The organism is Streptomyces sp. NPDC101393, from assembly GCF_044767385.1.
Lineage (GTDB): Bacteria > Actinomycetota > Actinomycetes > Streptomycetales > Streptomycetaceae > Streptomyces.
The window spans coordinates 225867-281577 of record NZ_JBIWNU010000009.1; the positions used below are offsets into that span (position 1 = coordinate 225867).

Genomic DNA, 55711 nt, shown 5'->3' on the forward strand with positions numbered 1-55711 from the left:
GATACTCACCGCCGACCTTGATGGTGCCCTCGTCGGGCTTGAGCAGCGTCATCAGCAGCCGCAGGATCGTGGTCTTGCCGGATCCGGACGGGCCGATGAGCGTGACGTGCTTGCCGGACGAGACGGTGAAGTCCAGGGAGTCCAGGACCGTGTTGGACCCGAACCGCTTGGTGACGTGGTCGAAGCGGATCAGCTCGCTGCCGTCCACCGTGGGGTTGGCCGATTCTTTCGCGGGGCTGCTGTCAGCGGACAAGGCGACGCTCCAGGACTCGCAGGAGAAGAGAGGTGGGGTAGGAGATGACCACGAAGAGGACACCGACGACGGTGATCGGCTCCAGGTAGTCGAAGGTGGCGGCGCTGATGCTGTTCGCCTGGAAGAGCATGTCGGCGACGGTGATACCGGCCAGCATCGGCGTGTCCTTGAACATCGCGATCACGTAGTTGCCGAGCGCGGGCACCACGCGGCGGAAGGCCTGCGGAAGGATCACCGCGGTCCAGGTGCGCCGGCGCGGCAGGCTCAGCGCCGTCGCGGCCTCCCACTGGCCGGGCGGGACGCCGTCGATGCCGGCGCGGTAGACCTCGGCGGTGTAGGTCGAGTAGTGCAGGCCCAGCCCGATGACGCCCGTGGTCAGCGGCGCGAAGGTCAGGCCCCAGCTCGGCAGCACGAAGAACAGGAAGAACAGCTGCACCAGCAGCGGGGTGTTGCGGACGAATTCGACGACGATGCTGACCGGCCAGGTCACCCAGCGGGTCGGCGAGCGCAGGGCCAGCGCCCACACCAGTCCGAGCGCGAAGGCGACCAGCGAGCCGTAGATCGTCGCCTGGACGGTGATCCACAGCCCTTTGAGCAGGTCCGGCATGATCTCGCCGATGTAATCCCACGACCAGTTGTTCACAACTTTCCTCCGGTGTCGGCCAGAGCGTCGGGGCCCTGCTTCTCGACGGGCAGCTTGCGGGTGAACCAGCCGTCACCCGTGGGCGCGGCCCGGCCGATGGAGGCCTTGGCGCGGCGCTCCAGCACCCGCATGATCCGGGTCACGACGAACGCGACGACGAAGTACAGGACCAGGATGATGCCGTAGACCTGGGCGCTCTCGCCGGTCGACAGCCGGGCCAGCTTGGCCTGGAAGGTGAGCTCGCCGATGGACAGCAGGGAAGCCAGCGCGGTGCCCTTGAGGAGCTCGATCAGCAGGTTGTTGAAGGGCGGCATCATCTCGGGCACCGCCTGCGGAAGGATCACCTTCCGCATCCGCTGCCAGGGCGTGAAGCTCAGCGCGATGGCCGCCTCACGCTGCGCGGGCGCCACCGCCTGGATACCGCCGCGGACGACCTCCGAGCCGTACGCGCCGTAGGACAGGCCCAGGGCCAGGGTGCCCGCCCATATGCCGGCCAGCTGCCAGCCCAGCAGCGGCAGCGCGAAGAAGAGCCAGAACATCAGCACCAGCGCCGAGGTGCCGCGGAAGAACTCCACGTACGCGCCGGACAGGAAGCGGATGATCCAGAAACGTGAGGTGCGGGCCATGCCGATGCCGAAGGCGACAGCGGCGGCCAGGGCGGCGCTGTAGACCATCAGCTGGACGGTGATCCACAGCCCCTTGAAGAAGAGTTCCCACAGTGCTCCGGTCACTTCTTGCAGAGCTCCTTCGCCGTGAGGTCGGTCATGAACTCCTCGGTGAAGCCGAAAGGCTTGGCGATCCGCAGGAGTTCGCCGCTCTTCTTCATCTTGTGCAGCTCGCGGTTGAAGGCGTCGCGGAGCGCGGTCTCACCGATCCGGAAGCCGTAGCCGCCGCCGTCCCGCTGGGGCTTCCCGTCGACCTTCGGCGTGAAGGGCTCGGTCATGTCCACCTTCGGGTGCTGGCCGGCCTTCAGCGCCTCGATCATCGTCAGAGCCGTACCGGCGAAGCAGTCGATGCGGCCGGCCTCCAGGGCCTCCATTCCGGCGATCTGGTCGCCGTAGGTCTGGATGGAGCCCTTCGGCACGCCGTTGCCGGTCGCGTACTCGATCTCGGCGTAGCCGATGCCGGTGCCCATGCGGAACTTGCCCTTGGCGATGTCCGCATAGGAGTTGATCTTCTTCGGGTTGCCCTTGGGCACCAGGAAGCCGTCCTTCGACTCGTAATCCGGGTCGGAGAAGAGCACGGCCTGGCAGCGTGCCTTGTTGATGAACATGCCCGCGACGATCACGTCGTACTGGAAGGAGTGCAGGCCCGGTACGAGCGCGCCGAACTCGACCGGCACTGGCTCGAAGTCCTTGACGCCCAGCCGCTGGAAGATCGTCTTGGCCACGGCGGGCGCCTCGCCGGTCAGTTCGCCCTGGTCGTTGATGGAGGCGTACGGCGGCTCACTGGCGATGCCCATCCGGACGGTGCCCTTGCTGCGCAGGTCGTCGAGGAGGTGCCCGCCGTCCGTCGCTCCGCTGATGTCGACCTGGGAGCAGCCCGAGGTCGCTCCCAGGGCACCCGCCGCGCCGAGCGCCGCTACCCCCGCGAGCAGCGATCGACGGCGGATGCCATGGACCAATGGTTCTGTGAAATTTGAGGTATTCCCCTGTGGTGGAGGCATGGGCGCGCGACTACCCGGCCGGGCCGAACATATGCCAATCGTTTCCAGCCCTTGATGCAAGTGACTTCCGGGCCTTGACAACGGCGCCATGAACATATGTCGTAAGTCGGGAATAGCGCTGTATCGTTCCCGTGCGCAACGCCGTAAACAGGCGTGGTCGGCGGCAAGTTGGGCACGATCCGGCGCAGTGCAATTCCGTCTCATCGGGCCACTGAGGAACGGTAGGAGGCCACATGGCTGACCGCTTCATCGAAGTCTCCCTGGACAAGCGCGGCGTGCGCTGCACGGCCAAGCTGCTCGACGACCGCGCGCCGATCACCTGCAATGCGGTATGGGACGCGCTCCCGCTCGGCGGCGACGTCTACCACGCCAAATACGCCCGCAACGAGATCTACGCCCTCATCCCGCCGTTCGCCCCGGAAGAGCCCCCGCTGGAGAACCCGACGATCACCCCGATCCCGGGCGACCTGTGTTATTTCACCTTCACCGACACCCAGCTGGGCACCGCGTCCTACGGCTACGAGAGCAAGGCCGACCACCAGGGCCGCGCCACCGTCGTCGACCTCGCGCTCTTCTACGAGCGCAACAACCTGCTGATCAACGGTGACGCGGGCTGGGTCCCCGGCATCGTGTGGGGCTCCGTCGTCGACGGCCTGGACCGCATGGCCGACGCCTGCCAGGACCTCTGGCGGGCCGGAGCGCTGGGCGAATCGCTCAACTTCAGGCGGGTGTAGCCGCCTCACCGGGCGCGGGGATCGCCGCGGCCCCCGCTGTGTAGAGGGCGTGCGCGGCGCGCAGCACCAGCGCGTCCGCATGCCGCGCCCCCACCAGCTGCACCCCGATCGGGAGCCCGTCGCCGTCCACCCCGCAGGGCACGGTCGCGGCGGGCTGCTGGGTGAGGTTGAAGGGATAGCTGAAGGGTGTCCAGCCCGTCCAGCGGGTGTGGCCCGATCCGGCCGGCACCTCGGCGCCCGCCTCGAACGCGGTGATCGGCTCGGTCGGCGTCACCAGCAGGTCGTACGCGCTGTGGAAGCGGCCCATCGCCCGGCCCAGCGCCATCCTGGTGTCCACCGCCGTCAGATAGTCCAGCGCGCTGTAGCGGGCGCCCTGCTCGCAGACCTCCCGCAGCCCCGGGTCCAGCAGCGCCCGCTGTGCCTCGCCCAGTGGCTGCACCACACGTGCCGCGCCGCTGAACCACAGGGTGTGGAACGCCTCCACCGGGTCCTCGATCCCCGGGTCGATCTCCTCGACGTACGCGCCCAGTCCGGCCAGTCGCTCGACGGCCCGGCGTACCGCCGCGGCGACGTCCGGGGCCACCGGCACGTCCCAGCCGAGGGACGGGCTGTATGCCACGCGGAGTCCGGCGACCGGTCCGGCCAGCTCCGCCCGGAAGGAACCGCGGGGCGGCGCCAGCTGCGACCAGTCCCGCCAGTCCGCGCCGGTGATCACGTCCATCATCAGTGCGGCGTCCGCCGCGTCCCGCGTCATCGGCCCGACGTGCGCCAGCGTCCCGAACGGGCTCGCCGGATAGTGCGGCACCTGCCCGTACGTCGCCTTGAGGGCGAAGATCCCGCAGAACGACGCGGGGATACGGACCGACCCGCCGCCGTCCGTCCCCAGACTCAGCGGCCCCGCCCCGAGGGCGACCGCCGCCGCGCTGCCGCCGCTCGATCCGCCGGCGGTGCGGGCCGGGTCGTAGGGGTTGCCCGTCACGCCGTGCCGGGGGCTGTCCGTAACTCCCTTCCAGCCGAACTCCGGCGTGGTCGTCTTGCCCACGAACACCGCGCCGGACTCGCGCAGCCGGGCGACGGACGGTGCGTCCTCCTCCCAGGGGCCCTCGGCCCCCACCGTCCGCGAACCGCGCAGCGTCGGCACGCCGCGGGTGAGGATCAGGTCCTTGACGGTGACCGGCACCCCGTCCACCGGCCCGGCCGGCTCGCCCCGCCGCCAGCGTTCCTCCGACTCCTTGGCCTCGGCCAGGGCCCCGTCCGCATCGATCCGGGTGAACGCGTTCGTCCGGGCCTGGGCCGCCTCGGCCGCCTCCAGGACGGCCCGGGTGGCCTCGACGGGGGAGAACTCGCCGGTGGCGTAACCGGCGGTGAGGCGGGTGGCGGTGAGGTCGGCGAGCCGGGTCGGTTCAGTCGTCATACGTCCTCCGAGCGTGGGCCGCCCCGGTCGGGACGGCGGACGGGATGCCTGCGGGGACTGCGGGGGCTGCTGGGGGAGGGGCGGGGCGGTCACTGCACGGGGACGTAGCCGAGCCGTTTGTCGACGAGGTTGTGCAGCGGCTCGCCCGCCGCCCACTGGTCGAAGTTGTCCAGGAACTGCTCGGCGAGGGCATCGCGCCAGCCCAGCGTGTCCCCGCTCATGTGCGGCGACACGATCAGGTGCGGTACGTCCCACAGGGGGCTGTCCGTGGTCAGCGGCTCCTGCTCGAAGACGTCCAGCGCGGCGGCGGCGATCCGCCACCCGCGCAGCGCGTCGCTCAACTCGTCCTCGACGACGAGCTGGCCGCGGCCGATGTTGATGAAGCGGGCCTGCGACGGCATGCGGGCGAAGGCCTCCCGGCCGAACAGGCCGCGGGTCGCCTCGGTCAGCGGGGCCGCGCAGACGACCCAATCGGCATGCGGCAGCAAGCCGTTCAGCGCGTCACTCGCGTGGACCAGGCCGAACTCCGGATCCGGTGAGCGCTCCCGGCGGCCGACCAGATCGACCTTGACACCCAGTGCCAGCAGGGTGTTGCCGATGGCCCGGCCGATGGGGCCGGAGCCCACCACGACGGCGCGGGTGCCGGCGACCCGCATCGTCTCGCGGTGCTTCCAGCGCCGCTGCCGCTGCAATTCCCAACTTCCGTAAAAATCTTTGGCCATGGCGATCACCAGGCCGGCGACATATTCGGCGATCGGCTGCTCGAAAACGCCCCGCGCGTTGGTCACCAGGGTCTCGTCCGCGATCAGCTCCGGGCACAGCAGCCGGTCGACGCCGGCGCTCGCGGTGTGTACCCAGCGGGGCCGGGGGCCGTCGCCGGGCCATGCTTCCCGGATCGCATCGGAGGTGAAATCCCAGGCCAACAGCACGTCGGCGGTGGGGAGTCGGTCGGCGAGGGTGGTGTCGTCGGCGTAGACCACCTGAGCTCTGCCGGTGAGCCGGTCGAGCTTCGGGGGCGGGTCGGAACCGAGGACAAGGACCGTGCTTTCGGACATAGGCCAGAAACCGTTCTGAAACGTGTGCCCCCTATTACTGAAGGGGGCGCCGACAGATGCCTGAGATGCGAGGATTGACCACGCTAAGAATTCGTATCTACCGTGTCAACAACGGCTCTGTCCCGACGTCCCGGCTTGTACCGGCTGCACCACATCCTCGGCCACTGGCCTGGCCATTCCAGCCCTTCGTTCTTCTAGGGGCAATAAATGGACGTCTCTTTTCTCGGGGGCCCTCAGCCCCAGCTCGGAGTGGGCGTGGTCGCGCCCTTCGACTTCGCACTCGATCGCGAGCTGTGGCGCTGGGTACCCGACGATGTGTCCCTCCACCTCACCCGAACTCCTTTTGTGCCCGTCGAGGTCAGCCTCGACCTGGCCCGTCTGGTCAGTGAGCACGAAACCCTGCACGCCGCCGTCCAGGCTCTATGGGCGGTTTCCCCGCAGGTCATCTCCTACGCCTGCACCTCGGGCAGCTTCGTCGGCGGCGTGGCGGGCGAACGGGCCATGTGCGCCGCCATGGCCCAGGCGGGGGAGGTGCCCTCCCTCACCACCTCGGGAGCCCTCATCGAGGCGCTGCGCGAGATCGGGGCGCGACGCATCGCCGTCGTGACCCCGTACACCAAGTCGGTCACCGACTCACTGGAGGACTATCTCGGCGAGGCGGGCATCACGGTCACCGGCCGCGCCTACCTCGGACTGACCCGGCACATCTGGAAGGTGCCGTACCGGGACGTCGTCGACATGGCTCGTACCGCGGTCGTCGGGTCGGCCGACGCCCTCTTCATCAGCTGTACGAACCTGCCCACGTACGACGTCATCCCGCAGCTGGAGGCCGAGCTGCGGATGCCCGTACTCTCCGCCAACCAGGTCACGATGTGGGCCGCGCTGCGCGCCATCGGCGTGCAGGCGGTGGGCCCGTATCAGGCACTGCTCGACCCGGTGGCGCGGCGCGGCCCCGCCGCGATGTCCGGGTCGGGGACCGGTGAGCCGGAAGCCGGACCGCGGGCGGCACCCGCGGCTCCCGCTGCCGCCTTCGCCGGCAGTCCGGTCGCACCCGACGGCGAGGTGGGCGACGGTGATCCGCCGCCCTATCTGCCCGAGGACGCGGGGCCCCAGCCCCCGGTCTGAGGCCGGTCCGCCCCTGCCCGCCCGCGCTGCCGGCGGCTCCTCGCCGGCAGCGCCCACCCGCACCACCGCACACGCACCACCGCACCTGCACCCGTACGCCCAAGGGAGATCTGCATGGCTTCTGTCGGCTTCCTCTACCCCGGCCACTCCGCCGAGGACGACTACCCCCGGCTCGAAGCGCTGCTCGGCGCCGGTGGGGCCGCCGTCGAGCTTCCGCTCGTGCACACCGACATCGGCGAGGACGCCCACCGGGTGGACGCGCTGCTGGAGATGGGCTCCGCCGCGCGGCTCGCCGCCGGCGTCGCCGAGCTCAAGAGCCGCGGCGCCGAAGCCGTGGTCTGGGCCTGCACCAGCGCCAGCTTCGTGTTCGGCTGGGAAGGCGCCCACGAACAGGTGCGGGAGCTGTCGGCCACCGCCGGCCTGCCCGCCTCCAGTACGTCCTTCGCCTTCGCGCACGCCATCCAGGCGCTCGGCGCAAGCCGGGTGGCGATCGCCGCCACCTACCCCGACGACGTCGCCGAGCGCTTCCACGCGTTCCTCAAGTCCGCCGGTACGGAGGTCGTCTCGACGCGCGGCAGCGGCATCATCACCGCGGCCGAGGTCGGCACCTGGGGGCGCGAGGAGGTACTGGCGATGGCCAGGGCCGGTGATCACCCCGACGCGGAGGCGGTGCTGCTGCCCGATACCGCGCTGCACACCGCCGAGCACCTTCCCGCGCTCGAAGCGGAGCTCGGCAAGCCGGTCCTCACCGCCAATCAGGTCACGGCCTGGGAGGGCCTGCGGCTGATCGACCGGGAGATCGCCTGCCCGGTCCTGGGCACGCTCTTCTCCCGGGCGGGGCGGCGCTGACCGCCTGACGGCCGTCCGGCGGATTCGCGGATTCCCAGCCGGGCCGGGAATAAGCGGAGAAGTGCTCCGGTTGTCCTCCTCGCAGACCAGCGACGCGAGGAGGACCCGCACGTGAGCGGCGAGATGGACGAGAACCGGGGCACCGGCGAGAGGCCCCCGGCCGGGCGGGACGAGATCCGCGGCACCACCAGGGGCACCGCCCCCGTCCCGCTGTCCGTGCTGGACCTCGTGACGGTCGGCGCCGGGAACACCGCGGCCGGCGCGGTGCGGACCGCGGTCGACATCGCCCGCACCGCCGAACGCCGCGGCTTCCACCGTTACTGGGTCGCCGAACACCACTCCATGCCCGGCGTCGCCTCCTCCTCCCCGGCGGTGCTGCTCGCCCACCTCGCCGCGCACACCGACCGCATCCGCCTCGGCTCCGGCGGCGTCATGCTGCCCAACCACGCCCCGCTGGTCATCGCCGAACAGTTCGGGACGCTGGAGGCGATGGCCCCCGGCCGCGTCGACCTGGGCCTGGGCCGCGCGCCCGGCACCGACGGCGCCACCGCGGCCGCGCTGCGCAGGACCGAGCGCCTCCATGAGGGCGCCGACGAATTCCCGCAGCAATTGGCCGAGTTGACCCGCTTCCTCGACGACACCTTCCCCGACGGCCACCCGTACGCCAAGATCCACGCGGTGCCCGGACCGGTCCAGGCCACCTCGCCCGGCGGTGTGCAGTCCGCGCACCGCCCCCCGCTGTGGCTGCTGGGCTCCTCCGGCTTCAGCGCCCAGCTCGCCGGTTCGCTGGGCCTGCCGTTCGCCTTCGCGCACCACTTCTCCGCGGCCAACACCGTCCCCGCCCTCGACCTCTACCGCGCGTCCTTCCGCCCCTCCGAGGTGCTGTCCGAGCCGTACGCCCTGATCGGCGTCGCCGCGCTCGCCACCGAGGACGAGCAGGAGGCCCGCCGCCAGGTCCTCACCGGCGCGCTGTCCATGATCCGGCTGCGCACCGGCCGCCCCGGCCTGGTCCCCAGCCCGGAGGAGGCCGAGGCGTACCGCTTCAGCGAAATGGAGCGCGACTTCGTCGACAGCTGGCTCGGCAACGTCATCCACGGCACCCCGGACACCGTTCGCCAGGGCCTGGACGACCTCGCCAAGCGCACCGGCGCCGACGAACTGATGATCACCGCCAACGCCCACGGCGGCCCGGCCCGGCTGCGCTCGTACGAACTCATCGCCGACGCCTACGGCCTGCCGCAGGCGTGACGGAGACCTGACGGGGGCGGGGGTGGGGCGGCTGTCGCACGGGCCGCGGCCGAGCGCGGGGAGGCGCAGGGTGACGACCTCCGGGTCGTTCCCGGTCGCGGCCCGTACGTCGGCCGCCCCACCCGGGCTTCCGTGCGCGGGCGCGCGGAGGGCGCCGACGGGGCGCGGTCAGCTGCCCGTGCGCCGTCCGGCGTCGAGCAGGGCCTCGACGCGGTCGGGGGCCACCGGCCGGGAGTAGAGCCAGCCCTGGCCGGTGTCACAGCCGATCCGGCGCAGCCGTTCGGCCTGTTCGGCGCTCTCCACGCACTCCGCCGTGACGGTGAGCCCGAGCCGGTGTGCCAGCGCGACCAGCGCCTCCACGATCACCTCGTCCGCGGGGTTGGGATGCTCCTGCGAGCGGAATCCGCGGACGAAGGACCCGTCCAGTTTCAGCACGGACACCGGGAGGCGGCTGAGGTAGGCGAGGTTGGAGTAGCCGGTGCCGAAGTCGTCGATGGCGATCCGTACGCCCATGTCGCTGAGTGCCTGCAGGGCCTGGAGCGGGCGGCCCGCCGAGCCCATCACCGCGGACTCGGTCAGCTCCAGCTGGAGCAGGTGGGGCGGCAGTCCCGTCTCGGCGAGGATCCCGGCGACGTCGGCGACCAGGTCGGAGTCCCACACCTGACGGACGGCCACGTTGACGCTGACGAACAGCGGCCGGCCGGCGGGGTGCGCCAGCTGCCAGGCGCGCGCCTGATGGCAGGCGCGTTCCAGGACCCAGCGGCCCAGTTCGACGATCGCGCCGTTCTCCTCGGCCAGGGCGATGAACCGATTCGGCGACAACGTCCCGAACTGCGGGTGGCGCCAGCGCACCAGCGCCTCCACCCCCTCCGCACGGCCGTCGCCCAAACCGACCAGCGGTTGGTACTCAAGAGTGAATTCGCCGCGGTCCACCGCGGGCCGCAGGGTGCTCGACAGCGCCTGCCGGGTCATCCGGTGCGCGTTGCGCTCCGGGTCGAAGAGCGTCCAGCGGGCCTTGCCGTCCTCCTTGGCCCAGTACAGCGTCGTGTCGGCGGCCTGCATCAGGCCGGTCGCCGTGGTGCCGGTCGCGGCCCGCTCCACGACACCGATGCTCGCCGACACCGACAGCCGCTGCCCGGCCAGGTCGAACGGCCGCTGGAGCGCGTCCAGCACGCTCTGGGCCAGCTCGGACAGCTGGTCGGTGCCGGTGGAGTCCTCCACCAGAAGGGCGAACTCGTCGCCGCCCAGGCGCGCCACCAGATGCCCGGCCCGGCCGGTGCCGCGGTCCGCGGCACCGTCGGCGCAGCGCGTCAGCCGTTGTGCCACCGCGCTCAGCAGCCGGTCGCCGACGCGGTGTCCGAGGGTGTCGTTGACGGCCTTGAAGCCGTCCAGGTCGAGGTAGCACAGACCGATCCGTCCGGTGCCCGCCGGCTCGAAGGCGGCGCTCTCCAGGGCGTGCGCGAGCCGTTCGAAGAACAGGGCGCGGTTCGGCAGCCGGGTCACCGGGTCGTGCATCTGGAGGTGCCGCAGCCGGGCCAGCAGGTCGTGCCGGTCGCTGATGTCGCTGACCGACAGCAGCATCCGCTCCTCGCCCGCCAGCGGCTCGACGGTCACCTCCACCCAGACGGAGTGGCCGTCGGCGTGCTTGAGGCGGCGGGTGCAGCGCAGCCGGTCGCTGCGGCCGCACAGCACCTCGCGGTAGGCGGTCCACACGCGTGGGTCGGCGCCGAGGTCGGTGAGGTCGGCGGCGGTGGCGGCGACCAGCTCGCCGGGGTCGGTGCCGACCAGTTCACCGAAGGCGGGGTTGGCGGCGAGGACGAGTCCGTCGCGGTTGAGCACGGCCATCGGGAGGCGGCCGGCGTGGAATGCGGCGCGGTAGTCGCCGAGCGAGGCGGCGGTGTCGTCGCAGGTCGCGGGCCGCTCTCGGGGCGCTGCGGGGGTGCGGTGGCCGCCGCCGGATCCTTTGGTCGTACCGTCACGCTCCGTTACTGAGGGAAGCGTCGCTCCGGGCGTGCGGCCCGTGCTGTCGGGGTGTCCGCTCACTGCTCGCTCCCGCATGGCGCTTGTCTCGTGATGGAGGGGGATACCGCGCTGGAAAGTGTGGCGATCATAGAGGCTGGCGCGACGGCCGATCCAGCGACGCAGCCGTGATGACCGGCACGTGTGACGGAACTTCAGCCATTTCTGTCCGGCTCTGTTCGCGCAGAATGCCGCTTTGGTCGTTTGTGACGTTCCGTTACGGGTCGAGGGTGGCGCGCCGGTCACTCGTCTGGGCCTCCGGAACAGGACGAACAGCGTTAAATCGCCACAGGGTAGGAGGGGTGTCCCGAATCCGTCCCTGGAGGTCGATGTGCCGCGCGCCCAGCCACCCGACGGGGTGGACCGCCGTCCCATGCGGCGCGTCGCAGCCGTCGCCACCTCCCTGAGCGCACTCATCGCCACGTCCATCGTCGCCGGGCCCGCCACCGCCTCCGAAGCCTCCCTCTCCTGCGCGCTCGGCCGCACCGACGCCCACCACTCCGAAGGCGTCGACACCTGGAACAGCACCTATCCGCGGCCCGACCGCGGCCTCGACGCGGTGATGGTCTTCCTGTCCTTCCCCGACTCCCGGCCGGTCGCCGACCCGGGGGAACTGGCCAAGGACTACTTCCCCGCCACCTCCCGCTTCTTCGACCGCGCCTCCTACGGAAAGTTCCGGCTGCGCCCGCACATCCAGAAGAAGTGGGTGCGGATGCCGCACACCTCCACCTCGTACGGGATACGGCGCGACTGGGACGCCGGTCACCGCTCGGCCTACCTGCACGACGCGGTCGCGGCCGCCGACGACTCGGTCGACTTCAGCCGCTACGACATGGTCTATTTCGTCGCCGACCCGGACGCGCCCGGCGTCGACTCCGACGCCACCAAGGTCGTCAACCTCGACCAGCCGATGCAGGCCGACAACGCCGACCTGCGCCGCTTCGTCACCGTCTTCGAGCAGAGCCCCCCGGACCGCAACGTCCTCGCCCACGAGACGGGCCATGTCTTCGACCTCCCGGACCTCTACCACCGCCCGCAGGACGGCAAGGGCGACTGGGACACCTACGTCGGCGACTGGGACCTCATGGGCAGCCAGTTCGGGCTCGCCCCCGACCCCTTCGCCTGGCACAAGTGGAAGCTCGGCTGGCTGGGCGACAACCAGGTCGACTGCGCCGAGCTGACCGGCTCCACCCTGCACACGCTGCGCACCCTGTCCGCCCCGAAGGAGCCGGGCGACGCGCGCCGGCCGAGGCTGCTGGTGGTGCGCACCGGCAAGGACAGCGCCCTCGCCATCGAGGCACGCGGTGCCATCGGCAACGACCGGTCGGTGTGCAAGGAAGGCGTCCTGGCCTACCGCGTGCACAGCGCGACCGCCTCCGGCTCGGGCCCCGTCCAGGTCCTCGACGGACACCCTGCCGGCGCGGCCTGCTGGGGCACCTCCGTCTACCCGCCGCTCGCGGACGCGCCGCTGGGTGTGGGGGAGAGCCTGGCCGACCCCGAGGACGGCGTACGGATCCAGGTCACCGGGCGGACGGCCGACGGCGACTGGAGCGTCAAGGTGGGGCGCGACTGATCCGGAGGCCCGCCCGGACACCACCCGCCGGACGCCACCGCGCCCGGACAACGACGAAGGCCCTCACCGTGGTGAGGGCCTTCGACTGTCTGTGCGCCGCCAGGGACTCGAACCCCGGACCCGCTGATTAAGAGTCAGCTGCTCTAACCAACTGAGCTAGCGGCGCCTGCTGACGGGGGAAACATTAGCACCCTGACCGAGGAGGGCAAAAATCGATAAGGATCAGCCCGAGGACAGCGCCGCAGCGGGCTGACGTGCGGCGGGACCGGCGTCCGCGGCGTCCACCGTGCGGGCGGCCCGGACGCACGCCCAGAGCAGGACATCGGGTCCGGGCAGCCACGGGCGCCGGACATCCGGGGCGACCAGCCAGCGGGAGGCGGCCGGGGAGCCGTCATCGGCCGCGCCGGGAGCCCCGCCCGCGCGGTCGGGGTACAGCGGCGGGACGGTCACCGCGTCACCGGTTCCGTGGCAGAGCAGCGGCGGGACGGCGGTGACCCACTCCTCCCAGTCCAGCAGCGCGGGCAGCCGCTGAGCGGTACCGGGGGCGGCGAACAGCAGGATCCGCCCGCGGTGCGCCGCCACCGGGCCCGAGCCGGGCCCCGCGGACCAGAGCTGGTCCACCATCCGGCGGCCGAAGAGCGCCGGGGCGTTGATCACGTCGAAGGCCCGGCCGCACGGCAGCACGCTCGGGGCGGTCGGCCGGGACGCCCACAGGGTGTGGACGCTGCGCGGGTGGGGGCTGGCGGAGGCGAGCCAGTCGGCGCCGGCCAGGGTGACGTACGCCGCGGTCGGGAAGGCAAGGGTCCGGGGAGTGTCGGGCAGCCAGTCGCTCATGGGACAGGTCTACCGATTCACGGCGTACGGCTTCCGGGGATTGGGTGAATCCGGGACAGGGCGGACCGGTAAGGGGTATCTTCCGCGGCCCGCATATGCCAACGGCTCATGGTGGTGTCCCATGAGCCGTCCTGAGGCGGGTGGTGCGGATGGTGCGTACGGGAACGGGTGCTCAGTCGCCGTCGCCGAGGTGCGTGCCGCCGTCTCTCATCAGACCGCGACCGAACTCGACCATCTTCTGGGCGTAGTCCTCGGACCAGCCCGCGCGCTCCGCGAGCACCGCCATCGGCAGCCGGTCGAACCGCTTGGGGTCGGCCAGCTGCGCCGCCGCCATCGCCTGGAACTCCGTCGCACGGTCGGCCGCCGCCTGGAAGGCGAGCGCCAGCTCCGTGGCCCGGCCGAGCAGCCGCCGCGGATCGTCGATCGTGTCCAGGTCGAAGAAGTGCTCGGGGTCGGAGACGGCCTCGGGCGGCTCGAAGAGCAGCGGCGCGGGCTTCCTGCGCCGGGGTCCGGGCGCCGTACCGCGGGGGTCAGAAGCCGGTCGCGGCTCGGACATGTACGTACCTCCAGGATCGTGTGCCGCATTCCATTGTCCCGCGCCACGCAAGGGGGCCTGCGGACAGCCGGCCGGGCGGGCTGTGCGGCCCCCTACGGGCGCCAGGCGACGCGATGCTCGTTCAGATGGGCCAGGACCGAGTGGTTGGCCTCCCAGCCGTCCGGGAACTTGACCGTGACACCGAGCCGCACCGGCTCCGTCGAGGGGTGCTCGTCCAGCAGCTCGGCGACCCCCGCCCGGCACACCACGATGCAGGCGTGCCGGTGGCGCGAGGCGAGCACGCACAGCCGGCCGGTCTCCAGGTGGAAGGCGGTCGCGTCGGGGCGGCCGGACAGCGGATGCAGCACGACCGTGACATCGAACTCGCGGCCCTGGAGGCGGTTGGCGGTGTCCACCGCGACGCCCGTCACGCCCAGCTCGCCCAGCGCCGCGCGGACCGCCGCCGCCTGGTCGCGATGGGCCGTGCCGACCGCGATCCTGGCGGCCGTCAGCGGCTCCGGATCCGGAGAGCTCTCGCTGGTGGCGGCACCGCCGCGGTCCAGCAGCCGGCGGACGGTGAGCGCCACCGCGCGCACCGCCTCCGGGTCCGTACGCGGAGTGTGCCGGGCGGGGAGTTCGAGCAGGCCCCAGCCGGACTCGGCGGCCTCGTCCAGGACCCGGTCCACGCCCGACCCGTCCCCCGGCACCCCGAACGCCAGCCGGCGGTCGCCGTGGCCGGTGCCGCTGCGGAACGGGGTGTACGGGTAGAACGCGGCGGACACCAGCGGCGCGGCGGAGGCCGGCAGCCGCCAGGACACCGGCAGGCGGTGCTGCGGGAGATCGGGATTGTGCGCCAGGAGGGTGGACACCGCGCTCGACGACGGGTCGTAGGACAGCCCGGCCCACTGCTCGCCGCCGACCACGCTGAACGGATCCAGCTGGCCCGGGTCGCCGACGAACAGCGCCCGCTCGAAGAGCCCGGCGACACTCAGCAGCGCATCCGAGCGCATTTGGTAGGCCTCGTCCACGATGGCGTGCTGCCACGGCGTATCGACCTTGGTGTAGGCCCACTTCGCGGCCGTCGAGACGACGATGTCCAGGCCCGCCAGATCGGCGGCCTTCGCGGACGTCCGGACCGAGGGCAGCTCGGCCAGCGCCGGATCGAACGCGCCGGGCTCGCTGCTGTGCAGCCGGCCGACGGGCAGCTCGGGGTCTTTCGCCGCGATCCGCAGCACCAGATCGTCGACCTGCGCGTTGGTCTGCGCGACGACCATCAACGGGCGCCCGGCGGCGGCGAGTTCACGCGCCGCGCGGACCACGAGGGTGGACTTGCCGGCGCCGGGCGGCGAGTCCACGACGACGCCGCGCCGGCTGCCGTGCAGGGTGTCGTGCAGGATCGCGTCGGTCGCCGCGCCGGCCGCGGCCCCGGGGTCGAAGGAACGGTCGCGGGGGAGGTGAACCGCCGTCATGCCGCACGGCCCTCCGGCGAGTCGGCAAAGGCGGCGTGGGCGGGGCCGGGTGTGCCCGGGGGCCGGGTGGCGGTCACAGGAAGTCCTCCGCGGTCACGGGGTCGGGGGTGTCTTGGGGCGCGCCCGCACCGGCGTCGGCCGACGGGGGCCCGCCATGCGTCCAGGGCGTGTCCTCGGGGTCCGGCAGCTCCGGGCCGCCGCGCGGCGCGTGCTCGAAGAGCGTCCAGCACACCGCGTCGTCCGGCTCCGGCACCGAACCGGGCTCCGGCTCCTTTCCGCGGCCCATCCCGCCCGTCAGCCGCACCACCAGCGTGCCCGTGTCCTGCGGCGCGTACGCCACGAATTCGGCGGTCTGGGTCCGGCCGTCGGCCAGCGGGCGGTAGAGCTTGGCGCGCTCGGCCAGATGCGGAGTGTCGGGGGTGCGGAGCGTCACCAGCGGGCGCGGCATCGGGCGCCTGCCCTCGGAGAAGGCCATCTCGACCTCCGTGACGACGCCCGTCAGCGCCTCGCCCGCCAACCTGCGCGCCGCCATCACCAGCGGGTCGTCCAGGGCCTCCTGCGCGTCCAGTTGGGCCTGCGCGGCCTCGCGCGAGGACAGTTTCCGGGCGGCGGTGATGGCGTCGTCCCGCTTGGGCTGCGGCGGCTCGCCGGCGCGCAGCCGGTCGCGGTGGGCGGTGTAGGACCAGCGGTCGCGCTTCCAGCGGTCGGTGACCCGGGCGCCCTCGGGGAGCTCGCGCAGCAGGTCGATGCCCTGCCACACCGCGTCCCAGGTGGGCCGCATCAGGCCCTCCACCAGGGCGCGGATCTCGTCCTCGGCGCCGGGCACGCCCGCGTGGTGGCGCGCCATCGCGGGCGCCAGCAGGCGGTTGTCGAACGCCGGGTCGGTGGCGGGACCGGCCGGCGGGCACCTCAGCTGCCCGTCGGCGTCGCGCGCCGATTCGGCGCGCTCGGCCGCCGCCCGGCCCGAGAGGCCCGGCGGCGGGGCGATCCAGCCGAGCAGGGCGCCCAGGTGCTGGTCCTCCAGCGCGCTCTGGCCGGTCGCCCAGTGGCGGGTCAGCAGCCCGGTCATGGACAGCAGCAGACTGGCGCCCGGAACCTGGGCCCGCTCACCGAAGTGGGTGAACCAGCGGCCCAGGAGCGGGACATGCGGCGGCGCGGGATGGGGCGTCTCCGGATCCTGCTCGGCCGTCCGCCGGAACCGCATCGAACGGCCCAGCAGCCGGACGAAGTCGATACCGGCGCCGCTCGGAACGATCAACTGGGGTGCATCCGCGCACAGTTCGACCTGTACCGGGACCTTCTTGCCGGTCTCCGGGTCGGTCTCCTTGCGCTCCTCCCACTCGACGGTGTCGGCGAAGCCGTCGAGATACGGCAGCACCGACTCGGCCAGATCGGCGAGGAACGCGAACCGGAGGGTGCGGTCCCGGGGCTGCGGCACGGCCAGCAGCACCGGCTTCTCGCGGTCCGTGCCGACCATCGCGCCCAGCGGCGCGCCGGCCTCGCCGGCGGTCGTCAACGGGACGAGGACCAGCGGGCGTTCGGACAGATGGCGGTGGCGGACCGTGGACAGCGGGCGGGCGCGGCCGTCCGCCGCCGCCTCCATCCGGGCCAGCGTCTCGATCAGTGACATTCCGGCTCCTTCTGCCCCTGCGTAGCCGGGACGGTGCGGGCCAGTGCCTCGGCGCGCAGCGCGGCCGCCCGCCGCAGCGTGAGAACGGCCGGGTCGTCGGGGTGCGGGCCGTCGTCGGTGCGGGCGGCGCCGCCCGCGTCATCGGGGGCGTCCGGATCCGGTACGCCCCCGGCCGCCGCGAGGACGTCCCCGATGGTGCGCAGGCCGCCCAACTCGCCCCGCACCCCGCGCCCCAGTGCCTCCACCGCACCGTCGTCACGGGAGCGTTTGCGGCAGTGGAAGGCCAGCTCACAGGCGGCCAGGCACTCCGGGGCGTACGCCGCGTCGACCGCCTCCACGGCCTGCGTCAGCTCCTCGGGCGGGCGGGTCGCCGTCCGGCCGTCGTCCGCCAGGCGCAGATCGAAGGTGGTCTCCGGCGGGAGCGCCGCGGCGATCTCCTCGACCCGGGTCAGCCGGGTCAACTGCCGCCGGGTCGTGGCGAGTTGTTTACGGACATCGACGGCCGCGGCGGTGGGGAGGTTGGAGAAGTCCTTCGGGCAGACCAGCAGTACCCGCTCCCGCACCCGGGCCTCGCGCCCGGTCCGGGCGGCCACCTGCCCGGCGACCTTCTCCAGCGCGAGGACGTACACCGCCGCCTGGCGGGCCGCGGCGCCCACCTTGGGGGCGTCGGCCGAGCCGTCGATCATCGGGAAGGACTTGATCTCGACGACCGTCCAGCTGCCGTCCGGCTGCACCACCACCGCGTCCGGCTCCAGATAGGCGGGTGATCCCGCCACTTCGAGCACCAGCATCGGATGGTCCAGGAGCGCCCAGCCCCCGGTCTCGGCGGCCTCGCGCAGCGCCAGCGCCGTGCGGGCCGCGCGACCCTCGGGGCCGGCGGCGGACAGATCGGGCGTCGCGACCTGCTCGCCCTCGGGCGCGGGGGTGCCCGGCTCCAGGCGGTCGTGCAGCAGCCGCAGCAGGTCCGCGCCGCCGTCGGACTTGACCCGGGCCTCGAAGGCGTTGCCCCGCACGAGCGCGAACTGGGACTGGCCGTAGGCCGCCGGCGAGCCGAGCGCCTGGGCCAGTGCCCCCTTGTCGACGCCCGCCCCGTCCAGCAGCGCGCGGCGCCGGCAGCCCGGGTTGGCGGCCAGTGCGGCGAGCGCGCGGGCGTCCAGCGAGCGCGGCCGGACCCCGGCACCACGCAGCTCGGTGAGCCGCTGCCGCAGGCTCGGTGCCGCCGTCGGCCGCCCCTGGGCCGGAGTGTCCGGCACAGCGGCCGACGCGGGTCGACTGTCGCGGGAAACGTTCACCTGGGGAAGTCTCGCATCCGCCACTGACACACGGGGGCGCGCCCGCGGACCGGCGGACGCGTACGCCCGTCCCCCGTCACGGACAAAACGGCCGATGCGCGATGATGGTCGCCCCGCGGTCCGCCGGCCCCCACCCGCGCCGCCGTCCGCACCGAACAACACGCGACGAGCAGCCGAGACATTCGGCGAGAGGTACGACGCATGGCAGCGCGCATTCTCCTGGCCAGGCACGGGCAGACGGAGTGGTCCCTTTCCGGCAGGCACACCGGCCGTACGGACATTCCGCTGCTGGACGAGGGCCGGCGCGGCGCCAAGCTGCTCGGCGAGCGGCTGCACCGCACCCCCTGGAACGGCCTGCCGGACGTCGAGGTCCTCACCAGCCCCCTGGTGCGCGCGAAGGAGACCTGCGAGCTGGCCGGCTTCGGCGACCGGGCGCAGGACTGGGACGCGCTGATGGAGGTCGACTACGGCGCCTACGAGGGCCTGACGCCGGCCGAGATCAAGGCGGGCCGGCCCGACTGGCTGATCTGGCGCGACGGTGTCCCCGAGGGCGAGACGCTCGCGGAGGTCTCGGCGCGCGCCGACGAGGTCGTCGACCGGGCGCGCTCGGCCGACCACGATGTCCTGGTCTTCGCGCACGGCCACATCCTGCGCGCCCTGGGGGCCCGCTGGCTGGGCCTGGACATCTCCTTCGGCGCCCGCATCCGCCTGGAGCCGACGTCCCTGTCGGTGCTGGGCTGGGCGTACGGGGAACCGGCGATCGAGCGCTGGAACGACACCGGCCACCTGGGCTGAGCGGCGGGCGGGCAGGGCCGGGCGGCGGCCCCGCCGTCAGTCCGCGGGGCCCGGCCGCCGGCCCCCGCCGTCGTCGGCCGCCGCCGAGGCCGCGTGCCGGTCCAGGAAGCCGGCGACGGGGGCGGAGGCGCGGTGCGGCGACAGCATGCGTGCCGTGCGGTCGAGCATGGTGCGGATCCGGGCCGAGCGGACCTGCTCCAGCAGCTTCAGCACCCGGTCCCCGGCCGCCGCGGCCTCGTCGGGCGCCCCGCCGGCCGCGAGATCGCCCGCCAACTCCGCGGTGAACAGCGCGATATTGCGGGTGAAGTGCGGATCCTGCAGCGCCACCGCCCGGCGCGCGTGCTCCGCCGCGCGCTGCCCCTCACCCAGGGCCGACCAGCACTGCGCCTCCAGCCCCGCCAGCTCCGCCTCGCCGTAGAAGGTCATCCACTCCGGGTCGTTGTCGCTCGGCCCGCCCGCGAAGAGCCGTTGCGCCCGCAGCAGGGCCCGCTCACAGCCGCTGCGGTCCGCGAGCCCCGCCCAGCCGCCCGCCTCGCGCAGCGACAGCAGCGACAGCAGCCGCGGCGAGGCGAGCTGCCGGGCGGCCTGCTGCGCGGCCTGGGCGGCGCGCACCGCCTCGCGCGGGCGCCCGGCGTCGCGGGCGAGGAAGGAGGTGTTGCAGAAGGCGTGTGCTTCCAGGGCCGGGTCGTCGCTGACCCGGGCGGTGGCAAGCGCTTCGGCGTAGTGCGAGCGGGCGTCGTCGAAGTGACCCGAGTCGTGCGCCAACCAGCCGACGGAGATGGCGAGTTCGCCCGCGCCGGAGTGCAGCCGGTCACAGACGGCGCGGCGCTGGACGCCGGAGTCCAGCAGGTCGTAGGCGGCCCGCAGCGGCTGGGCGGCGCGGCGGTAGATGCCCTCCGCGCCGTGCCGGTCGTCCAGCAGCCGGATCCGGCGCACCGCTTCCTCGAGGGCGCTGGCCTCGGATGCGCCGGCCCGGCCGCCGGCGGGTCTGCGCGGGCCGGGGACGGCGGCGGGGGTGTCGGCGGTATCAAGGGGGTACAGGGCGGCAAGGCCCAGGGCGGCTGCCGGGCCGCCGGTGATGAACGCGCGACGCAGCACGTCGCTCTCCTCGCGGGTCTGGATACGGGTATCGCGGTGGTCGGGGTCGGTTGCCAGGGGCGCGGCGCTGACCGCCGCCGTACGCGCCCCCCGTCCGCGTACCGTTTCGCGCGGCGCGAATCCCATGTCGGGCAGCGTCAGCCCGGGGAACATGTGCCGGAACACCCGTTCGTAGGCGTAGTTCGGGCACCGGATCTCCCCGGACTCGACGCGTCCCACATAGCGGGCGTCGCACGAGACCTGCTCGCCGATCTCACGGGCGGACCGCCGGACCGCCGCCGCGAACTCGCCCGGTGACAGCCGGCCGCGCAGCTGTCGGAAAGCGGTGTTCGGGCGGGCGGGTACGGTGCGGGACGACGCTGATTTCGCTGGTGGCGACGTCATGGCTGCCTTTCTCGGTGCCCTTTCCGTGCCCTCGCCGTGCCATCTTGTGGCGATGCCGCATCCTGGCGGTGCGGCGGGGACGACCGTACCGGCTGTAACGGGACCGGCACACAGAGTTTGGCCACAAAACGGATATCTCAGCCACGATCTGCCATGAACTGCCATCCTTTGCAGCGTTACGCCTCCGTAGCTGTTGACGTCCCGCGCCGTTGAACCCGGTGTAAGGGTGCGGCGCGTGGATGAGGAGGGGTTTCCGTGTGGGAGACCGGCGTGAGCAGGGGCGTCAAGGAGTCCATCGGCCGGGCCGTCGGACGTCCGGCGGCGTCGGGGTATCTGCCCGCCCCCGGCCCGGTCGCGCCGCCGGAGCCCGCGCAGCCCTGTGATCTGGTCACGGTGCCGGCCCGGCAGGGCCTGGAGGCCGTCGACATCCTGCGGCTGCGGGACGGCGTCGGCCCGGTCCTGCACGACGGCGCCTGCCACACCCTCGGTTTCCTGGTGCCCCCGGGCACGGCCGCCGGATGGGATCTGCCCGGCAGCGCGTGTACGCAGACCTACGGGCGGGGCGGCGTGCTCGCCGCGGTGTGCGGGGGCGACGGGGCCGCGATGGAGCCGCCGGTGACGGGCAGCGGCTGGCTGGTGCCGCCGGACGGCGCGTTCGCCGCCGCCACCGACCCGGTGGTGCTGCGCGCGGCGCTCGGCGAGGCGGCCCGCACGATCGAGGCCGTCGACCGCTGCCAGTGAGGCGTTCGCGCACGCACCAGGGCCGCCCGGCCGGATGCCGGGCGGCCCTGGTGCGTGCCGTGAGAGCTGCGGTGCGGGACGGGGTGGGTCAGCGGGGGCCCGCCGCCCCCTGTGCCGCGGCCGGTGCGCTGTCCCCGGCGGGGCGCGGGATGGTGATGCCGCGGCCGCGGTCACCCAGCCTGCGCTGTACGCCGCGCAGCAGCCGGCCCGCGGTGAAGGACGCGCCGTAGACGAAGCGCATCGACGGGCCGAAGGCCGGGGCGGTCAGCAGCCCCGCGAAGAACAGGCCCGGCCAGGACGATTCGAAGCCGGCGCTCAGCTCGGGGGCCCGGCTGCCGCCGACCGTACGCAGCGTGCCGCCCAGCTGGGGGTCGAGCAGCGGAAGCCGGCCCAGGTCGGGTGTGAAGCCGGTGGCGGCCACGACGTGCTCGGTGTCCAGGGTCGCGGTGCCGCCGTCCGTGTCGGCGAGAGTGAGCCGCACCCCGCCGTCGCGGGCGGCCGCGGCCCGGATGTGGTGCCCCAGCTGCACGGGGACGGCGGGCTCGAAACGGTCCCGCAGCCACCAGGCGCCGGCCGGGCCCAGCGCCGTCTGCGCGATGTGCACCCGGGTCGCGCCGGGCAGCCGGCGTACCGCCCAGGGCATCTCCGACCAGACCCAGCTCGGCCAGCCGGTGCCCAGGCCGCAGTGCGGATCGCGCAGTGCCCGCAGACGGCTGCGCTCCAGCCCTTGCGGCGGCGTGTTCCAGTTCAGCCGGCCGGCGCGGGCCACGATGCGGGCGCGGGCGCCCTGTTCGGCGAGCAGTGTCGCGGTTTCCAGGGCGGCCTGTCCGGAGCCGATCACGGTGACGTCCCGGCCCGCGAAGCCGCTCAGGTCGTGGTGATCGCTGCTGTGCGAGGCGAGCTGGGCGGGCAGGCCGCGCAGCGGACCGGGGCGGTGGACGAACGGGAGCACGCCGATGGCGAGCGCCACGGTCCGGGCCGCGATGATCTCGCCGGTGTCCGTCTCGACCCGGAAGGTGCCCGCCTCCGGGCGCACGGCGGTGACCGTGACCTCCTCGACCTGCGGTACGGCCGTCTCCCCGAACCACCGGCCGTACGCGGTGAAGGTGCCGATGGGCAGCGGGACGCCGTGCTGGACGGTCACGCCGCGCGAGGCGCAGTAGTCGGCCAGGGTGTGCGCGCCCGTCGGGGCGGACAGATTGGAGGACCACGGCTCGGACTTGAGGAACATGCCGCCGGGCATGTTGTCGCGCCAGGAGGCCATCGGCCGGCCCAGGACCCGCAGGCTCAGCCCGGCCGCCGCCGCATGCGCGGCGATCGAGAGTCCATACGGGCCGGCGCCCACCACCACGAGGTCGTACATGGAAGTCTCCTGCTCTTTCTCGTCGTTCTCATCGGGCTTGTCGTGTCGTCGTACGGAGCGGTCAGGGCTGTTGGGGTGCGCCGAGGCGGTGCGCGGGCGCCGGGCGGGCAGGCTGCGGGACGGCCGGGGCCGCGCCGCGCATCCGGTGCGCGCCCTTGCGGGCGCCGCTGCGCAACCACGACCCGGTCATCGCGAGGAACGGCAGCGGATCGTCGGCCGCGAACCAGGCCCGCTCCACCCCGGGCCGGCCGGCCCGTACGGTGAGCGGGCCGGCCGGCGGCCATTCGGAGAACGCCGCGGCCACCGCCGACAGCAGCGCGTAGTTCTCGGCGCGGAACAGCCGGCCCGGTGAGCTGCGCGGGCCGGGCACCGTACGGCCGGTCAGGTCCAGGTGCAGGGCGCGGACCACATCGAGCCCCGACGGGTCGGTGAACAGCCGGAACTGCGCGCCGGGGCGCGGGTTGAAATCGAGCAGGTGGTAGCGGCCCTCGGTGTCCCGCCGGAAGTCGAGGTCGAGGATGCCGCGGTAGCCCAGATGCCCGGCCAGCCGCAGCGCGGCCCGCTCCACCTCCGGGTTCGGCAGCCAGCGGCCGACCGCCGTCAGCCCGGTCCGCAGCGGCCAGGCACGCTCCTTGCGGCCCGAGCCGCCGATCAGGCACCGGCCGCCGTGCGTGAAGCAGCCGTGGAAGAACCAGTCGGTGTCCGGTCCGCCCGGGAGCCGGCGCTGCAACAGCAGCGCGCTGCCGGCCCGGTCGGTCAGCTCGTAGAGCCGGCGCGCGTCGTCGGGGGTGCGCACCAGGGTGGTGCTGCGCAGCCCGGCCGACGGCGTCAGCAGCCACGGGCGGCTCCACTTCGCGACGGCCGGCAGACCGAGCTCCACGGCGGCCTCGGCGGCCTGCTCAGCGCTGCCCGGGATGGCGGTCTCCGGGTGCGGCAGATCCAGCTCCCGGCACAGCCGGGCCAGTTCGGCCTTGTCGGCGACCCGTTCCGGCAGACCGGCGGGCTGGGCGGGGAGCAGGAACCGGCCCAGCAGCCGGCCGGCGAGCCGGGCCGCGGCGATCGCGCCACGGTCGTCCATGGGAATCAGCGCGGCCGGTCTGCCGATGCGGTCGGAGATATCCAGCAGCAATTCCAGCAGGGTGTCGTCCGCCACCGGCCCGGCCGGAATGTCGTACGACCGGTGCAGAAATCGCGAACGGCCCACCGGGCCGCGTGCCGACACGACCGCGGCATGCACCTCGATTCCCGCCCGGCCCAGTGATCTCACCGCGCCCAGGGTGCCGTGGTGAAAAGGGTTGGGGTCGAGCCGGAGCAGAAGTACCGGCACATCGGTGTCGAACGATGGCATGAGCGGTGTCCTTCACTTCGATGAGCCGGTACGGGGGCCGATGGACCGTGTGGGGGACGGAATTCGCTAATGGGCTATCAGAAGGCGTCCGGTCGGCCCATGAAGAAGAATTCTTGATTACCGTCATGAGATCAGCGCGCCGAACCGTCCGGAGACGTGGCGCCCTCGAAGGAGTCACCATGTCCCAGCGAAAGCGGAGGGCGAGGGGTGCCTGGGCCGGGGCGGTTGCCGTCTGCCTGCTCGCTGCCGGCGGCCTCGTGTCCCTGCCCGTCCCGGAGTCCGCCGAGCAGCCCGCCGAGGACGGGCGCAACGCCGTCACCGCCACGGCGCCCGACGCGCCGCTGGGAGCCTTCGTCGGATCCGGCGCCGACGGTGTGCGGCGGCTGGCCGCCCTGCAGCGCTGGCTCGGCGGCACCAACGTCCGGGTCGGCCACACCTACCTGCCGGGCGACCACTGGTCCAGGATCGAGGGGGAGCCCGGCTTCCTCCGGCCGTGGGCCCAGTGGCGGCGCGCCGCCACCGACCGCATGTTCGTGCTGAACGTTCCGATGATGGAGCGCAACGAGGAGGGAGTGCCGGACGCCGAGGTGCGCCGGCTGCTCCTGCGGGCCGCGTCCGGCGCCTTCGACGAGCATTTCCGAAGGCTGGCGTGGAACCTCGTCGAGGAGGGCGTGCCGGACACCGTCATCGTCCTCGGCTGGGAGATGAACGGGACCACCTACACCCACCGCTGCGGGCCCGACCCGAAAGCCTGGCAGGCGTACTGGAACCGCATTGTCATCGCCATGCGGTCGGTGCCGGGGCAGAAATTCCGCTTCGATTTCGCGCCGTCCCGCGGGGAGGACGCCGTCGGATGGACCAAGTGCTACCCCGGTGACAGCGCCGTCGACATCATCGGCATGGATTCCTACGACCAGCCGCCCGGTGAGACGTTCGACGAAATGATCCGGCAGCCCTACGGCCTTCAGAAACAGGTCGATTTTGCGGCGCAGCACAAAAAGCGCATCTCGTACCCGGAATGGGGTCTGTTCCGCAACGGCGACAACCCCGAATTCGTGCGGCGCATGCTGAACTGGATGGCCGCCCACAAACCGCTCTACCAGACGATCACCGACTACTGTCCGCACGGCGTCTGGCGGTGCCGGGAGAACCCGCAGGCCTCCCGGGTCTTCCGGCACGCCCTCTACGACCTGCCGGACTCCCCGACGGCCCCGAGCGCCCCCGCGACGCCCACCCCACCCCAGCCCCCGCGGCCGCCCGCGCCGGCCCGGCGGGACAACTGCCTCTACGTCGACCTGGGCCGGTACCTCGAGAACTGGTTCGGCGTGCGGAAGGTGTGTATCCGGCTCGGTCTGCTGCAGCGGCTGCTGGGCCGGGGCGACTAGGGCGGCCCCGTCGGCCGCCGCCCGGCCCGCGCCACCCGGCACCCACCTCGCCTGCCAGGTGTTCAGCCGGGCCCGCACACCCGCCGCCGCCGTCACCCGCTCGCGGAGGACGCGCGCCACCAGCGCCCGCGCGGCCACCTGCGCCGCGTACAGCCGCAGCGCGGGCGCCAGGGCGCGGCGCGCCAGCATCAGCCGCTGGTTGGTCACCGGCACCGGGCGCCAGTGCAGCTTGTACGGTTCCGCGCCGCGCAGCAGGCTGAGCGTGCCGCACCCCGCCGCGGCGGCATGGCGGGTGCCGTGCCGCATCAGCATGGTGGTGATGTCCACCTTCCTGGCGCGCAGTTCGGGATCGGCTCCGTAGAGATAGCCGCCGGCCAGGTCCCCGGACATCAGCATCAGGTCGGTGGCCATCACCCGCCCGGCCAGCAGGTACTCGGTCAGCTTCGCCTCGCCGCCGGCGACCATGGCCTCCGCGGCGCGTGCCAGATGGGCCGCGAAGCGGGGCCGCAGATGCTCCGGCGTCACCCCCCGGCCCTGCCACTGGAGCGCGTGCAGCCGCAGCATGTTCCGTACGGCTTCGGGCACCTCGTGCGGCAGCACCGTGTGTTCCTCGATGCCCAGCGCGTCGAGCCTGCGCAGCTTGGCGCGGGTGCGGCGGGCGCGGGACACGGTCAGCCGGGGCAGCAGCTCGGCCATCGGCACCCCGGGCAGCTCCAGGCAGACCGAGTCGGTGAGCCGGCGGCTCGGGCCGGACCAGGCGGCGAAGAGCCGTTCGGCGGCGGCGCCGGGGCGGACCTCGCGCAGATCCACGAGGGCGCCGCGGGCCGCACGGAGCAGCCCGTCGGCCAGGGCGCGGGCCGCGGGATCGGGGCAGGAGTCGTCGAGCAGCACATCGCAGAAGTCGGAGATGCTGCCGCCGATCGGTACGAGGACCGGCAGCGGGCGGTGCGCCAGCATCAGAGGCGCCGCGCCGACGAGGCGCCCGCCCCGGCGCACCAGGACGATCCGCAGCCGTCCCGGAGTGCCGTACGACAGCCACCACGAGTGCAGCCAGGCGTGGCTCTGGAACGCGGTGGCGGACCGGCAGCGGCCGTGCAGCGCCCGCCACTCGGCGGCGAGCGCGGCGAACTCCCCGGGGTCCTGGCACAGGGTGGCCGAGAAGGGGAGGGACTCGGGGTGGGGCGGTCGCGCGGGGCCGGGGACGGTCGCCCGGGAGGTCTCCGGTGTGGTGTCCGGTGAGGTCTGCCGGATGGTCATCGAGCTGCTTTCTCGGCGGGTGCCGCCGGGACGGTTCTCTCGGTGGCTTTCCTGCCCGGCGGCGGGGTGGCCCCCTGCTCGGGTGCGGGCGCCGGCACCGCTGCCGACGGGCTCCGTGTCCCGCTGCGCTCGCGCGGGCGGACCAGCAGCAGCAGACCGCCCAGCAGACCGCCGGCGCAGGCCCCCACGCCGGTGGCGACGGGCGCGGACGGCGACGCCGGTTCGACGGGGGCCGAGGCGCGGGCGAACTCCATCAGCCGGGCGCCCGTCCGGGACGTCGACTCGTTGCCCGCGCGGGTCAGCGAGCGGGCCACGACGTTGGCGATCTCGGCGGAGGTGTCCGGCACCGGCGCGGTGCCGGTGATCTCGATCATCGGGGCATCCGGCGAGGTCATCGCACGGACCCCGCCGCGCAGATCGGCGAGCGGCACACCGGAGACGTGGTGCGCGTCGGCGAGCACCGCCCCGCCGGTCGCGATCCGGCCGTAGGCCTGCGCGAAGCCCAGGGCGCCCGACGGGTCCGACCCGGCGGCGGGCACCACCATCACATAGCTGGTCGCGGCGTACTCGGGAGGCTGCAGCATCCCGTAGGACGCGCCGCCCAGCGCGCCCAGCACGGCGCACAGCGGCAGCGGCCACCAGCGGGGCAGCCGGGCCCGCAGCCGGCCGCGCGTGCGGCGCGGGCCGGGCTCGTCGGACGCGGCCGGCTCTTCCCTGACGGTCTCGGCCATGGCGGCGCTCACCTCTTCGACAGCGAATGGCTGCTGGGGGACGGGGACGGGGACGGGGTGTGGGAGGGGCTGTCGGACCCGGGCGGGGACGGCAGGTGCACCTGGGGCGGGGGCGCGTCCGGCGCGGGGGCGGCGGCCCGTCTCCCCTCCGGCGCCCGCGCCTGCTCGACGGCCAGTGCGTAGACCCCCATCAAGGCCTCGGCGCTGCGCCCGATGTCGTAGAGCCGTACGACCGGCGGGACGGGCAGCCGGCCGGGCCGCGCCCGCTGTACGTCGCGGATCGCGGTCGCCAGTTCGTGGGCGCCGGGGCCGACGCGGCGGGCGCCGGGGGCCTGGTCGGCGGGGAGTTCGTCGACGGCCGGGCAGCAGCCGTGCAGGACGGGCAGCCCGGCGGCGAGCGCCTCCAGGATGGCCAGGCCGAACGCCTCCTCCGAGGAGGGCGACACGAAGACGTCCATGGCGGCGAGCAGACCGGGAATGTCGGAGCCGTCCGGCGTCCCGCCGGGCCCCGTGCCCGCCGCGGGGCCGACCGCGCCGCCGCGCGCGCCCAGCAGGTGGACGCGGTTGCCGGCCCCGAACTGCTCGGCCGTCTGCCGCAGCGCCTCCCGCTCGGGCCCCTCGCCCGCCAACAGCAGGTGTACGCCCGGGATTTGGGTGACCGCCCGGACCAGGACGTCGAAGCGCTTGCCGGGCACCAGCCGCCCGACGCCGCCCACCACGAAGGCGTCGAAGGGCAGTCCCAGCCGGGCGCGGGCGGCGGCGCGGGCCGCGGGGACGTAGGCGAATCGGTGTGCCTCGATGCCGTTGGGCACCACGTGGATGCGCGGCTCGGGTACGCCCCAGCGCTGCAGGCGGGCGGCGACGGTGTCCGAGACGGCGACCGTGGAGGACCCCAGGCGTTCGGTGGCCCGGTACAGGGAGCGGACGCTCCGGGTCAGCCGCCGGCCCTCGATGACGGCGTCGCCCAGGGAGTGTTCGGTGGCGACGATGGCCCGGACACCGGCGAGCCGGGCGGCGATCCTGCCGTAGACGCAGGCGCGGTAGAGGTGGGTGTGGACCACGTCGTAGCCGCCGTTGCGGATGTGCCGGACGAGGCGCGGGAGCGCGGTCAGGTCCCGGTTGCCGGTCATGCCGAGGTGGGTGACGGGAGTGCCGTCCGCCTCGATGCCGTCGGCGACCTGGCCCGGGTTGGTCAGGGTCAGGACCTCGCAGTGCGCGGGCAGCCGGCGCAGCATCAGCCGCAGCTGCTGCTCGGCGCCGCCCACGTCCAGGCCGGTGATGATGTGCAGAACTTTCACCGGATGCCTCCAGTGGTCGTGGCCGGGGTGGCCTCGGTGCGCTCTCGGGGGAGCGGGCGGCGGCGCAGCGGGTGCAGAGCGCGCTTGAGGTGCAGCCGCCACGCGGTGTCGGCGGCGCCGATGTGCGCCCGCGGCAGGGCGTGCAGGGCGGTGAGGGGGCCGGGGTCGATGGCGCAGGCGTAGCCGTAGCCCGCCGCGCGGACGGCAGCGGCGGACCGCGCGTCGACGGTGCCGTACGGGTAGCAGAAGCCGTCCGGGGCCCGGCCCGTCAGCTCGGCCAGCAGCGCCCGGCTGCCCGCCGTCTCCTGCGCCAGCGTCTCGTCGTCGGCGGTGGTGAGGTCCGTGTGCACCAGGCCGTGCGAGCCGATCTCCATGCCGGCTTCCCCGACGGCGCGGATCCCGCCCTCGGTCAGCAGCGGCTTACGGGGCCCCAGCGGGTCCCAGGCGTTCTCGCCGCCGGGCCTGCCGGGCAGCACGAACACCGTCGCGGTGCACTCATGGCGCAGCAGCAGCGGCAGCGCCTCGGAGCGGAAGTCGGCGTAGCCGTCGTCGAAGGTCAGCCCGACCAGACCCCTGCCCTGCCCGGCGGCGCGGGCGCGCAGCAGCTCGCCGACCGCGACGCCGCGCAGTCCGCGCTTGCGCAGCCAGCGCAGCTGGCGGTCCAGCCGGTCGGGCGAGACGGTGACCTGGTACGGGTCCTCGGAGGCGTCGGCGATCTCGGCGACCGAGTGGTACATCAGGACCCAGGGCGGGGCGCCGAAGACACGGCGGGTGCGGCGGGAGACGGGTACGGGATCGGATGCGGATCCGGGTGCGGGGGTGGGGGCGGTGGTGGTCACCGCGGGAGCCGGTTCATCGGGCATGGGTGAGTTTTCCTTTGACGGCGGCGAGCAACTGCGAGGCCTCGGGGGCCCGGACGGCGAGGGCGGTGACGGCGAAGACGGCGGGGACCAGCAGCGCGCCGACCGCCGCACCGGCCAGCGGCCCGGCGCTCAGCGCCGCGACGGGCGAGACGACGGCGACGGCGACGGCGGCGGCCAGCACCAGCCGGCCGAGCCCGGCGGCGACCCGGCGCACCGCGATGGCGATGACCCGGGTGCCGAGCCCGTGCAGCAGCAGCAGGGCGGTGGCGGTGATGCCGACCGCGTTGGCGGCGGCGATGCCGTGCACCCCCCACCAGCGGACCGCGAACAGCCCGGCCACGATCGTGATCAGCAGTCCGGCCGCCATCGACAGCGCCGGGTACCAGGTCGGCCGGGCGGCGGAGAAGAACGGCCGGATCAGCGCACCGACCAGGCTGTGGCCGAGCAGCCCGAGCGCGTAGACCCGCATCACCGAGGCGGTGGCGGCGGTGTCGGCGGCGCTGAACGCGCCACGCTGGAAGAGGACTTCGACGACCTGCGGCGCGCAGGCGATGACGTACGCGGTGCCCAGCAGCACCACCAGCCCGGCCAGTGTCAGATCGCGCTCCACCCGGCGTCTGGCCAGGGCCGCCTCGCCGTCGGCCAGCGCGCGGGCCACCACCGGGAAGGTGACGGTGCAGATCATCAGCGAGAACACCATCGGCATCTGCGCGATCTTCTGCGCGTAGTTGAGATGCGAGATGGCTCCGGCCGGCAGCGAGGAGGCCAGGAAGCGTTCGACGAGGACCTGCGACTGCCGGCACAGCGCGAAGCAGGCGACGGGGACCAGGAGACGGAGACCGAGGTGCGGCGTGGGGCGGGCGCTGACGCCGGGTGCGGGCGAGCGCCCCACGCTCCGCCCGTCCCCGCGCCGTGCCGGCCCCAACTGCCGCCACACCGACGGCACCTGGACGGCGATCATCAGCAGCCCGCCGAGGGCGACACCGGCGGCGGCGGCGCGTACGCCCCATGCGGCGTGCAGCGCCAGCATCGTGCCGATGATGCAGACGTTGTACGCGACGTAGATCGCGGCCGGCGCGACGAAGCTGCGGTGCGCCCGCAGGGCGGCGCTGAGGTAGCCGGCGATACCGAAGGTGAGGACGGTCAGCGCGGTCAGCCGGGTGCAGTCGATGGCGGGGCCGGGGTCGTCGAGGCCGGGTGCCAGGACGTGGACGAGCAGCGGCGCGCCGAGGGCGAGGAGGACGGAGGCACCGGCGAGGGCGGCGAAGAGCCGCGGGAAGGTGGCGGTCAGCAGGGCCCGTACGGGGTCCGTGCGGCCGGCCAGGTCGGCGCCGGCGGCCCGTGCCGTGCGGGCGGAGAGCGCGAGGCTGAACGCCGGGACCAGCAGCAGCGCCATCGCGTCCTCGATGAGGAGCGTGGCCGCCATTTCGGGCAGCGTCCAGGCGACGAGGAAGGCGTCGGTGTCGCTGCCCGCGCCGAAGAGGTGCGCGATGGTCTGGTCCCGCAGCAGCCCGATCAGCGAGCCGGCCGCGGTGAGGACGGCGGTGACCGCGGCGGCGCGGGCGAGGCGGCGGCCCAGCGGGCTGTGGCCGCCGGGGTCGCCGGAGCCGGTGGTGGCGGGCGCGCCGTCGGGACGTACGGGGGCGGGCGCGGGTGCGGGGACCGGCAGGGTGCCGGCGGGAGTGCGGGAGAGCGGTGTCCGGGCTTCGGGTGTCTCCTGCCCGACCGCCCCCGGGGGGCCCGCCGTCGTGTCCCTCATCGCGGGTCCGCCCCGGCCGCTCTGTCCTCGGTCAGTGCCCAGCGGGCGACCAGCCCGAACAGCACCGCGCACAGGACGGTCGAGGGGCCGCCGATGTCGGCGTAGAGGAAGTCGACGGTCTGCCAGACGAGCAGGCCGGTCGCGAGGAGCCCGCAGTCGGCGGCGCGGCCCCGGCGGCGGGCGGCGGGCAGCCGGCGCAGTGCGCACACCAGCAGCGCGGCCCAGCTGCCCACCAGCGCGGTGATCCCGATGAGGCCCTGTTCGCTGAGGACGAGCAGATACATGTTGTGCGGGGAGAGCAGGGGTTCCCGCTGGAAGGCGAGTCCGGCGCCCGCGGTGTCGCTGCCGGAGGACAGGCCGAGGGAGGCGTGCGAGTCGCGGTGGGCGGGGAAGCCCTTGAGGCCGACGCCGGTCACCGGGTTGTCGCGCCACATGCCGGTGGCCGCCGCCCACAGCGTGTAGCGGTCGGTCACGGACCGGTCGGGCGCGTCGGAGACGGCAGTGATGCTGGCGAACCGTTCGCTCATCATCTGCGACCCGATCCCGGCGCCGCCGATGAGGACCACGGCCACGGCGGCGAGTGCGGCCATGGTCCCGACGGCGAGGCGCAGTCCGGCCAGCAGCAGGACGACGCCGACGGCCACCGCGGTGGCGATCCAGGCACCGCGGCTGAACGACAGGGCCAGCGGCAGCAGCAGCGCGGCGGCGCTGCCCAGGGCGGCGGGCCGCAGCCAGTGCGGGGCGTCCGCGTCGGGGGCGAGTCCCATGGCCAGCGCGGCGATCAGCCCGTAGGCGACGACCGTGGACATCCCCATGACGTCCAGCGGGCCGAAGGTGCCGACCGCCCGGATGTTGTGGCCCATGTATGAGGCGCCGGTGCCGGTCAGGTACTGCTCGACGCCGATGGCGCCCTGCACCAGGGCGAGCACCACCACCGCTCCGGCGAGCACCCGGAAGTCCCGCACGGTGCGCAGCGTCAGCACCAGCGCGGTCGGCACCAGCACGAAGATCTGCAGGTATCGGACGAAGCCGGGCAGGCTCGCGGCCGGGTCGCCGGAGGTGACGGTGGCCACCGCGAACCCGACGGCGGGCGCGCCCAGTACGAGTGCGGCCGTCCCGTTCAGCGGCCGGCCGCGGGCCCGCAGCAGCCGGACGGCGCAGCACACGACGAGGGCGGCGGAGGCCGCGTCGGCCGGGGTGATCCCGCCGGGCGACGAGGCGTCGCCGTGTTCGACCGGCGCGCACATCAGCAGGACGGTGGCCAGCGCCGGGACGAGCGGCGCGTGGTGTGCGGCCAGGGCCCGGACCCGGCCGGCCCGGTCCTGTGCCGACGGTGTCCGGGACGCGGGCAGCGTGACCGCCGGCGCGTCCGCGCTCATCTCCCCTCCAGCCGGAACAGGGAGGTCACGGTGCGCAGCATGATCAGGATGTCCTGCCACAGCGACCACTGGTCGATGTAGAGGTTGTCGAAGCGTGCGCGGTCCTCGATGGAGGTGTCCCCGCGCAGCCCGTGCACCTGCGCCAGCCCGGTGATACCGACCGGCATCCGGTGCCGGGCGCCGTATTCGGGGTAGCTCTGGCTGAACTGCTGGACGAAGTAGGGGCGTTCGGGGCGGGGCCCGACCAGGCTCATGTCGCCGCGCAGGACGTTCCACAGCTGCGGCAGCTCGTCGAGCGAGGTACGGCGCAGGAACTGGCCGACGGGGCTCATCCGCCGGTCGTGCGCCACGCTCCAGAGCGTCGCCGACTCGTGGGCGTTGCGGGGGCGCAGGGTGCGGAATTTGAGCAGGGTGAAGGGGCGGCCGTGCCGGCCGGTGCGCTCCTGACGGAAGATCACATCGGGGCCGTCGAGGAGACGTACGGCCAGCGCACAGCCCAGCAGGACGGGCGCGGCGACCATCAGGGCGAGCGCGGCCAGGGTGATGTCCAGGGTGCGCTTGCCCGCTCCGCCGTGCCGGGGGGTGGTGTCCAGCCGCCGGCAGGTGAAGCCCCACAGGTGTTCCGCGGCCGGAGCGTGCGGCGAGTGGCCCGCCGCGGCCGCGGCGCCGGCCAGCCAGACCTGCGCGCCCTGCTCGATGAAGCGCCGCAGCAGCGCGGCGGTCTGCGGATCGGCCTCGGGCGGGCGGATGAACACGGCGTCCCGCACGGTGTTCTGGATGACGGCCCGGGTGATCTCCTCGGCGCTCGTCAGCCGGGGCAGCGGCGCCTCCTCGCCGCCCGGGTCCGCCGGGGGCGTGGCCGGCGGCGGCCCGAGGGGCACCAACCCGACCGGCCGCAGGCCGTATTCGGGGTGGTCGTGCAGGGCGCCGGCGAGCTTTCCGGCCGACGCCTCGGTGCCCACGATCAGGGTGGCGCGCGGGTTCCGGCGGGCGGCGCCGCGCCGTGCGCGGTAGACGGTGGCCCGGCCGGCGCACGTCAGGACGATGTGGGCGGCGACCGTGCACAGCAGCGCGTCCAGGCGCAGCGCCCGTCCCGGGTGGACGGCGGCCAGCACCGCGGCCGCCGCGCACCAGCAGGCGCCGATCCGGCTCAGCAGCAACGGAAGGTCGTCCAGCGCGCTCGGGGCGAGGCCGGAGCGGTAGAGCCCGGCCTGGTTGTGGAGCAGCAGCAGGCACAGCGTCATCGGCCCGAGCAGCGCCAGGGTCAGGCCCGGGTCGTGCATCAGGAACGCGGCGCCCGCGGCGGCCAGGCAGTCGGTGGCCATCAGGGTGACGCCGGTCCAGCGCTGTCGGGTGTGGGGCTGTGCGGCCCGTGGCGGCGGGTCGGGCCGGCGCCGGCGCGGCGGATGGACCGCGGCGGTGGCCGGCCTGGCCAGTACCGGGGCGGAATGGGGCGCGTCCGCGCTCTCCGTCGTCATCGCCTGCTCTGCTCCCTGATCTCGGGGCACGGCTGACCGAGCAGTTCGCGGTACAGATCCAGGACCGCTGCCGCCGTTTGCCGCACGTCGTGTGTCGTCCGTACGTGCGCGAGGCCCTGTTGGCCCAGTGACGTACGGAGCTGAGGGTGGATCAGCAGGCCGCACAGGGCCCGCGCCAGGGCGGCCGGGTCGTCCGGTGGCACCAGGCAGCCGGACTCCGTACCGGGCGGCAGGCTCTCCCGTGCGCCGCTGACGTCGGTGACGACGACGGGGCGGCCGCAGGCCATCGCTTCCAGAGGGGCCAGCGCCATGCCCTCCCACCGGGACGGCAGGACGACGACGTCCGCCGCGCGGTACCAGGAGGCGGGGTCCGGTGTCGCCCCCGCGAAGTGCACGCCGGGTGGCGCGGCGGCGCGCAGGTGCTGCTCGTCGGGGCCGTCCCCGACGAGTGCGAGCCGCGCTCCGGGGGCCGCCGCAGCGACGTCCTGCCAGGCCCGCAACAAGGTGAGCTGGCCCTTTTGCGGGCACAGCCGTCCGACGCACACCACCAGCGGGCCCTCGGGGGGCAGTTCGCCGGGCCCGGCGAGTGCGGCGCGCAGCCGCCGCCGGGCCGCCACGTCGCCCGACGCGTCCGGTGCGGCGGGGGAGAAGCGCTCCAGGTCGACGCCGTTGCGGATGACCGCCCACCGGGCCGCCACCCCCGCCGCCACTCCGCGGGCCCGCTCCGCCTCGCTCACGCACAGCACCCGCTGCGACCAGCGCGCGGCATACCGCTCCCAGCCCAGAGCCAGCCGCGCCGTGGGCCCGCCGACGGCCTCGAAGGACCAGGCGTGCGGCTGGTGGACGGTCGGGATCCGGCCGCGTACGGCAAGCCGTGCGGCGAGCCCCGCCTTGGCGCTGTGCGCGTGGACGAGGTCGGGGGCGGTGCGGCGGATCAGCCGGGCCAGGCGCCGGGTCTCGGCGGCCAGTGCGGGGCCGGGGGAGCGCCCGGCGTGCCAGTCGGCGACCTCGGCCCCCGCGGCGCGTGCGTCCCGTTGCAGGGCGCCGCCGGGCGGGGCGGCCACCACGACCCGCAGCCCGGCGGCCACTTGGGCCCGCACCAGGTCGGCGACGACCCGCGCGACCCCGCCGTCCACGGGCTGCGAGACATGGAGGACCGAAGGAGGACCTTCGGACTGGGAATTTTGCGGCAGCACGCGCTCTGCTCCCCTGATGTCGAGCTGACAGAATCCTTGACGGGAATTTCCGGGTGCGCGCCTTTCAGCGGCGGGTGTCGGTCTGCGCAAAGTGCCGGCGGAGCAGATAGCCCTCGTCGCGGGCGGCGAACCGGAATGTGTGGCGGTCGCCGCCGGACCGGAGTGCGGGCCGGATGCCGAATACGTCGGAATCGAAACCGAGACTATTGCGGCAGGCGGGCCGAAGGGAGTTGCCCCGCCCGTAATCCGTGATTCCGGAATTCATCACACCATTAGCCGGGTTGGCGGAATCGCGGACCGAACGAGGGCCGCAGAAGGGCGAGATACCCCTGGCCAGCGGCCCGATTCCGCCGTTCCGGGCAGGTCGATGGCGCGGGATGAAAGGAATGCGTGAGGACCCCCGGAGAGCCGGTGACACCCCTGCGGAAGACCGGGTGGCCGACAACGCCAAGGAATCGGCCGCGCAGAGGGTGCCACGACCGGTGAGGTCCATCGACTTCCGCATGTCTTCCTCTCCGACTTCAATCAGTCAAACAGGAGAGCACTCTGACAGAAAGCATGTTGGGAAGCGTGGCAGGCACGCCGGTTTGCTGTCGGGGATTCCGATCAGCGGAATACCGGACTTGGTGGCGGCCATGCCGTAAGTGGCGTACGGAGTAACGTTTTCCCGTTAGAGGTAACGTCCGCATCTCTGCCTATTGTCGGTCGTTGAGCCCCGTGTCCCATTCGCGAACTGAAAGGAGAATGGGGATGAACCGGATCGTCAGGACCGTGGCGATGGGTGCGGCCAGTTGTGCCATGGTGGTGGGTGCCGCAGGTATCGCGACCGCCAGCGACGGCGGGCATCACCACAAGAAGGGTGCGCACGCCAAGGCTTCCGCCTCGCGCTCGCCCGGCGTCTTGAGCGGGAACGTTATTCAGATTCCGATTCACGTGCCGGTCAACGTGTGCGGCAACAGCGTGAACCTGCTCGCGCTCCTCAACCCGGCCTTCGGGAACAAGTGCACCAACAGGTGATCTGATTTCCGGCCCGGAACCGATCGGGCCGGACGCAGGTCATGGCGTACCGCGGCGGTCCGCCCGTGGCTCTGTCCCCGGGCGGGCCGCCGCTCCCGCACCGGCAGCCTCCCCCCCCCCGCTGACCAGCGGATACGCGTGCCGGGGCAGGCGCCATACTGGATGCATGGCGAAAAGCAGGCGCGGGCGCAGCGGCCCGGAGGCCGTCCGGGAGACGGTGGACGGCGGGGTCGCGGAGCTGCGGCCGGACCGGGACCGGCCGCGCGGCTGGACGCTGCTGATCGACGGCGCCCCGCAGTCCCACGTGGATCTGGACGATCCGGCGTATCTGGAGTTCTCCTACCAGCGGCGGTTGGGCCACATCGTCGATCTGGCCGCGCCGCCCGGCCGCCCCCTGCACGTCCTGCACCTGGGCGGCGGGGCGCTGACCATGGCGCGCTATGTCGCGGCGACCCGGCCGCGCTCCACCCAGCAAGTCGTCGAGATCGACGCGCCGTTGGTCCAACTGGTGCGTCGGCAGCTGCCGTTGGAGAGCGGCTGGCGGGTCCGGGTGCGCGGCGGGGACGCCCGCGCGGGGCTGGCGAAGGTCCCGGACGGCTGGGCGGACCTGATCATCGCGGATGTCTTCGGCGGGGCCCGTACGCCCGCGCACCTGACCAGTACCGAGTTCGTGGCGGAGGCCGGGCGGGCGCTGAAGGCGGGCGGCTGGTACGCGGCGAACCTCGCGGACGGGCCGCCGCTGCGGTTCCTGCGCGGCCAGATCGCCACGGTCCGTGCGGTCTTCCCCGAGGTGTGTCTGACCGCCGATCCGGCGGTGCTGCGCGGTAAGCGGTTCGGTAACGCCGTGCTGCTGGCGGCCGACCGGGAGCTGCCGGTGGCCGACCTGACCCGGCGGGCGGCGGGCGATCCGCACGCCGGACGTGTCGAACACGGGCGGGCGCTGCTGGACTTCACCGGCGGCGCCGCACCGGTCACCGACGCCGAGGCGGTCGCCTCGCCGGCCCCGCCCGCCGCGGTCTTCGACTGACCCTTTCGGAGGGCGCCTGACCGTCAACTACCCGACTACGTGGCGTTGTTGCTGGTCTCTACGGTCGGTTCATGGCCGTTCCAGGTGCAGATCACCGAGGTGTGGCCGGAGCCGCTGGTGAAGTCGACGCGGATCCACTGGTCCTGCTTCCACACCTGCATCTCCCAGCCCGCGGCGGGGGTCGCGCTCACCAGCTGGGCGGACTCGCTGCCCAGGTCGAAGACGACCCGGCCGCCCGCCGTCGCATAGCTCTTGACGTCACCGCCGGTCTGCGGCGTGCCCGTCGGGGCGGGGGAGGTGCTGTGCGCGGGGCCGCCCCCGGAGGAGGAGGGGCCGGTCGGGGACGCCGCGCCGCCGGACGCCGCGCCGCCGGACGGCGCGGGGCCGGCGCCGGAAGGGCTCGGCTTGGGGCGGTGGGTGGAGGAGGAGCGCGGGGTGACCTCGGCATCCGGCCGGCCCGCGGAGGAGGACGCCTGGTCGGAGAGGGGCAGCGCGCGCGGCGCGTCGTACGCCGTGCCCGCCATCACGGTGTGCACCCCGAACCACGACAGTGCGACCGCGGCGCCGGTCGCCAGCATCCAGGCCGCCGCGTGAACCAGTCCTCGTTGCATTCGGCTCATACTGCACCACCCGCCCGACCCGTCGCAGCCGTCCGTAGTGGAGGGCACACACCCCCGCGGCGTCAACACCGGCGAGCGGATCCGCCCGAATGGCGTACGGTGCCGCCCATGGCAAGTGTGCTCGTGGTCGAGGACGACCAGTTCGTACGCTCGGCCCTCATCCGGCATCTGACCGAGGCCTCCCACACCGTACGGAGCGTCGGCACCGCTCTGGAGGCGTTGCGGGAGGTGGCACACGTCGGCTTCGACGTGGTCATCCTCGACCTCGGCCTGCCGGATCTGGACGGGGGCGAGGCGCTGAAGATGCTGCGCGGAATCACCGATGTGCCCGTGATCATCGCCACAGCGCGGGACGACGAGGCCGAGATCGTACGGCTGCTCAACGACGGCGCCGACGACTACCTCACCAAGCCCTTCTCCGTCGAACACCTCTCCGCCCGGATGTCGGCCGTGCTGCGCCGCTCGCGGGCCACCGCGGCGGGCGCAGGACCGCCCTCACGAGTGATCCAGGTCGGCGGTCTCTCCATCGACCCGCTGCGCCGGCAGGCCGAACTCGACGGTGCGGCGCTCGACCTCACCCGCCGCGAATTCGACCTGCTGGCCTTCCTGGCCGGACGCCCCGGTGTCGTCGTCGCCCGCAGGGAACTGCTCGCCGAGGTGTGGCAGCAGTCCTACGGGGACGACCAGACCATCGACGTCCATCTGTCCTGGCTGCGCCGCAAACTGGGGGAAACCGCCGCCAAGCCGCGGTATCTGCACACCCTGCGGGGCGTGGGCGTGAAGCTGGAGCCACCGCGGTGAGATGGGCGCTGGTCAAGGTGGCGCTGGCCGTCACCGCCATGGTCGTGGTCGCCTTCGCGGTCCCCCTGGGGCTGGTCGTCAAGGAGATGGCCCGCGACCGCGCCTTCTCCAACGCGGAGCGGCAGGCCGCCACCATCGGCCCGGTGCTCGCCATCACCACCGACCGCGACCAGCTGGAGCGCGCCGTCGCCAGCGCCGAGACCGGCCCCGGCGGCCGGGTCGGGGTGCACGTCCCCGCGAGCGGCAAGGGCGGCCGGCCCGCCGAGATCGGCTCCCGGAGGGCCGCACCGCAGGACGTCGCCAAGGCCGTCAAGCTCGGCCGGGCCTCCATCGCGCCCGTCCCCGGCGGTTCCTCGCTGCTGCAGCCGACGGCCGTCGCGTCCGGTATCGCCGTCGTCGAGGTCTATGTCCCCGACGCCGCGCTCACCAACGGCGTCACCACCTCCTGGGTGGTGCTGGCCGGGGTCGGTCTCGCGCTGATCATCGGCTCGGTCGCCGTCGCCGACCGGCTCGGCACCCGGATGGTGCGCCCGGCCGAGCGGCTGGCCGGCGCCGCCCACGACCTCGGGCAGGGCAACCTCGGCGTCCGCGTCCCCGAATACGGCCCCAGGGAGCTGCGGTCCGCCGCCACCGCCTTCAACTCGATGGCCGACCAGGTCGTCCAGCTGCTGGCCAACGAACGGGAACTGGCCGCCGACCTCTCGCACCGGCTGCGCACCCCGCTGACCGTGCTGCGGCTCAACGCCGCCTCGCTCGGCGACGGCCCGGCCGCCGAGCAGACCCGGGCCGCCGTCGAACAGCTGGAGCGTGAGGTCGACCAGATCATCCGCACCGCACGCGAGCAGAAGGCGCAGTCCCAGCAGGCCCTCGCGGCGGCCGGCTGCGACGCGGCCGAGGTGATCCGCGAACGGATGGGCTTCTGGTCGGCGCTCGCCGAGGACGAAGGGCGCACCGTGCGGGTGGCCGGCGTGGACCGCCCCGTACGCCTCCCCGTCGCCCGCCCCGAGCTCGCCGCCGCCCTCGACGCGATGCTCGGCAACGTCTTCCGGCACACCCCCGAGGGCACCGCCTTCGCGGTCGATGTGCACCAGGCCGAGGAAGCGGTGATCGTGCTGGTCTCCGACGCCGGCGCCGGTATCGCCGACCCGGACGCGGCGCTGCGGCGCGGCCACGGCGGCGGCGGGGACGGCTCCACCGGCCTCGGCCTGGACATCGTGCGGCGGCTCGCCGAATCCACCGGCGGCGATGTGCGCATCGGCCGCTCCGTGCTCGGCGGCACCGAGGTACGCGTCTGGCTGGCCCTGGACGGCCGGCGCGAGGGCCACGGCGTACGGCGCGGTCACCGGCTGCGGCGCAACCTGCGCACCCGGGGCAAAAGGGCCGTGCGCACCGGGGGCTCTTAAGCACCCCCTTTCGCTTCCTTAAGGCGGCCATAAGTCCGCCAACTGCCGTACCCAAACCGGCTTTTGTCCGTTTCGGTGGCGCTAGCGTGCCGGGCACACCCCCCGTACCCCCCACGTGATGACAGGCAGGCACGAGATGAGTTCCTCGGCACACCGTCGGCGCATGAACCGCACCACCAAGCTCGTCGGGACGGCCGCGGCCGTCGCGGTGGTGGCGGGCGGCGCGTTCGCCGTCGCCGGATCGGCCATGGCCACCAAGGCCCCGCAGCAGCCCGACGCCGACCGGGCCAAGGCCTCCGCCGCCTTCGCCCCCTTCGTCGACACCTCGCTCGCCCCCGCCTACGACCTGGCCGACACCGCCAAGAAGACCGGCGTGAAGGACTTCAACCTGGCGTTCGTCACCTCGGGCGGCGGCTGCGACCCCAAGTGGGGCGGCTCCGGCGAGCTGGGCAGCGACCCGGTCGCCCAGCAGATACCCGCCCTGAGGGCGGCCGGCGGCGACGTCCGGGTCTCCTTCGGCGGCGCCAACGGCTCCGAACTCGGTCTGGCGTGTACGTCGGCCGACGACCTGGCCGCCGCCTACGGCAAGGTCATCGACCAGTTCAAGCTCACCAAGGTCGACTTCGACATCGAGGGCGGTGCGCTCCCCAACACGGAGGCCAACACCCGCCGCGCCCAGGCCATCGCCCAGCTCCAGAAGAAGCACCCCGGCCTGGACGTCTCCTTCACCCTGCCGGTCATGCCCGAGGGCCTGACCCCGGACGGCGTGAACCTGGTCGCCGACGCCAAGAAGAACGGCGTCAAGGTCTCCGCCGTCAACATCATGGCGATGGACTACGGCCCCTCCTACGACGGCGACATGGGCACCTACGCCACCAAGGCCGCCACCGCCACCCAGGGGCAGATCAAGAAGGCCCTCGCCCTGAGCGACGCGGACGCCTGGAAGGCCGTCGCCGTGACGCCGATGATCGGCGTCAACGACGTCCAGAGCGAGGTCTTCCAGACCGACGACGCCGCCGAGCTGGTGAAGTTCGCCAAGGAGAAGCACCTGGGCTGGCTGTCGATGTGGTCCTCGACCCGCGACAAGGCCTGCGCGGGCGGCGCGTCCAACTCGGCGCAGCCCACCTGCAGTTCGATCGAGCAGGGTCCGCTCGACTTCACCAAGGCGTTCGGCGCGTACACCGGCTGAACCCCGCGGCGGTCCGGGGCTCTCCCGGACCGCCCCACGCGGGGCGCGGCGGCACCCCCCACCCGCCGCGCCCCGCCTCTTCGCGCCCGTCCCCTCGCGCGCCGCCGGTGAGTACGCCGGCGGCGGTCGCGCGTCACACGTCCGGCAGCTCGTTGGCGCGCGCGACCCCGGCATACCAATGGGCGCTCGACTTCGGCGTACGGGTCTGCGTCGGGTAGTCGATGTGGACGGCGCCGAAGCGCTTGCTGTAGCCGTAGGACCACTCGAAGTTGTCCATCAACGACCACAGGAAGTAGCCGCGCAGATCCACCCCGTCGGCGAGGGCGCGGTGCGCGGCGGCGAGATGGCCGTGCAGATACGCGATCCGTGCCGGATCGTGCACGGCGCCCGAGGCGTCCGGCTCGTCGTCGAAGGCGGCGCCGTTCTCGGTGATGTAGAGCGGCAGGTCCGGCACCTCGTGATGGAAGCGCAGCAGCAGGTCGTAGAGGCCCGACGGGTCGATGGACCAGCCCATCTCGGTGCGTTCGCCCGGCGGCTGGTGGAAGGCGATGTGCTCGGCGCCGGACCAGGGTGAGCGGGTTCCCGGGCCGTGGCCGTCATGCCGCGGCGGGGCGTTGTCAGTGCCCCCTGATACCAATGACGGTGTGTAGTAGTTGATGCCCAGCGCGTCGAGGGGGTGATGGGCGATGGCGAGGTCGCCGTCCTGGACGAAGGCCCAGTCGGTGAGCGGTGCCGTGTCCGCGAGGAGATCGTCCGGATACGCACCGTGCAGCAGCGGGCCGGTGAAGATACGCGTCGCCAGCGCGTCGATCTGACGCCGCGCGTCGAGGTCGGCCGGTGCGTCCGAACGCGCCCTGACCACCGCCGGATTGAGGCTGATCATGAGGCGGGCGCGGGCGGGCAGCACCTCGCGCAGGGCGTCGGCGGCCAGCCCGTGGGCCAGGTTGAGATGGTGCGCGGCGCGCAGCGCGGCCACCGGATCGGTGCGGCCCGGAGCGTGCACCCCTGACCCGTAGCCGAGGAAGGCGCTGCACCACGGCTCGTTGAGGGTGGTCCACAACTCCACCCGGTCGCCCAGGGCCTCGCCCACGATCCGGGCGTATTCGGCGAAGCGGTAGGCCGTCTCGCGCTGCGGCCAGCCGCCCGTGTCCTCCAGCTCCTGGGGCAGGTCCCAGTGGTAGAGGGTGAGCATCGGTGTGATGCCGCGTGCGAGCAGGTCGTCGACGAGCCGCCGGTAGAAGTCCAGCCCGCGCTGGACGCCGGGGCCGCGTCCGGTGGGCTGCACCCGGGGCCAGGAGACGGAGAAGCGGTAGGCGTCCAGGCCGAGTTCGGCCATCAGCGCCACATCCTGCGTGCTGCGGTGGAAGTGGTCGACGGCGGTGTCACCGGTGTCGCCGCCGAGGACCTTGCCGGGCGTCCGGGCGAAGGTGTCCCAGATCGACGGGGTGCGGCCGCCCTCCCGCGCGGCGCCCTCGACCTGATAGGCGGCGGTCGCCGAGCCCCAGAGGAAGCCAGGAGGAAAGCGATGAGTCATTCGGGTGCTCCCGTTCGGGTGTGGGGGACGGGCCGGCGGCGACCCGTCGGAGGAGAGGGAGAGGGAGAGGGAGAGGGAGAGGGCGCGGGAGAGCGAGACGGGGCGCAGGTGGCCCCGGGGCCAGGAGGCGGCCCCCATGGGCAAGAGGGTGGCGGCCCCCGGGCTCAGCCCTTGACCGCGCCCTGCATGATCCCGCCGACGATCTGCCGGCCGAAGAGGACGAAGGCCAGCAGCAGCGGCAGCGTGCCCAGCAGCGCACCGGCCATGATCACGGACTGGTCGGGGATGAAACCGCGGCCCAGGCCGGTCAGAGCCACCTGCACCGTGGGGTTCTCCTGGGTGAGCGCGATGATCGGCCAGAAGAAGTCGTTCCAGGCCTGCACGAAGGTCAGCATGCCCAGCACCGCCATCGCCGGGCGGGCGGCCGGGAAGACGATGTGCCACACCACCCGCAGGCTGCTCGCGCCGTCCATCCGCGCCGCCTCGATCAGCTCGGTCGGCAGCGCCTGCGTCAGGTACTGCCGCATGAAGAAGACCCCGAAGGCGCTCACCAGCGTCGGCAGGATGACCGCCTGGAGATGGTTGGTCCACTCCAGCTCGGCGATGGTCATGAAGAGCGGGACGACCCCGAGCTGCGGCGGAATCATCATCGTGGCGATGACCAGCACCAACAGCAGATTCTTCAGCCGGAACCGCAGTTTGGCGAAGGCGAAGCCGGCGATGGTCGAGAAGAGCACGGTGCCCAGCGCGATGCTGCCCGCCACCACCGTCGTATTGGCCAGCGCCGGCCCCATGTTGCCGTCGGTCCAGGCCGTGCCCAGATTCTTCAGCAGATGGGAGCCGAACCAGAAGGGCGGCGGTGTCTGCGCGAGCCGGCCGTTGTCGCGTGAGGCGGCGATCGCCGTCCACACCAGCGGAAAGAGCGAGCCGACGGTGAACAGCACCAGCACGGCGAGGGTGAGCGGTCCGGCGCGCAGCGTCCGCCCGGCCCCTTCGCGGCCCGTACGCGAGGCATGGATGCGCCGAAGTCCCGTACGCCGGGCTCCCGGTGGCCCGCCGCCGACGCCCGCTCCGCTTCCCCGCCCGCTTCCCGGCCCGCTTCTTTGCTCGGTCCCCGCGGCCTTGAGCAGCACAGTGTCTCCTCACCGATCCCTGCGCAGCCGCCGGGCGATCAGCACATTGACCGCGGCGATCAGCAGCAGGATCAGGAACATCGCCCAGGCGACTGCGGAGGCCCGGCCGAGATGGAAGTTGAACCAGCCCTGTTCGTAGAGGTAGAGCCCCAGGGTCTGGAATTGGTGCGCGGCGCCGCCCTTCTGGCCTGCCGCGCCGCCGAAGAGCAGCGGCTCGCCGAAGAGCTGGGTCGCGCCGATCGTCGAAACGACGACCGTGAAGAGGATCGTCGGCCGCAAGGACGGCACGGTCACATGCCGGAACTGCTCCCAGCGGCTCGCGCCGTCCAGCGCCGCCGACTCGTAGAGGTCCTTGGGGATCGCCTGCATCGCGGCCAGATAGATCAGCGCGTTGTAGCCGGTCCAGCGCCAGATCACGATCGAGGAGACCGCGAGCTGCGAGGTCCAGGTGCCGCTCTGCCAGTCGACGGGCGCGACGCCGACCACCCCCAGCAGCCAGTTGATCAACCCGTAGTCGCGTCCGAAGAGCAGCACGAACACCAGCGCCGCCGCCGCGACCGACGTGGCGTACGGCGTCAGCAGCGCGACCCGGAAGAAGGACGAGCCGCGCAGCCGGTAGTTGAGGAGATGCGCCAGGCCCAGCGCCATCAGCAGCTGCGGCACGGTCGACAGCACCCCGATGGTGAAGGTGTTGCGCAGCGCGTTCCAGAAGAACGCGTCGCCCAGCAGCCGGGTGTAGTTGTGCAGCCCGGCCCACTGCATGTCGTTGGGGGCCGACAGCTCCACCCGGTGCAGCGAGGCCCATCCCGTGTAGAGGAGCGGGAAGAGGCCGAAGGCGATGAAGAAGAGGAAGAACGGCGCGATGAAGGCGTAGGGGCTGTAGCGCACGTCCCAGCGGTAGCGGCGGCTGCGCCAGGCCCGGCGGCGGGCCGCGCGCTCGTCCGCCGGCGCCTGGGGTGCGGCGTCCACCGCCGTGCCGCTCACCCGTCCACCGCGCTCTCGATCTCCTTGAGCGCCGCCTGCCACCCGGCCTCGGGCGACTTGCCCTGCTGCTCGACCTGCAGAATCCCGACGTCCGTGAAGGCGGACATGATCTGCTGGTCCTTGGGGCCGATCACCAGCGTCGGGATGCCCTTGGCGGCGGCCGAGAAGATCTTGCCGGTCGGGGCGTCACCGAAGTAGGGGTTCTTGGCGTCCTTGACCTCGGGCAGCTCGTAGGAGCCCGGTGTGCTGGGGATGCTGGCCTGTTTGGCGAAGACCTTGGCCTGCTGCTTCGGCGCGCTCAGCCAGACGGCCAGTTTGACGGCCTCGGCCTTGTGCTTCGCCATCGTGGGGACGCCGATGAACGAGCCGCCCCAGTTGCCGGGCTTCGGCGCGGGCGCCACGTCCCACTTGTCCTCGCCCGCCGCGCCCGCCTTCTCCTTGATGTAGCCGAGCATCCAGGGCGCACAGGCCACGGTCGCGAAGCGGTTGTTGGCGAACGCCTGGTCCCAGGGCTTCTCGAACTGCTTGAGCCGGGCGGTCATCTTCTCCTCGGCGGCCCGGGTCGCGAGGCTCCAAGCAGCCTTCACCGCAGGGCTGTTGCGGTAGATGAGCTTGCCCTGGCCGTCGTAGTACCGCTGGGCGTAGCCGTTGGTGACGGCGTTGAACAGCCCGGCGGCGGAGTCCATGAAGACCGTTCCCTTGGGCGCCTTCTTCCTGTAGTCCGCGCCGGTGTCCACGTACTTCTGCCAGTCGCCGGCCCACAGCTTGCCGACCTCGTCGCGGTCCGTGGGCAGCCCGGCCTTGCCGAAGAGGTCCTTGCGGTAGCAGATCGCGGTGGGCCCGATGTCCGTGCCGAGCCCCACGGTCCGGCCGTCCTCGGCGGTGGCCTGCGCCCATTTCCAGTCCAGCCATCGGCTCTTGTCGACGCCCTCGGCCTTGGACAGGTCCTCGAACTTGTCGGCCTGGGTGGTGACCACCTCGTTGATGTTGCCGACCTCGATCGCCTGGATGTCGGAGAGCCCGCTGCCCGCCGCGAGGTGGGTGAGCAGCTGCGGATAGTAGGCGTCGTTGCGCTCGATCACGTTTTCCTTGATCTTCACGCCCGGGTGCAGTTTCTCGTATTCCTTGTACAGACCGGCCTGTTGGTAGCCGAAGACGCCGAAGGTGCCTACGGTGATGACGGTCTTGCCGCCGGCGTCGTCGCCACCGCTGTCGTCGGCGCAGCCGGCGAGCAGTGCGGCGCCGAGCGCGGCGACGGCCGTGAGGGTCACCACCTTGCGGGGTGTGGTGGAACCGGTGCGCATGTGCGTCCTCCTGGTGCCCTGGCACGTACGGGTGTGTACGAGTGCGTACGAGAGGTGTAGGGATTCGGTACCTTGGGAGCGCTCCCAGCCGTGATGAGTTGAAGGGTCACCGCAACCCCACGTGGTGTCAAGGGAGTGCGCGCGAAGTCGTCCTGCACCGTGGCCGTTCGTGGACCGAACGGCACACCGGCTCAACTCGCCGTCAACGCAGGGCTGTTCAATGGCACCACCATCACCGCCGGGCCGGCCCGGCAGGGCGTCATGGCAGGCCGGCCCGGCTCGGGCGGCACGGCCCTGGAAGGGGAGGCGGTCAGCATGACAGCGACGGCACACGGCGGGCGGCGCACCGGCCGGCCCACCCTCGAAGACGTTGCCGCCCGCGCCGGCGTCGGCCGCGGCACGGCCTCCCGCGTCATCAACGGCTCCCCCCGCGTGCGCCCCGCCACCCGCGCCGCCGTGGAGCGCGCCGTCGCCGAGCTGGGCTACGTCCCCAACCGCGCCGCCCGCGCACTGGCCGCCAACCGCACCGACGCCCTCGCGCTGGTCATCCCCGAGCCCGAGACCCGGCTGTTCGCCGAACCGTATTTCTCCGGCATCATCCGCGGCGTCAGCGCCGAACTCGCCGACACCGACGTGCAGTTGCTGCTGACCTTGACCGGCACCCCGAAGCAGCGCCGGCGCCTCGGCCAGTTCCTGGCCGCGCACCGCGTCGACGGCGTCCTGCTGGTCTCCGTGCACGGCGCCGACCCGCTCCCCGGCTATTTGGAGCAGATCCAGATGCCCGCCGTGCTCAGCGGCCGGCGCACAGCGGACGAAACCGTGCCGTACGTCGACTCCGACAACGCCGGCGGCGCCCGCCTCGCCACCGAACACCTCATCGCCGGCGGCCGCCGCACCATCGCCACCCTCACCGGCCCGCTGGACATGTACGTCGCCCGCTGCCGGCTGGACGGCTACCGCCAGGCCCTGGCCGCCGCCGCCCGCGTGCCCGATCCGGCCCTGATCGCGCACGCCGACTTCACCGAGGAGGGCGGCCGGCGCGCCATGGCCGCGCTGCTGGAGCGCCGACCCGGCGTGGACGCGGTGTTCGCCGCCTCCGACGTGCTGGCCGCCGGGGCCCGCGCGGTGCTCCGCGAGCACGGCCGCCGGGTCCCCGAAGACGTCGCGCTGATCGGCTTCGACGACTCCTCGGTCGCCCGCCACATGGAGCCGCCGCTGACCAGCGTCCGCCAGCCGATAGAGGAGATGGGCCGGGCCATGGTCCGGGCGCTGCTCGCCCGGATAGCCGAAGACACCACCGCCCGGACGCAGTTGGTGCTCCCCACCGAACTGGTGATCAGAGCCTCGACCTGAGCCCCGGCCCGCCGCTCACCCCGTCCGGCCGGCCCCGCCGCGTACGGCCGTACGGAACGCGATCGGGGTGGTGCCGGCCCGCCGCTGGAAGAACTTCGTGAAGTTGGTGGCGTCGTCGAAGCCCAGCCGGTCCGCGATCCGGGCCGCCGGCTGATCGCCGTGCGCCAGCAGCCGCTTGGCCTCCAGCTCCACCCTGCGGTCGATGAACTCCTTCGCACCGACCCCGGCGGCGGCCTCCGTCGCCCGCGACAGGGTGCGCGGCGCATAGCCCAGCGAGCGCGCGTAGTCCGCGACCCGGCGGCTGCGGGTGAAATCCCGCTCCACCGCGTCCCGGAACCGCAGATAGGTCGCGCCCGCCTCGCAGCTCCCGTCCCCGGGGCCCGTGACGCCGCCCTGCGGCCCGCCCGGATACGCGGCCCGCAGCACGAGCACCGCCAGCAGATGCCGCAGCACGTCGAGATGCACGTCCAACGGCAGCACGCCCAGCGCCCCGAACTCGCGGTGCAGCTGGCCCAGCGCCTCGTCCACCCCCCGCGCCGCCGCCCCGTCCAGGTGCCGTACGGGCGGCCCGTACCAGTCCTCGATCCGGGCCGTGGCGGCGGTGGCCGGGTCCAGGAAACCGGACTCGAAGAGCACCAGCCGCCCCTCGGCCCCCGACAGATCACCGAAATGCTGGACCTGCCCCGGCCGCGACCACAGCAGGTCGCCCGGCGTGAGCGGATGCTCCCGGAAGTCGACGGAGTGCACCAGCCGCCCGCTGTCCACGGCCAGCAGATGGTGGAAACCGGGACGGTGCGGGGTGGCGAGTTGGCAGCGGTCCGCGCGCCCGCGCAGCTCGGCGAGCGTCATCACCTCCACCCCGGCGGGCCGCCCGGCCGGCGCCGAGAACGCCACCTCCGGGATCAGAGGACCGGGCCCCTCTCCCATGTGTCGCTTTTTGACCATCACCGGTCCTCTCGCTACCCCGAAAAGCCCCGATGGCACCCCTAGCGTAGAAGACATCAACAGCACGGCTGACGGAAAACGACAGTCCACACCGGACACGTCGCCTCCGGACGCCTGACCAGCAGGGAGAACCCAGCATGCCCACGATCGCTCTCTTCGGGGCCAACGGCACCATCGGAAGCCGCATCCTTGACGAGGCCCTGCGGCGCGGTCACCAGGTCACCGCGGTGGTCCGCGACCCCGCGAAGATCACCACGACGCACCCGAACCTGACCGTCACCACCGGCGACGTCCTCGACGCGGAATCCGTGGCCGCCGCGGCCAAGGGGCAGGACGTACTGATCAGCGCGGTCGGCGGCGGCGACGGACCGGGCCACCTCGCCACCATCGAACCCGCCGCCAGGTCCCTCGTCGCCGGTCTGCGCAGCCTCGGTGACGCGGCGCCCCGCCTGATCACCGTCGGCGGCGCCGGCTCGCTGCGCACCCCCGACGGCAAGCAGGTCTGGGACGCGGAGGGCCTGCCGGACTTCCTGCTGCAGATCATGCACGCGCACGGTGATGCCCTGGACTTCTACCGCAGCGTCTCGGACCTGAGCTGGACCAACCTCAGCCCGGCCGCCACCATCGCCCCCGGCGAGCGCACCGGCAGCTACCGCACCGCCACCGACGACCTGATCACCGGCCAGGACGGCAGCAGCCGCATCTCCACCGAGGACTACGCCGTGGCCCTCGTCGACGAGCTGGAGCGGCCCCGCCACCCGGGCGCGCGCTTCACGGTCGGCTACTGACGAGGAGGACGGGCCGGCGCGGCGGCTGAGCGTCCGTCACCCACAGCGGGCACAACGACATCGGCCCCCGGCCTGCTTCCGCAGGCCGGGGGCCGATCTCTTGGGGTGAGTAACGGGACTTGAACCCGCGACATCCTGGACCACAACCAGGTGCTCTACCTGCTGAGCTATACCCACCATGACCGGTGCTGTGTGGTTCTTTTTCCCCACCGGCTGAGGAAAAGTGTACAGGGTCTGGAGGGGTGCTCGCTCCCGGGTTTCCTGCCCCCGGGAGCGAGCTGGGTCACTACGTCGTGGACTGCGGCTCAGCAGGCAGAACGTGCTTCGCCGCGATCGTCTTCGCGGTGTCCGAGTCGGGGCCGGGCTGCGGCACGAAGACGGCCTCCCGGTAGTAGCGGAGTTCCGCGATGGATTCGCGGATGTCCGCCAGCGCCCGGTGGTTGCCGCTCTTGTCCGGGCTGTTGAAGTACGCCCGCGGGTACCAGCGGCGGGCCAGCTCCTTCACGGACGAGACATCGACGATCCGGTAGTGGAGATAGCTCTCCAGGGTCGGCATGTCGCGCAGCAGGAAGCCGCGGTCCGTGCCGACGGAATTCCCGCAGAGCGGAGCCTTCCCCGGCTCCCGCACATGCTGCTTGATGTAGGCAAGCACCTGTGCCTGAGCGGCCTCCAGCGTCGTGCCGTCGTCCAGCTCCTCCAGCAGCCCGGAGGCGGTGTGCATCTGGCGCACCACCTCCGGCATGGTGGTCAGTGCCTCGGCCGGGGGGCGGATCACCACATCCACCCCGTCGCCCAGGACATTCAGCTCCGAGTCGGTGACCAGTGCGGCCACCTCGATGAGCGCGTCATTCGCCAGCGAGAGACCGGTCATCTCGCAGTCGATCCACACCATGCGATCGTTCATGGGCCTCACCCTACGGGGCGCTCACGCTGGCCGGGCAGCACGGGGCGGCCGGTGCCCCTGCCGACAGGTGCTTCCGGCAGCCGCGAGGTGAAGGCATCCGTGTGCGATTTGGCCGCTTCGCCCGTTTCGGATGCCGTCAGTGCGGCCGCCTGGCTGTGTCCGGCCGCCGCCGCGGCGGCGAACCGGTCGGGACCGCCGATGCCCAGCGGGGCACGTTCGCCGCGCTCGGGACGGTCCGGCCGCTCCGGCCGCAGGGCCGAGTCGGGCGCACCGCTCTGCGGCCGTCGCGCGCGGTAGGCCGCGCGGTAGGCCGCGGGCGAGGCGCCCAGCTGCCGCCGGAAGTGGCCGCGCAGTGCGACCGGTGAACGGAATCCGCAGCGCCCCGCGACCTCGTCGACCGAATAGTCGGAGGTCTCCAGCAGCCGCTGGGCCTGCAGCACCCGCTGGGTGATCAGCCACTGCAGGGGAGCGCTTCCCGTGAGGGAGCGGAATCGCCGGTCGAACGTACGGCGGCTCATATAGGCGCGCGCGGCCAGCGTCTCCACGTCGAACTGTTCGTGGAGATGCTCCAGCGCCCAGGCGACGACCTCGGCGAGCGGGTCGGCGCCGATCTCTTCAGGTAATGACCTGTCGAGGTAGCGCTGGTGCCCCATGTCGGAGGCGGTACGGCGGGGCGGTACGACGAGCCGGCGGGCCAGCGCGTTCGCGGCGTCCGCGCCGTGGTCGGTCCGCACGATGTGCAGGCACAGGTCGATGCCTGCCGCCGTCCCCGCGGAGGTGAGCACATCGCCGTCGTCGACGAACAGCTCCCGGGGGTCGACATGGACGGACGGATAACGCTTGGCGAGCGTCGGTGCGTACATCCAATGGGTCGTCGCCGGGCGGCCATCGAGTAGTCCGGCTGCCGCGAGGACGAACGCCCCCGTGCACAACCCGACGATCCTGGCCCCTTCTTCGTGTGCGCGGCGCAGCGCGTCGAGCGCTGCGGGCGGCGGGGCCTGGGTGATGGAACGCCAGGCCGGTACGACGACCGTCCCTGCGCGGGCGATCGCCTCCAGCCCGTAGGGGGCCGATAGTTCGAGCCCCCCGGTCGTGCGCAAAGGCGCTTCTTCGCCCGCGCACACAAGCAGTCGGTATCGCGGAACCCCTGCGTCTTGTCGGTCGATGCCGAAGACCGAGAGCGGAATGGAGCTCTCGAAAATGGGGCCGCCGCTGAAGAGGAGCACCGCGACTATTTCGCGGCGTCGTCGGGCAGCGAGCTTGCGTGCAGCGTCTGGTACGGCAGCGGAGTCCTGGCTCATGGCACTTAAGCCCCCCTCGGTCGTCTCGCCCTCTCGGTACTGCACAGTTCCCCCGCCGTAACTACCAAGATCGAATCTACTGTGTCCCGTGAGGATGGAGTGCCAAGTTCACCACTCGCTGGTATGTCGATATGGCAACTTGGCGCGAAGCATTCGATCACGAAGCGTTCCACTCGTCGGGCCTGCATGGGAAGTGCGCGTCTCGGCTCTGCCCGTTCGCAGTAGGGCACAACCATGCCCAGCGGTCCTTTCCTCCCTGCTCACGCCCGGGTTGGGGGGTGGTTCGGGCAAGGGGAGGGTCTCGGCTAGAAGTTGGCTGAAAACGGTTGCGCGCGGACTTGCGGGTGACTTATTCGCCCGGCGTGCGCCCTCGTGGACGGCATCCGCCCCCGTGCGCCCCTGTCCCCATACGCCCGCTTCTGTCCCGGTGCCGTCCGGCGTTTTCGGTGCGGACCCTGGCCACGGTGCGTTCGGATTTCCGCAGCAGTGCCCGGCAGGCACAGGTCACCGCGGCGAGCCCGGCGGCGGTGCCGGCGGCGCCGCCGAACGAGGCACCGCTCATGATCAGGACGAGGGGGACCAGCGCACAGCTGAACGCCCCCCAGCGCACGACTTCACTCACCGGGTCGGGTGATCTCTCGGACGGTACGGGCACCGCGGGCTCCCTTCGGACGGGCAGCTACTACAACGCCGCCGCCGATCATGGGTCACCGCGATGGGTACGTACGGGGGCAGGGCGGGGCATTGCCATCCGGGCCACGCTCCGGCATGCTCCGGGGAACGTTCGAGGCCCTGACCCGCCCGCGCGGGCGCCCCGCGTCCACCGCAGGCTCTGGGCAGCGGGGGAGTGGCGCCGTACTCTTGGGGTATCGGCTTGGGAAGATGATTCCCAGTCGTATCGTTCCTCTTTGAACTATGGCTCCCGGCCTCAGTCGAGCCAGCTCAGTCAACTGCCGGATCAAGTCAATCGCCGTTCCCCGTTCGCCCCTCCGCAAGAGGACGTCCTCGCCGAGACACCAATGGCCGGTCACGAAATCCCCGAACCCGCGAACCGCAAGCAGGTCGCCGATCCGATGGCGGACCTCGAAGCGGCAGAAGAGACACGCCACTCCTGCGACCCTGCCTTCCGGCACGGCGTCGTGATCGGCTTCGACGGCTCCATGTCGAGCGAGCGGGCGTTGGCGTATGCAATCGGTATGGCCGGGCGCCTCGGCTCCGGTTTGATCATCGTCCATGTGGCCAATCGGCTGCCGACGACCGTCTGGGCGGGCTGCGAGCCCCCGGTCTTCGTGGACGTCCCGGATCACCGCACGGAAGTGCTGGGTCTGGAGCTCGCCTGCGCCGAGCATCTCAGCGAGGTTCCGTGGATCCTCGTCGAGCGCGGCGGCGACATCTGCCACGAGCTCGAAGAGGTCGGCCGGGAGTACGAGGCCGACGCGATCGTGGTGGGCTCCACGCACGGCATCGTCGGCCGGATCTTCGGCTCGGTCGCCGGACGGCTGGCGCGGCGCGCTCAGCGGCCCGTCATAGTGATTCCCTGACCCGGACCACGCCGAACCCCACAGCGACCCCCGCGGCGCCTCCACGGGCCCCTGAGGCCCCTTCATGCGCCCGCGCAGGGGCGGCTGTTGGGGCCGCGGCGCCCCTCCCGCCCTCCCTGGGGTGAAACGTGCCGGACGATCACTTCTTCTCGGCATGCGCACAATTGAGGGGGCGTCATGGGGATTGTGGGCAGCCGTCAGCTTTACCGACGGGTAGAGGTGGATTGTGCGCTTGTGAGGGGTAGGAACCGGTCACGTGAGCGCGCCGCACCTCGGGGCCCCGGCGGCCGCGCACACGGCAACTGCGTGCTGCCGGCCGGGAGGTGACGGTTCCCGGGGCGGTGGCATCCGTCGGCGTATGGGCGACGCCGGCAAGGGGAGGCGGCGGCTTCGCGCGCACGGTGGCGCGCGCGAAGCCGTCGGACACGCCCTGACTACTCCACCGTGACCGACTTCGCCAGGTTGCGCGGCTTGTCGATGTCACGGCCGAGGGCCAATGCCGTGTGGTAGGCGAGCAGTTGGAGCGGGATGCCCATCAGGATCGGGTCCAGCTCCGGCTCGTTCTTCGGGACGATGATGGTGTGGTCGGCCTTCTGCTGCTCCTGGTGGGCGACGGCCAGGATGCGGCCGCTGCGGGCCTTGATCTCCTCCATCGCGGCCCGGTTCTTCTCCAGCAGGTCGTCGTCCGGGACGATCGCGACGGTCGGCATCGCCGGCTCGATGAGCGCCAGCGGGCCGTGCTTGAGCTCCGAGGCGGGGTAGGCCTCCGCGTGGATGTAGGAGACCTCCTTGAGCTTCAGCGACGCCTCACGGGCCACCGGGTAGCCGCGCACCCGGCCGATGAACATCATCGACTTGGCGTCCGCGTACAGCTCCGCCAGCTTCTTGATCTCGGCCTCGCCCTCCAGGATCTCGGTGATCTGGGCGGGCACCTTGCGCAGCCCCTCGATGATCCGCTTGCCGTCCGCCACGGACAGGTCGCGGATGCGGCCGAGGTGCAGCGCGAGCAGCGCGAACGAGACGACCATGTTGGTGAAGCACTTCGTGGAGACCACGCAGACCTCCGGGCCCGCGTGCACGTAGATGCCGCCGTCGGTCTCCCGGGCGATCGCCGAACCGACGACGTTGACCAGGCCCAGCACCCGCGCGCCCTTGCGCTTGAGCTCCTGGACGGCGGCCAGCACGTCGTAGGTCTCACCGGACTGGGAGACCGCCACGTACAGGGTGTCGGGGTCCACGACCGGGTTGCGGTAGCGGAACTCGGAGGCCGGCTCGGCGTCCGAGGGGATGCGGGCCAGCTCCTCGATCATCTGCGCGCCGATCTGGCCGGCGTGGTACGAGGTGCCGCAGCCCAGGATCTTCACCCGGCGCACCCCGCGCGCCTCGCGGGCGTCGAGGTTCAGGCCGCCGAGATGCACGGTGGAGAAGCGGTCGTCGATCCGCCCGCGCAGCGCGCGGTCCACCGCGTCGGCCTGCTCGGAGATCTCCTTGTGCATGTACGTGTCGTGGCCGCCCAAGTCGTAGGACTCGGCCGCGTACTCGACGGTCTCCGGCGTCGCCGTCGTACGGGAGCCCTCGGTGGTGTACGTGCGGTAGTCGTCGGCCTTGAGGGTGGCCATCTCACCGTCGTCCAGGGTCACGACCTGGCGGGTGTGCGAGACCAGCGCGGCGACGTCGGAGGACACGAACATCTCGTGCTCGCCGATGCCCAGCACGACGGGGGAGCCGTTGCGGGCGACGACGATCCGGTCGGCGAAGTCGGTGTGCAGCACGGCGATGCCGTACGTGCCCTCGATGTGCCGCAGCGCCTCGCGGACCTTCTCCTCCAGGGTCGGCGCGGTGGAGCGGCCGATCAGGTGGGTCAGCACCTCGGTGTCGGTCTCCGAGACGAAGTCGACGCCGTCGGCGGTCAGCCGGGCGCGCAGGTCGGAGGCGTTGTCGATGATGCCGTTGTGCACCAGCGCGACCTTGCCGGAGGCGTCGACGTGCGGGTGGGCGTTCTCGTCGGTGGGCGCGCCGTGGGTGGCCCAGCGGGTGTGCGCGATGCCGGTGCTGCCGGCGAACTTCTTCGGCAGCCGGGACTCCAGCTCACGGACCCGGCCCTTGGCCTTGGCGGTCTTCAGGCCGCCCGGGGCCTTGCCGGTGCCCTTGGCGTGGATGGCGATGCCGGCCGAGTCGTAGCCGCGGTACTCCAGGCGCTGCAGGCCCTCCAGGAGCAGCGGAGCGACGTCGCGCTTGCCGATGTATCCGACGATCCCGCACATACAGTGACCCTCCGAGTGGTGCCAGGCGGCCGAAGCCGGTGTTGTCGCTTGCGGTGTGCTGATGACTGTTCGTGCCCGGGTCCGGGTGTCCGGGGCGGCCGGTTTCAGCCGTAGATGAGGCGGCGCAGCTGGCGCATGGAGAGATCCGGCGGGGCCACGGCGCGGCGGCGCATCTCGTGGCGGATCCGG

General features: G+C 72.8%; 48 protein-coding genes, 2 tRNA genes and 2 pseudogenes (2 of these 52 only partly in view). 16 read left to right on the top strand and 36 right to left on the bottom strand.

The features are described 5' to 3' along the window. The 4 genes in view from ehuA to ehuB are tightly spaced (at most 32 nt apart) and all read right to left on the bottom strand, a layout consistent with a single transcriptional unit that may run on beyond the window. Positions 1-253 carry the 5' portion of an ectoine/hydroxyectoine ABC transporter ATP-binding protein EhuA gene (ehuA, locus tag ACIRQ7_RS28175; protein WP_404265454.1) on the bottom strand. The gene continues 563 nt to the left of window position 1, outside the view, so only the first 253 of its 816 coding nucleotides appear in the window; the start codon lies at positions 251-253; its stop codon lies off the left edge, out of view. Further along, on the bottom strand, positions 243-860 hold the full coding sequence (ehuD, locus tag ACIRQ7_RS28180; protein WP_401470343.1) for an ectoine/hydroxyectoine ABC transporter permease subunit EhuD: 618 nt from the start codon (positions 858-860) through the stop codon (positions 243-245). The genes ehuA and ehuD overlap by 11 nt, the downstream gene beginning before the upstream one ends. 32 nt (positions 861-892) lie before the next feature. Continuing rightward, positions 893-1627 (bottom strand): ectoine/hydroxyectoine ABC transporter permease subunit EhuC, encoded by a 735-nt coding sequence (gene ehuC / locus ACIRQ7_RS28185; RefSeq protein ID WP_401469773.1) that lies wholly within the window; start codon positions 1625-1627, stop codon positions 893-895. Beyond that, positions 1624-2562 (bottom strand): ectoine/hydroxyectoine ABC transporter substrate-binding protein EhuB, encoded by a 939-nt coding sequence (ehuB, locus tag ACIRQ7_RS28190; protein ID WP_404265455.1) that lies wholly within the window; start codon positions 2560-2562, stop codon positions 1624-1626. Before ehuB ends, ehuC begins: the two co-directional genes overlap by 4 nt. A 233-nt stretch (positions 2563-2795) precedes the next feature. On the opposite strand from ehuB, the gene ACIRQ7_RS28195 reads away from it, so the two are divergent. Then, complete coding sequence (locus ACIRQ7_RS28195; protein ID WP_401469778.1) at positions 2796-3296, top strand: DUF3830 family protein; 501 nt, start codon at positions 2796-2798, stop codon at positions 3294-3296. Here ACIRQ7_RS28195 and ACIRQ7_RS28200 read toward each other — a convergent pair. Both ACIRQ7_RS28200 and ACIRQ7_RS28205 read right to left on the bottom strand, forming a co-directional pair. Continuing rightward, positions 3283-4710, bottom strand: a complete 1428-nt coding sequence (locus tag ACIRQ7_RS28200) for an amidase (RefSeq protein ID WP_404265456.1) — start codon at positions 4708-4710, stop codon at positions 3283-3285. The two genes, ACIRQ7_RS28195 and ACIRQ7_RS28200, sit on opposite strands and share 14 nt — an antisense overlap. Before the next feature lie 89 nt (positions 4711-4799). Further along, the gene (locus ACIRQ7_RS28205) at positions 4800-5765 is read right to left on the bottom strand and encodes a D-2-hydroxyacid dehydrogenase (RefSeq protein WP_401469783.1); all 966 of its coding nucleotides are present in this window, start codon (positions 5763-5765) and stop codon (positions 4800-4802) included. A 207-nt stretch (positions 5766-5972) separates the two neighbouring features. On the opposite strand from ACIRQ7_RS28205, the gene ACIRQ7_RS28210 reads away from it, so the two are divergent. The 3 genes from ACIRQ7_RS28210 to ACIRQ7_RS28220 all read left to right on the top strand — a co-directional run bounded on the left by ACIRQ7_RS28210 (position 5973) and on the right by ACIRQ7_RS28220 (position 8987). Then, positions 5973-6890, top strand: coding sequence for a decarboxylase (locus tag ACIRQ7_RS28210; RefSeq protein WP_404265458.1), 918 nt, complete (start codon positions 5973-5975; stop codon positions 6888-6890). 114 nt (positions 6891-7004) lie between these two features. Then, positions 7005-7739 (top strand): decarboxylase, encoded by a 735-nt coding sequence (locus ACIRQ7_RS28215; protein ID WP_404265459.1) that lies wholly within the window; start codon positions 7005-7007, stop codon positions 7737-7739. A gap of 123 nt (positions 7740-7862) precedes the next feature. Continuing rightward, positions 7863-8987 carry an LLM class flavin-dependent oxidoreductase gene (locus ACIRQ7_RS28220; RefSeq protein WP_404265627.1) on the top strand — a complete coding sequence of 375 codons (1125 nt, stop codon included), beginning with the start codon at positions 7863-7865 and terminating at the stop codon, positions 8985-8987. 168 nt (positions 8988-9155) lie between these two features. Here the strand turns inward: ACIRQ7_RS28220 and ACIRQ7_RS28225 are convergent, their stop codons facing one another. Beyond that, positions 9156-11045, bottom strand: coding sequence for a putative bifunctional diguanylate cyclase/phosphodiesterase (locus ACIRQ7_RS28225; protein ID WP_404265460.1), 1890 nt, complete (start codon positions 11043-11045; stop codon positions 9156-9158). Between the two features lie 334 nt (positions 11046-11379). On the opposite strand from ACIRQ7_RS28225, the gene ACIRQ7_RS28230 reads away from it, so the two are divergent. Beyond that, positions 11380-12579 (top strand): M6 family metalloprotease domain-containing protein, encoded by a 1200-nt coding sequence (locus ACIRQ7_RS28230; RefSeq protein WP_404265461.1) that lies wholly within the window; start codon positions 11380-11382, stop codon positions 12577-12579. Positions 12580-12671: 92 nt separating this feature from the next. Here ACIRQ7_RS28230 and ACIRQ7_RS28235 read toward each other — a convergent pair. The 6 genes from ACIRQ7_RS28235 to ACIRQ7_RS28260 form a co-directional block, all read right to left on the bottom strand. Continuing rightward, a tRNA-Lys gene (locus tag ACIRQ7_RS28235) sits at positions 12672-12745 on the bottom strand. A 56-nt stretch (positions 12746-12801) separates the two neighbouring features. Continuing rightward, on the bottom strand, positions 12802-13413 hold the full coding sequence (locus tag ACIRQ7_RS28240; protein ID WP_401469797.1) for a bifunctional DNA primase/polymerase: 612 nt from the start codon (positions 13411-13413) through the stop codon (positions 12802-12804). Between the two features lie 172 nt (positions 13414-13585). Further along, positions 13586-13969: a hypothetical protein gene (locus ACIRQ7_RS28245; protein ID WP_401469800.1), complete on the bottom strand. Its 384-nt coding sequence runs from the start codon at positions 13967-13969 to the stop codon at positions 13586-13588. Between the two features lie 92 nt (positions 13970-14061). Next, the gene (locus ACIRQ7_RS28250; RefSeq protein WP_404265462.1) at positions 14062-15417 is read right to left on the bottom strand and encodes an AAA domain-containing protein; all 1356 of its coding nucleotides are present in this window, start codon (positions 15415-15417) and stop codon (positions 14062-14064) included. Between the two features lie 73 nt (positions 15418-15490). Further along, on the bottom strand, positions 15491-17047 hold the full coding sequence (locus tag ACIRQ7_RS28255) for a hypothetical protein (protein ID WP_404265464.1): 1557 nt from the start codon (positions 17045-17047) through the stop codon (positions 15491-15493). After that, positions 17038-18339 (bottom strand): hypothetical protein, encoded by a 1302-nt coding sequence (locus ACIRQ7_RS28260; protein WP_404265465.1) that lies wholly within the window; start codon positions 18337-18339, stop codon positions 17038-17040. Before ACIRQ7_RS28260 ends, ACIRQ7_RS28255 begins: the two co-directional genes overlap by 10 nt. Before the next feature lie 201 nt (positions 18340-18540). Here ACIRQ7_RS28260 and ACIRQ7_RS28265 point away from each other — a divergent pair, with 201 nt between their 5' ends. Continuing rightward, the gene (locus ACIRQ7_RS28265; RefSeq protein WP_404265466.1) at positions 18541-19134 is read left to right on the top strand and encodes a histidine phosphatase family protein; all 594 of its coding nucleotides are present in this window, start codon (positions 18541-18543) and stop codon (positions 19132-19134) included. 36 nt (positions 19135-19170) lie between these two features. Here ACIRQ7_RS28265 and ACIRQ7_RS28270 read toward each other — a convergent pair whose 3' ends face one another. After that, positions 19171-20616 carry a tetratricopeptide repeat protein gene (locus tag ACIRQ7_RS28270; protein WP_404265468.1) on the bottom strand — a complete coding sequence of 482 codons (1446 nt, stop codon included), beginning with the start codon at positions 20614-20616 and terminating at the stop codon, positions 19171-19173. 270 nt (positions 20617-20886) lie between these two features. On the opposite strand from ACIRQ7_RS28270, the gene ACIRQ7_RS28275 reads away from it, so the two are divergent. Further along, positions 20887-21357 (top strand): hypothetical protein, encoded by a 471-nt coding sequence (locus tag ACIRQ7_RS28275; protein WP_404265469.1) that lies wholly within the window; start codon positions 20887-20889, stop codon positions 21355-21357. Positions 21358-21445: 88 nt separating this feature from the next. Here ACIRQ7_RS28275 and ACIRQ7_RS28280 read toward each other — a convergent pair whose 3' ends face one another. Together ACIRQ7_RS28280 and ACIRQ7_RS28285 are read right to left on the bottom strand one after the other, a co-directional pair. Continuing rightward, positions 21446-22720: an NAD(P)-binding domain-containing protein gene (locus ACIRQ7_RS28280; RefSeq protein ID WP_401469821.1), complete on the bottom strand. Its 1275-nt coding sequence runs from the start codon at positions 22718-22720 to the stop codon at positions 21446-21448. Between the two features lie 61 nt (positions 22721-22781). Beyond that, positions 22782-24068, bottom strand: a complete 1287-nt coding sequence (locus ACIRQ7_RS28285; RefSeq protein ID WP_404265470.1) for an ATP-grasp domain-containing protein — start codon at positions 24066-24068, stop codon at positions 22782-22784. A gap of 179 nt (positions 24069-24247) precedes the next feature. Here ACIRQ7_RS28285 and ACIRQ7_RS28290 point away from each other — a divergent pair, with 179 nt between their 5' ends. Continuing rightward, entirely contained in the window at positions 24248-25453 is a 1206-nt protein-coding gene (locus tag ACIRQ7_RS28290) for a glycoside hydrolase family 26 protein (protein ID WP_404265471.1), read from the top strand. Between the two features lie 63 nt (positions 25454-25516). Here ACIRQ7_RS28290 and ACIRQ7_RS28295 read toward each other — a convergent pair. The 9 genes and pseudogenes from ACIRQ7_RS28295 to ACIRQ7_RS28335 all read right to left on the bottom strand — a co-directional run. After that, positions 25517-26710, bottom strand: a pseudogene (locus tag ACIRQ7_RS28295) (GNAT family N-acetyltransferase); the annotation flags it as partial. After that, complete coding sequence (locus tag ACIRQ7_RS28300) at positions 26707-27441, bottom strand: lipopolysaccharide biosynthesis protein (RefSeq protein WP_401469829.1); 735 nt, start codon at positions 27439-27441, stop codon at positions 26707-26709. The gene ACIRQ7_RS28300 and the pseudogene ACIRQ7_RS28295, both read right to left, overlap by 4 nt. An 8-nt stretch (positions 27442-27449) precedes the next feature. Then, on the bottom strand, positions 27450-28739 hold the full coding sequence (locus ACIRQ7_RS28305) for a glycosyltransferase (protein WP_404265472.1): 1290 nt from the start codon (positions 28737-28739) through the stop codon (positions 27450-27452). After that, on the bottom strand, positions 28736-29602 hold the full coding sequence (locus ACIRQ7_RS28310; RefSeq protein WP_404265473.1) for a polysaccharide deacetylase family protein: 867 nt from the start codon (positions 29600-29602) through the stop codon (positions 28736-28738). Before ACIRQ7_RS28310 ends, ACIRQ7_RS28305 begins: the two co-directional genes overlap by 4 nt. Next, positions 29592-31361, bottom strand: a complete 1770-nt coding sequence (locus ACIRQ7_RS28315) for a lipid II flippase MurJ (RefSeq protein ID WP_404265474.1) — start codon at positions 31359-31361, stop codon at positions 29592-29594. The genes ACIRQ7_RS28310 and ACIRQ7_RS28315 overlap by 11 nt, the downstream gene beginning before the upstream one ends. Continuing rightward, complete coding sequence (locus ACIRQ7_RS28320; protein ID WP_404265475.1) at positions 31358-32740, bottom strand: O-antigen ligase family protein; 1383 nt, start codon at positions 32738-32740, stop codon at positions 31358-31360. Before ACIRQ7_RS28320 ends, ACIRQ7_RS28315 begins: the two co-directional genes overlap by 4 nt. Continuing rightward, on the bottom strand, positions 32737-34218 hold the full coding sequence (locus ACIRQ7_RS28325) for an exopolysaccharide biosynthesis polyprenyl glycosylphosphotransferase (protein WP_404265476.1): 1482 nt from the start codon (positions 34216-34218) through the stop codon (positions 32737-32739). Before ACIRQ7_RS28325 ends, ACIRQ7_RS28320 begins: the two co-directional genes overlap by 4 nt. Further along, complete coding sequence (locus ACIRQ7_RS28330; protein ID WP_404265478.1) at positions 34215-35414, bottom strand: glycosyltransferase; 1200 nt, start codon at positions 35412-35414, stop codon at positions 34215-34217. Before ACIRQ7_RS28330 ends, ACIRQ7_RS28325 begins: the two co-directional genes overlap by 4 nt. A gap of 64 nt (positions 35415-35478) precedes the next feature. After that, complete coding sequence (locus ACIRQ7_RS28335; protein WP_404265479.1) at positions 35479-35679, bottom strand: hypothetical protein; 201 nt, start codon at positions 35677-35679, stop codon at positions 35479-35481. 485 nt (positions 35680-36164) lie between these two features. Between ACIRQ7_RS28335 and ACIRQ7_RS28340 the strand changes: the two genes are divergently transcribed. Together ACIRQ7_RS28340 and ACIRQ7_RS28345 are read left to right on the top strand one after the other, a co-directional pair. Continuing rightward, positions 36165-36431: a chaplin gene (locus ACIRQ7_RS28340; RefSeq protein WP_403668098.1), complete on the top strand. Its 267-nt coding sequence runs from the start codon at positions 36165-36167 to the stop codon at positions 36429-36431. A 166-nt stretch (positions 36432-36597) separates the two neighbouring features. Further along, entirely contained in the window at positions 36598-37458 is an 861-nt protein-coding gene (locus ACIRQ7_RS28345) for a spermidine synthase (protein ID WP_404265480.1), read from the top strand. A gap of 35 nt (positions 37459-37493) precedes the next feature. Here ACIRQ7_RS28345 and ACIRQ7_RS28350 read toward each other — a convergent pair whose 3' ends face one another. Beyond that, entirely contained in the window at positions 37494-38078 is a 585-nt protein-coding gene (locus ACIRQ7_RS28350; protein ID WP_404265481.1) for a hypothetical protein, read from the bottom strand. Between the two features lie 108 nt (positions 38079-38186). Here ACIRQ7_RS28350 and ACIRQ7_RS28355 point away from each other — a divergent pair, with 108 nt between their 5' ends. The 3 genes and pseudogenes from ACIRQ7_RS28355 to ACIRQ7_RS28365 form a co-directional block, all read left to right on the top strand. Beyond that, positions 38187-38879: a response regulator transcription factor gene (locus ACIRQ7_RS28355; protein ID WP_401469859.1), complete on the top strand. Its 693-nt coding sequence runs from the start codon at positions 38187-38189 to the stop codon at positions 38877-38879. Then, positions 38876-40282: an ATP-binding protein gene (locus tag ACIRQ7_RS28360; protein WP_404265482.1), complete on the top strand. Its 1407-nt coding sequence runs from the start codon at positions 38876-38878 to the stop codon at positions 40280-40282. The genes ACIRQ7_RS28355 and ACIRQ7_RS28360 overlap by 4 nt, the downstream gene beginning before the upstream one ends. A 292-nt stretch (positions 40283-40574) precedes the next feature. Further along, positions 40575-41471 (top strand): annotated as a pseudogene (locus tag ACIRQ7_RS28365) (chitinase); the annotation flags it as partial. 133 nt (positions 41472-41604) lie between these two features. On the opposite strand, the gene ACIRQ7_RS28370 reads toward ACIRQ7_RS28365, so the two are convergent. The 4 genes from ACIRQ7_RS28370 to ACIRQ7_RS28385 all read right to left on the bottom strand — a co-directional run bounded on the left by ACIRQ7_RS28370 (position 41605) and on the right by ACIRQ7_RS28385 (position 46426). Beyond that, positions 41605-43005 (bottom strand): GH1 family beta-glucosidase, encoded by a 1401-nt coding sequence (locus tag ACIRQ7_RS28370; protein WP_404265484.1) that lies wholly within the window; start codon positions 43003-43005, stop codon positions 41605-41607. A gap of 164 nt (positions 43006-43169) precedes the next feature. Further along, on the bottom strand, positions 43170-44024 hold the full coding sequence (locus tag ACIRQ7_RS28375; RefSeq protein WP_404265628.1) for a carbohydrate ABC transporter permease: 855 nt from the start codon (positions 44022-44024) through the stop codon (positions 43170-43172). A 123-nt stretch (positions 44025-44147) separates the two neighbouring features. Continuing rightward, a complete protein-coding gene (locus ACIRQ7_RS28380) occupies positions 44148-45122 on the bottom strand; it encodes a carbohydrate ABC transporter permease (protein WP_403668109.1) in 975 nt (324 codons plus the stop codon). Beyond that, positions 45119-46426 carry an ABC transporter substrate-binding protein gene (locus tag ACIRQ7_RS28385; protein ID WP_404265485.1) on the bottom strand — a complete coding sequence of 436 codons (1308 nt, stop codon included), beginning with the start codon at positions 46424-46426 and terminating at the stop codon, positions 45119-45121. The genes ACIRQ7_RS28380 and ACIRQ7_RS28385 overlap by 4 nt, the downstream gene beginning before the upstream one ends. Before the next feature lie 315 nt (positions 46427-46741). Between ACIRQ7_RS28385 and ACIRQ7_RS28390 the strand changes: the two genes are divergently transcribed. After that, positions 46742-47779 (top strand): LacI family DNA-binding transcriptional regulator, encoded by a 1038-nt coding sequence (locus ACIRQ7_RS28390; protein WP_404265629.1) that lies wholly within the window; start codon positions 46742-46744, stop codon positions 47777-47779. 15 nt (positions 47780-47794) lie between these two features. Here ACIRQ7_RS28390 and ACIRQ7_RS28395 read toward each other — a convergent pair whose 3' ends face one another. Then, positions 47795-48724 carry a helix-turn-helix domain-containing protein gene (locus tag ACIRQ7_RS28395; protein ID WP_404265486.1) on the bottom strand — a complete coding sequence of 310 codons (930 nt, stop codon included), beginning with the start codon at positions 48722-48724 and terminating at the stop codon, positions 47795-47797. Between the two features lie 137 nt (positions 48725-48861). Between ACIRQ7_RS28395 and ACIRQ7_RS28400 the strand changes: the two genes are divergently transcribed. Next, a complete protein-coding gene (locus ACIRQ7_RS28400) occupies positions 48862-49512 on the top strand; it encodes an NAD(P)-dependent oxidoreductase (RefSeq protein WP_404265488.1) in 651 nt (216 codons plus the stop codon). 101 nt (positions 49513-49613) lie between these two features. Here ACIRQ7_RS28400 and ACIRQ7_RS28405 read toward each other — a convergent pair. The 3 genes from ACIRQ7_RS28405 to ACIRQ7_RS28415 form a co-directional block, all read right to left on the bottom strand. Then, a tRNA-His gene (locus ACIRQ7_RS28405) sits at positions 49614-49689 on the bottom strand. A gap of 109 nt (positions 49690-49798) precedes the next feature. Continuing rightward, positions 49799-50416, bottom strand: coding sequence for an oligoribonuclease (orn, locus tag ACIRQ7_RS28410; protein WP_401469885.1), 618 nt, complete (start codon positions 50414-50416; stop codon positions 49799-49801). 5 nt (positions 50417-50421) lie between these two features. After that, a complete protein-coding gene (locus ACIRQ7_RS28415; RefSeq protein WP_404265489.1) occupies positions 50422-51717 on the bottom strand; it encodes a GlxA family transcriptional regulator in 1296 nt (431 codons plus the stop codon). A 1019-nt stretch (positions 51718-52736) separates the two neighbouring features. Here ACIRQ7_RS28415 and ACIRQ7_RS28420 point away from each other — a divergent pair. Beyond that, positions 52737-53258, top strand: a complete 522-nt coding sequence (locus ACIRQ7_RS28420) for a universal stress protein (protein ID WP_401469891.1) — start codon at positions 52737-52739, stop codon at positions 53256-53258. Between the two features lie 434 nt (positions 53259-53692). On the opposite strand, the gene glmS is transcribed toward ACIRQ7_RS28420, so the two are convergent. Continuing rightward, positions 53693-55522, bottom strand: coding sequence for a glutamine--fructose-6-phosphate transaminase (isomerizing) (gene glmS / locus ACIRQ7_RS28425; protein ID WP_404265490.1), 1830 nt, complete (start codon positions 55520-55522; stop codon positions 53693-53695). Positions 55523-55626: 104 nt separating this feature from the next. Further along, positions 55627-55711: the 3' portion of a hypothetical protein gene (locus ACIRQ7_RS28430; protein ID WP_401469897.1), read on the bottom strand. Its footprint extends 215 nt past the window's final position; the window shows 85 of its 300 coding nt (coding positions 216-300); the start codon falls outside the window, past its right edge; it ends in the stop codon at positions 55627-55629.

Bases quoted from the DNA above. Each gene is read 5' to 3' on its own strand.
- ACIRQ7_RS28230 (WP_404265461.1), top strand. From the start codon at position 11,380: ATGCGGCGCGTCGCAGCCGTCGCCACCTCCCTGAGCGCACTCATCGCC.
- ACIRQ7_RS28265 (WP_404265466.1), top strand. From the start codon at position 18,541: ATGGCAGCGCGCATTCTCCTGGCCAGGCACGGGCAGACGGAGTGGTCC.
- glmS (WP_404265490.1), bottom strand. From the start codon at position 55,522: ATGTGCGGGATCGTCGGATACATCGGCAAGCGCGACGTCGCTCCGCTG.
- ACIRQ7_RS28315 (WP_404265474.1), bottom strand. From the start codon at position 31,361: ATGAGGGACACGACGGCGGGCCCCCCGGGGGCGGTCGGGCAGGAGACA.
- ACIRQ7_RS28215 (WP_404265459.1), top strand. From the start codon at position 7,005: ATGGCTTCTGTCGGCTTCCTCTACCCCGGCCACTCCGCCGAGGACGAC.
- ACIRQ7_RS28395 (WP_404265486.1), bottom strand. From the start codon at position 48,724: ATGGTCAAAAAGCGACACATGGGAGAGGGGCCCGGTCCTCTGATCCCG.
- ACIRQ7_RS28345 (WP_404265480.1), top strand. From the start codon at position 36,598: ATGGCGAAAAGCAGGCGCGGGCGCAGCGGCCCGGAGGCCGTCCGGGAG.
- ACIRQ7_RS28310 (WP_404265473.1), bottom strand. From the start codon at position 29,602: ATGCCCGATGAACCGGCTCCCGCGGTGACCACCACCGCCCCCACCCCC.
- ACIRQ7_RS28250 (WP_404265462.1), bottom strand. From the start codon at position 15,417: ATGACGGCGGTTCACCTCCCCCGCGACCGTTCCTTCGACCCCGGGGCC.
- ACIRQ7_RS28400 (WP_404265488.1), top strand. From the start codon at position 48,862: ATGCCCACGATCGCTCTCTTCGGGGCCAACGGCACCATCGGAAGCCGC.
- ACIRQ7_RS28225 (WP_404265460.1), bottom strand. From the start codon at position 11,045: ATGCGGGAGCGAGCAGTGAGCGGACACCCCGACAGCACGGGCCGCACG.
- ACIRQ7_RS28270 (WP_404265468.1), bottom strand. From the start codon at position 20,616: ATGACGTCGCCACCAGCGAAATCAGCGTCGTCCCGCACCGTACCCGCC.
- ACIRQ7_RS28290 (WP_404265471.1), top strand. From the start codon at position 24,248: ATGTCCCAGCGAAAGCGGAGGGCGAGGGGTGCCTGGGCCGGGGCGGTT.
- ACIRQ7_RS28205 (WP_401469783.1), bottom strand. From the start codon at position 5,765: ATGTCCGAAAGCACGGTCCTTGTCCTCGGTTCCGACCCGCCCCCGAAG.
- ACIRQ7_RS28245 (WP_401469800.1), bottom strand. From the start codon at position 13,969: ATGTCCGAGCCGCGACCGGCTTCTGACCCCCGCGGTACGGCGCCCGGA.
- ACIRQ7_RS28220 (WP_404265627.1), top strand. From the start codon at position 7,863: ATGGACGAGAACCGGGGCACCGGCGAGAGGCCCCCGGCCGGGCGGGAC.
- ACIRQ7_RS28255 (WP_404265464.1), bottom strand. From the start codon at position 17,047: ATGTCACTGATCGAGACGCTGGCCCGGATGGAGGCGGCGGCGGACGGC.
- ACIRQ7_RS28195 (WP_401469778.1), top strand. From the start codon at position 2,796: ATGGCTGACCGCTTCATCGAAGTCTCCCTGGACAAGCGCGGCGTGCGC.
- ehuD (WP_401470343.1), bottom strand. From the start codon at position 860: ATGCCGGACCTGCTCAAAGGGCTGTGGATCACCGTCCAGGCGACGATC.
- ACIRQ7_RS28325 (WP_404265476.1), bottom strand. From the start codon at position 34,218: ATGACGACGGAGAGCGCGGACGCGCCCCATTCCGCCCCGGTACTGGCC.
- ACIRQ7_RS28285 (WP_404265470.1), bottom strand. From the start codon at position 24,068: ATGCCATCGTTCGACACCGATGTGCCGGTACTTCTGCTCCGGCTCGAC.
- ACIRQ7_RS28350 (WP_404265481.1), bottom strand. From the start codon at position 38,078: ATGAGCCGAATGCAACGAGGACTGGTTCACGCGGCGGCCTGGATGCTG.
- ACIRQ7_RS28420 (WP_401469891.1), top strand. From the start codon at position 52,737: ATGGCCGGTCACGAAATCCCCGAACCCGCGAACCGCAAGCAGGTCGCC.
- ACIRQ7_RS28415 (WP_404265489.1), bottom strand. From the start codon at position 51,717: ATGAGCCAGGACTCCGCTGCCGTACCAGACGCTGCACGCAAGCTCGCT.
- ACIRQ7_RS28210 (WP_404265458.1), top strand. From the start codon at position 5,973: ATGGACGTCTCTTTTCTCGGGGGCCCTCAGCCCCAGCTCGGAGTGGGC.
- ehuB (WP_404265455.1), bottom strand. From the start codon at position 2,562: ATGCCTCCACCACAGGGGAATACCTCAAATTTCACAGAACCATTGGTC.
- ACIRQ7_RS28335 (WP_404265479.1), bottom strand. From the start codon at position 35,679: ATGAATTCCGGAATCACGGATTACGGGCGGGGCAACTCCCTTCGGCCC.
- ACIRQ7_RS28300 (WP_401469829.1), bottom strand. From the start codon at position 27,441: ATGGCCGAGACCGTCAGGGAAGAGCCGGCCGCGTCCGACGAGCCCGGC.
- ACIRQ7_RS28385 (WP_404265485.1), bottom strand. From the start codon at position 46,426: ATGCGCACCGGTTCCACCACACCCCGCAAGGTGGTGACCCTCACGGCC.
- ACIRQ7_RS28280 (WP_401469821.1), bottom strand. From the start codon at position 22,720: ATGTACGACCTCGTGGTGGTGGGCGCCGGCCCGTATGGACTCTCGATC.
- ACIRQ7_RS28370 (WP_404265484.1), bottom strand. From the start codon at position 43,005: ATGACTCATCGCTTTCCTCCTGGCTTCCTCTGGGGCTCGGCGACCGCC.
- ACIRQ7_RS28320 (WP_404265475.1), bottom strand. From the start codon at position 32,740: ATGAGCGCGGACGCGCCGGCGGTCACGCTGCCCGCGTCCCGGACACCG.
- ACIRQ7_RS28240 (WP_401469797.1), bottom strand. From the start codon at position 13,413: ATGAGCGACTGGCTGCCCGACACTCCCCGGACCCTTGCCTTCCCGACC.
- ACIRQ7_RS28340 (WP_403668098.1), top strand. From the start codon at position 36,165: ATGAACCGGATCGTCAGGACCGTGGCGATGGGTGCGGCCAGTTGTGCC.
- ACIRQ7_RS28390 (WP_404265629.1), top strand. From the start codon at position 46,742: ATGACAGCGACGGCACACGGCGGGCGGCGCACCGGCCGGCCCACCCTC.
- ACIRQ7_RS28355 (WP_401469859.1), top strand. From the start codon at position 38,187: ATGGCAAGTGTGCTCGTGGTCGAGGACGACCAGTTCGTACGCTCGGCC.
- ACIRQ7_RS28200 (WP_404265456.1), bottom strand. From the start codon at position 4,710: ATGACGACTGAACCGACCCGGCTCGCCGACCTCACCGCCACCCGCCTC.
- orn (WP_401469885.1), bottom strand. From the start codon at position 50,416: ATGAACGATCGCATGGTGTGGATCGACTGCGAGATGACCGGTCTCTCG.